This is a genomic window from Isoptericola sp. NPDC019693 (genome assembly GCF_044389085.1).
GTDB lineage: Bacteria > Actinomycetota > Actinomycetes > Actinomycetales > Cellulomonadaceae > Isoptericola.
In genome coordinates this window covers 1-56,357 of the sequence record NZ_JBIRXP010000002.1, presented here as the reverse complement: position 1 = coordinate 56,357, position 56,357 = coordinate 1, and the positions used below count along the sequence as shown (strand labels likewise).

The window sequence follows — 56,357 nt, the reverse complement described above, 5'->3', positions numbered from 1 at the left end:
CAGCGTCAGGTCCACGACGGCGGCGCGCACCCGCGCCCACTCGGCGTCGTCGCCGGGCCCCCCGGGTCCGCCCGGGCTCTGCGCGGCCTCGAGGATCTGCCGCAGCACCAGGACGGCTCTCGCGCGGTCGACCCGGTCCGCGGTGCCGGGCCGGGTGGCGGCGCGCACCACCTGGGCGGCGAGGGCCTCGCCCCGCGAGCCGGGGGCGAGCGCCGCGGAGCTCGCGAGCCGCAGCGGGACGGGGGCAGCGCGCAGCGACCAGCGCGTGCCGGACGGGTCGTGCGCGACGATGCGCGTCGGCCCCCGCAGCAGCGACGCCACCAGCAGGGCGACGGCCAGCAGCACGGTGACACCGGCGGCGGTCAGCGCCCAGCCGGCCGGCTGCGGCCCGGAGACGTCGGTGAGCATCAGCACGCCCAGCCACACGACCCAGACGGTGGCACAACCGAGCGCCACGAGCGCGAAGATCAGGGGCGCGGACGCGTCCCCGGGGCGTCGCCGTCGAGTGCTCATACCTCTGAGTTGCCGGCACCGGCCCGATCGCTACCCCGGAGTTTCGACGGACGTCTACGCTCACCCCGTGACGCCCCCCGCGAGCCGGCGGTGACCGGCCCCGGCCGCCCGACGAGAAGGCTCCTGCCGCCCCTGTGGGTCCCCGCCCTGGTGCTCGTCGTCGCCCTGCCCCTGTCGGGGGCGCTGCCCGCCGACGACGCCCGCTCGCTCGCCGCCCTCACCGGGCCCGTGCTCGGCTTCGTCGTGCTGCTCACGGTCGTCGCCGAGCTCTGCGCGGGGGCCGGGCTGTTCGACGCCGTCGCGGACGGCGCCGCCCGGCTCGCGCGCGGGCGCGCCGTGGTGCTCTGGCTCCTCGTGGCCGCCGTCGCGACCGCCTGCACCGTCGTCCTGTCGCTCGACACCACCGCCGTCCTGCTGACCCCTGCCGTCGTCGCCGTGGCGCGCCGCGCCGGCCGCGACCCGCTCCCCCTCGCGCTCACCGTGCTCGCGCTCGCGAACACGGCGTCGCTCCTGCTGCCCGTCTCGAACCTCACCAACCTCATGGCCGCGCCGTCGTTCGACGCCGGGTACCTGGGGGTCATGGCCGCGCCGGCCGCGGCGGTGCTCGTCGTGGTGCTCGCGGTGCTCGCCGTGCTGCACGCGCCCGCGCTGCGGGGCACGTACGCCGTGCCGGAACGGCGGCAGGCCGCCGACCCGGTGCTCCTGGGGGTGGCGGGCGCCGTCGTCGCCCTCATGGGGGCGGGCTTCGCGTCCGGGCTGCCCGTGCTTCCCGTCGCGCTCGGCGCCGTCGTCGCGCTCGGGGCGGCGACGGTGTGGCGCAGGGTCCCGCTGCCCGTGCCGGTGCGCGAGCTGGTGCCGTGGCGCACGGTCGTGGTCACCGCCGGCCTGTTCGCCGTCGTCGGCACCTGGCACGCGCACGGGCTCACCGACCTGCTCGCCCCGCTCGTGGGCCACGGGGACGACGCCGGGAGCCTCGCCCAGGTCGCGGCGGTCGGCGCGGCGTCGGCGAACGCGGTGAACAACCTGCCCGCCTACCTGGCCCTCGCCCCCACCGTCACGGGCGACGACGCGCGGCTGGCCGCGCTGCTCGTGGGCGTCAACGCCGGGCCGCTCGTCACGCCCTGGGCGTCGCTCGCCACCCTGCTGTGGCTGCAGCAGTACCGACGCCACACGTTCTCCGCGCCTGCGGGGCTGCTGCGGCGCGTCGTCGTCCAGGGCGCCGTGGTGGCGCCGCTCGCCGTCGCGGCGGGCGTGCTCGCGCTGGCTGCGGTGGGCTGACGGGATCGCGTCCGTCGTCCCCGAGAGCTCGCCCGGGGAACGACATGCCGGCGCGCCCGCCGGCTCAGGGGCGCCAGGACCGCAGCACCTCGACGAGGAGCGACTTCTCCGCAGCCTGCACCCGGGCGCGCAGGGCGGGCACGTCGTCGCCGGGGACGACCGGCACCTCGGTCTGCGCGACGACGGGTCCCTCGTCGTAGTCCGCCGTCACCACGTGGACGGTCGCGCCGGAGACCGTGCGACCGGAGGCCAGGACGGCCTCGTGCACGTGGTCGCCGAACATGCCGGCGCCGCCGAACTCCGGCAGCAGCGCGGGGTGGGTGTTGAGGATCCGCCCCGCGTAGCGGGCGAGGACCCGCGGCCCGAGCTTCTTCATGTACCCGGCGAGCACGACCACGTCGGCCTCGGCGCCGTCGAGCGCGGCCAGGACGGCGGCGTCGAGCTCGTCCGGGTCCGGGTGCGTGACGCCGCTGAGGTGGGCGGTCGGGACGCCGTGCCGCCGGGCGACGTCGAAGATCCCCGACCGGCTGTTGTTCCCGAGCACGAGCCGTACGTCGGCGGCGCCCGAACCCAGGACGTGGTCGGCGGTGCTCCCCGCGCCCGACCCGAGGAGGACGGCACGGAGGGGGACGAGAGGGCTCGCGGCGGCGGTCACGTCACGAGCCTGCCAGAGACGGTCAGGCCGTCGCCCACACCCCGAGCTCGTTACCGCTGGGGTCGAGGAAGTGGAAGCGGCGGCCGCCGGGGAACTCGTACGGCCCGTCGACCACCCGACCGCCCGCGGCCGTCACGCCGGCCAGCGTCGCGTCGAGGTCGTCGGAGTACAGCAGGACGAACGGCCCGCCCCGGGAGACGTCGGCGGCCTCGGCGAGGCGCAGCCCGCCCGCCTCGGCGGGCGCCTGCTCCGCGGACGTGCGGATGCCCGCGTAGCCCGGACCGTAGGAGACGAACTCCCAGCCGAAGGCCGCGGCATAGAACTCCTGGGCCGCCGCGAGGTCGGTCACCGGCAGCTCGAGGTAGTCGATGGTGTGGTGGACGCCGTGCGCGTGCTCGCTCATCCCGGCAGCATGACGCGCCCCTCCGACACGCTGGTCCCGAGCGCCGAACGGTAGAGTCACCCGATGCTCCGAACCCTGCGCCGCGCGCTCGCCGGCACCTACTGGCGCCTCAGCCGCTGGACCCTGCGCAGCGAGCCGGCACCGGCGCGCGCCGGCGTGCTCGTGGGTGCGCCGCACACGTCCAACTGGGACTTCGTGCTCATGCTCGCCAGCGCGTGGCGGCTGGGTCTCGACGTGCGCTGGCTGGGCAAGCACACGCTGTTCGCCGGCTGGCGGGGCCCGCTGATGCGCGCGCTCGGCGGCATCCCGGTGGACCGTCGCGACCCCAGCAGCGTCGTCGACGACGTGCTGGCCCGCGTCCGCGCCGGCGAGGTGTTCCACCTGGTCGTGACGCCCGAGGGCACCCGCTCCGGCGACGGGTGGAAGTCGGGCTTCTACCGCATCGCCCGGGCCGCGGACCTGCCCGTGACGCTCGGGTACGTGGACCGCACCACCATGACGACCGGCCTCGGCCCGACCCTCCGGCTCACCGGCGACGTGCGCGCCGACATGGACGACGTCCGCGCCTTCTACGCGGACAAGTCGGGCCTGCGCCCCGAGCTGCGCACCGAGCCGCGGCTGGCCGACGAGGACCGCCCGGGCTGACCGTGCGGCGCTAGGCTCGCCGTCGTGCCCGAGACCGGAACGCCCGCCGCACCGTTCGCCGCGGACCTGCGCGACGGCGTGTCGCTGCGCCTGCTGCACCGTGACGACGGGCCGGCCCTCGCGGCCGCCTACTCCCGCAACCGGGAGCACCTCGAGCCGTGGGAGCCGGCCCGGCCCGCGGAGTTCTACGAGCCCGCCTACCACGCGCAGCGCATCCCCGTGGAGCTGCTGGGCCACGGGTCAGGGCGGGCGGTGCCGCTCGTGCTCGACCTCGACGGGGAGATCGTCGGGCGCGTGAACCTCAGCGACATCGTGCTGGGCGCCTTCCGCAACGCCCACCTGGGCTACTGGATCGACGCCCGGCTCGCCGGGCGCGGCGTCATGACCGCCGCCGTCGAGGCCGCGTGCGCGCACGCCCGCGACGACCTGGGGCTGCACCGCGTCCAGGCCGCGACGCTGCTGCACAACGCGGCGTCACAGAAGGTGCTCGCGCGCACCGGGTTCGACCGCATCGGGACCGCGCCCGCCTACCTCCGGATCGCCGGCCGCTGGCAGGACCACGCGCTCTTCCAGCGCATCCTCCACGACGACTGACCCCGGGGCAGGGTCGACGCCGGCGGCGCTCGCCGCCGCGACCCGGCGCCGGCGCCGCACGACCAGCGCGACCACTGCGCCGGCCGTCCCGAGCACCAGCACGATCACCCCGGCTCCCGCCCACGGTGCGGCGTCGGCCCGACCGAGGGCGGCGCCGGCCCGTGCGTCCGCGTCGTCGAGACGGCCGGCGGCGAGGTCCGTCCGTGCGCCCTCGGCCGCCCGGTCGACGCCGAGGACGGTCGCCCCGAGCCGCGACACCGGGTCGCGGTCGCCCGCGGCCGCCCGGGCCGCCGCCCCCACGCGCGTCGTGACGTCGGCGGCCCGCGGCAGCAGGGTGGCCAGCTCCGCGTACGAGTCGTCGTCGGCCGCCCCCTCGTACGCCGCGCGCACCGGGTCGGGCACGGGCACCCCGGCGGAGTCCGCCGCGGCCTGCACCGCGCCGGCGGCCTGCGCGGCGCCGTCGAGCGCGGCCCGCACGTCCTTCGCCTCGCCGAACTCCCAGTCGGTCATGGCCGTGCGCAGCCCGAGCGGCGGCGACCAGGCGCCGTCCGCGCCGTCGAGGTCCGCGTAGGCGTCGCGCGCGGCGGCCCGGGGCTTCAGCGCGGCCTTCTGCTCGGCGTCGAGCACCCAGGTGCGCAGCACCTTCGGGGCGCCCGTGACGTCGCCGCGCTCCTCCACGAGGTCGAGGAAGCGCCGCCAGTCCGTGCGGCCCCAGTTTTCCTCCCGCTCCCCCGGGCGCTCGTACGCGCTCTCCCCCGACTGCGCGGCCGACACCACCGCGGTGAACGCGTCGTCGTCGAGCCCGCCCAACAGCTTCTGCACCACGGTGTACGACGCCGCGTACCCGTACTGCTCGGCGTCCTCGTCGAGCTCGCCGGGGTGCGCGTCCCACGCCGTCAGGGGCACGGCGACGTCGGCGTGGCGGTCCGGGGCCGACCACGGGTCGCTCTGCGCCCCGGTGCGGTCCACGGCGCGCTGCGCCACCACCTCCGTCATCCCCTCGGACAGCCACCGCCCGGTGAGCCGGTCCGGGTTCAGCCAGGCGTGCCCGAGCTCGTGGTACAGCGTGGCGGTGTCCAGGTCCTCGGGGATGACGATCTCGTCGTTGTCCGCGTCGAACCACGCGTACCCGAGCACCTTGGGCGACACGTCCTCCCGGATCGTGTCGAGCCCGCCGGGCCACGGCTGCCCGACGAGGTCCTCCAGCACGGGCAGCCCCTTCTGCAGCCGCTTCGCGACGAACCCCGTCCACTTCTCGTCGCCCGGGAAGCTCTGCAGCGTGAGGCTCGTCCCGCCCACCTCGACGACCTTCTCGTCCGCCTTCTTCGGGTCGCGCGCCGAGACGACCGCCCAGATGCCGTCCTTGTCCGTGTTCTCGGTGGCCGTGTACGTGACGGTCTTCCCGGACCGCTCCTTGGTGAACACGTCCGACGTCGCGTCGAACGTCATCGACGCCGGGAGCACGACCTCGACGGTCGTGCGGCCGGCGTCCCCCACGCCCGACGCCGCGAACGTCGCGAACCCGTCGCCCACCCGCGTGTAGTCCTTCGAGCGGACCGGCTCGCCCGGCACGACGAAGCTCCACTCGATGGTGCGCGTCTGCCCGTACCGCAACGGCGCGAACGTCGCCACGGCGTACCGGGTGCTCGGGTCCTCGGTGTCCTCGATCCGCACCGGCAGGGCGGCCCCGCCGGTCGTCGCGCGGACGTCCTCCGCCCCCGCCGGCACGGCGATCGCGTACGACGTGAAGTAGTAGTACGTCAGCCCGCGGTCAGGAGTCACGTTGCCGATGGTGGTGGTCGTCGTCGCCCGCACCTCGGAGTCCTTCGCGTGCAGCACGTACCGGCTGTGCGACTCCTCCGTGAGCCCCTCGTCGGCGACCGCGGCGGGGCCGGCCAGCAGCAGGGCGCCAACCAGGACCACGCCGGTCAGGGTGGGCAGCAGGTGCGGCGCGGCACGTCGGCGGGGCGCGGGCGAGGGGATCATCGCGCGAATCCTTGCGTGCGGCGGTCCCGCGCCGCAAGCGCCGTCCGGGTGCGCGACGTCGCCCCGTGCGGTAGACCGGAACCCGTCGGGCCGCGGAGGGGGACGCCATGGGTACTGACAGGAACGCAGACGACGGCACCGTCGGCACGGACGCCGGCTCGCTGACCATCGCGCTGCTGACGGCGTGCTCGGAGCCCGACCTCGGCATCCGCTCCCGCATCGTGCAGGAGCTGCTCGACGAGGCGAGCGTCGACGCCCGCCTGGCCCGCGAGGTCATCACCACGATGCTCACGGCGTCGGTGATGTCCCTGCGCGCGTACACCGACGCGACGCGCCGCGACCCCCACGACGTCCTGCGCGCCCTCGGCACCAGCTGGTCCCAGCGCAGCCTCAGCGCCTGACACCTCGGCGGGCGCGCGGCAGCACGCTCTACTCGTGCACCACCGAGACGGCGCACGGCGCGTGCCGCACGATCCGGTCGGCGCCGCCACGCACGCGGCCGACCTGCAGCGACGCCTCGCTGCCGCCCGTCACCACCAGGTCGTCCGACCGCAGCGCGGACAGCAGCGCACCCCGCGCCGCGGAGCCGCACGTCGCGACCGTCCACCCGACGGCCGGGTACTTCTCGCCCCAGCGCGCCACCCGCGCCTCGAGGTCGGCCCGCGCCTCGGCGCGCAGCCGTTCGAGCCAGGCCAGGTCTCCGTCGGTCGCGCCGGCGAACAGGCCGTCCTCGGCGGAGTGCGCCGCCGTCAGCGGGACGCCGGCGCGGTCCGCCTCGTCGAAGCCGGCCTCGAGCACCCGGTCGGACGCGTCCCGAGGGTCGACCGCGACGACGACGCGGCGCGGCTCCAGCGCGCGGGCGGCGCGCGGCACGACGACCACCGTCCCAGGGGCCAGGGCGGCCACCGTCGACGAGATGGACCCCATCGCGACGCGGTCGAACGTGCCGACGCCGCGGCGCCCCACCACGACGACGGCGCCACGGCGGGCGTGGTGCACCAGGACGGCGCACGCGTCGCCGCGCACGGCCGTGAACTCGACCGCGTGCGGCACCCCGGCGAGCGTCCGCGCCCGCGCGGCGCGCTCGAACCTCGACCTGGACCGCTCGAGCAGCGCCTCGGCCTCGGCCCGCCGGTCCGGCCCGCCGGGCTCCGCCGTCACCGACCCCACGCCGACCGGTCGGGCGTAGGCGTGCACGACGACGAGCCGCGCGCTCAGCCGCGCGGCCTCCCCCGCCGCCCACGCCATCGCGTGATAGCCGCCCTCCGAGCCGTCGACGCCGACGACGACGTCCCGGACCGGCTCTTCCACGCCGCTGGTGTCCATGGCGCTCCCTCCGACCGCACCAGTGGGCCACGCCGAGGGCGGCACCCGGCAGTGCCGAACGCCCCGGCGGCCGGGCCGAAGGTCCCGACCGGGACGACCACGACGACCACGACGACACGGACGACGGGGACGACGGGGACGACCGGGACGACGCGCGGGGACACGCGGGTGCTTCTACCGTGTGACCGTGAGCCCACGGCAGGGTCGCCGGGACCGGGAACGGAACATGGACGTCCTGCTGGACGCCGTCGTCTCCGTGGGCCGGGGTCTCGAGCTCGAGACGACGCTGCACCGCGTGGTGAGCGCCGCCGCCATGATGGTCGACGCCCGCTACGCCGCCCTGGGCGTGCTCGGCGAGGACCGGAGCATCACGCGCTTCCTCACGGTGGGCATGTCCGACGACGAGATCCACGCCGTCGGGCCGTACCCGACGGGGCACGGGATCCTCGGCGAGCTCATCCGCCACCCGGTGCCGCTGCGGCTCCCGGACATCGCCGCGGACCCGCGCTCCGTCGGCTTCCCGCCGCACCACCCGCCCATGCGCAGCTTCCTGGGGATGCCGCTGCAGGTGCACGGGGAGCCGTTCGGCAACCTCTACCTCACGGAGAAGCGGGGCGGCGGGGAGTTCACGGCCGACGACCAGCGGCTCCTGGCGGGGTTCGCGTCTGCAGCGAGCTTCGCCGTCGAGAACGCCCGCCTGTACGAGGAGACCCGGCTGCGCGAGAGATGGCTGCGCGCCGACGACGAGATCGCGCGCCGCCTGCTGTCCGGTGAGGACCCGGACACCGTGCTGGACCTCGTCGCGGCGGAGGCGCTCAGCGTCGCGGCGGCGGACACGGCCGGGATCGCCATGCCGGTGGACCGCGACCAGGCCGACGAGGTCCCCGCGCTCGTGGTCCGCTCGGCGGTCGGCATCCGGGCGGAGAGCCTGCGCGGGCGGGTGATGCGACCGCCGCGGTCGTTCAGCGCGATGGCGTTCATGGAGGGGCGCCCCGTGGTCACCGCCGACGCCACGACCGACGAGCGCGCCGACGTCGCCCTGCACCCGGACGGCACCCTCGGCCCCGTCGCCGCCTTCCCGCTCGTGGGTCGCGGGCGACGGGCGCGCGGCGTCCTCGTCGTCGGGCGCGTGCAGGGCTCCGACCCGTTCCCCACCGTCGTGGTCGAGGCGCTGGGGGCGTTCGCCAACCAGGCCGCCGTCGCGCTCGAGCTGGCCGAGCGCCGCGCGGACGCGGCCCGGCTCGCCGTGGTCCGCGACCGCGACCGGATCGCGCGCGACCTGCACGACCTGGCCGTGCAGCGCCTCTATGCCACCGGACTGTCGCTGCAGACCGTCGACCGGCGCCTCGCGGACGCGCGCCCGCTGGGGCCCGGCGGGACGCGCGAGGTCGCGGGGCGGGTCGGGGAGGCCATCGACCAGATCGACGAGACGATCGACCTGATCCGCACCACGATCCGCGGGCTGCGCGACCCGGGCGGCGACCTGCCGCGCCGGGTGGGCACCCGTTCGCTGCTGCTCGCGGAGGCCGACGCCGCCACCCACGCCCTGGGCTTCGCCCCCACCGTCCGGTTCGAGGGCCCGATCGACGCCGTGGTGCCGCCCACGGTCGTGGCGCACCTCGTGGCCGTGCTGCGCGAGAGCCTGTCGAACGCGGCACGGCACGCGCGCGCCACCCGGGTGCGGGTCGCGCTGCGCGCCGGTGACGACGTCGTGCTCACCGTCTCCGACGACGGCGTGGGCACCCCCCTGGACGCGCCGCGCAGCGGCCTCGCCAACCTCGCCCGCCGGGCGGGCGAGCTGGGCGGGTCGTTCGAGGTCCGGCCGGGGCGGGCGGGCGGCACCGCGCTGCGGTGGCGGGTGCCTCTCGCGGGGCGTCCGGCCGGCCCGGCGGCTCAGGACGCGGCGGGCCTCTCGGGGCCGCCCGCCGGACCGAGCTGATCGAGCCGGGCCGCGAGGACGGCCGCCTGCACCCGGCGCTCGAGGCCGAGCTTCGCCAGGAGGCTCGACACGTAGTTCTTCACGGTCTTCTCGGCGACGAACAGCTCGGCGCCGATCTGCCGGTTCGTCATGCCCTCGCCGATGAGGGCGAGGATGCGGCGCTCCTGCGGGGTGAGGTCGGCGAGCGGGTCGTCGACCTCCGCCTGCCCGCGCAGCCGCGCCATCACCCGCCCCGTGGCCCGCGGGTCCAGCAGGGAGCCGCCCGCCGCCACCGTCCGGATGCCCGCGACCAGGTCGGTGCCGCGCACCTGCTTGAGGACGTAGCCGGACGCACCGGCGAGGATGGCGTCGAACAGCGACTGATCGTCGTCGAACGACGTGAGCATGAGGACGGCCGAGTCCGTGCGCGAGCGCAGCTCCCGGCAGACCGTGACGCCGTCGCCGTCGGGCAGCCGCACGTCGAGGACGACGACGTCCGGACGCACCACCGGGACCCGCGCGAGCGCCTCCGCGGCGGTCCCCGCCGTGCCGACGACCTCGAGGTCGTCCTCCATGCCGAGCAGGTCGGCGACACCACGGCGCACCACCTCGTGGTCGTCGACGAGGAACACCCGCACGGGCGCGCCGGTCATGGGCTCACGCTAGACCTTGGGAGCGCCCGCGGCCGGGCGGCCGACGCGGGCAACGATCGGGCGGGAGCCGCCCGCTCCCGTCAGGAGCCGCCGTCCAGGTCCTGGAGTCGCGCGACGCTGGGCTCCCGCTCGGCCTGCAGGCGGGCCGCGACGTCCTCCGCGCCGCGCAGCGCCCGCAGCACGTTGCCGCTGGTCAGGCCGGCCAGGTCGGCGTCCGACCAGCCGCGGTCCGCGAGCGCCGCCAGGAGGTTCGGGTAGCCGGAGACGTCGCGGAGCTCGTCGGCGAAGCCGCCCGCGCCGTCGTAGTCTCCGCCGAGGCCGACGTGCGCCGCGCCCGCGACCTCGCGCACGTGCTCCACGTGCGCGACGACGTCGTCCAGCGTGGTCGGCGGCTTGGGGTGGGTCTCGGCCCAGGCCGTGGCGAACCGGTCGAACTCGGCGTAGTCGTTCGGCGCGATCCCCGCCGCCCGTGCGGCCTCGCCGGCCTCCGCCCGCCACTCCCCGATCGCCGGCGTGACGAAGCTCGGCACGAACGTCACCATGCACACGCCACCGTTGTCGGCCAGGCGCGCGAGGACGTCGTCGGGCACGTTGCGCGGCACGTCGCAGACGGCGCGGGCAGAGCTGTGCGAGAAGATCACCGGCGCCTCGGAGACGTCGAGGGCCGCGCGCATCGTGCCCGCCGAGACGTGCGAGAGGTCGACGAGCATGCCCAGCCGGTTCATCTCGCGCACGACCTCGCGCCCGAACGGCGTCAGGCCTCCGTTCTCGAACCGGCCCGGATCGAACCGCCCGTCCGCGGGGCGCTCGTCCGTGGCCGACTCCGCCCACGGCGTGTGGTGGTTGTGCGTGAGCGTCATGTAGCGCACGCCCAGCTCGTACAGCATGCGCAGCGCGCCCGTCGACGAGTCGATCGACTGCCCGCCCTCCGCGCCCATGAGCGACGCGATGCGACCCTCGGCCCAGGCCGCCACGACGTCGTCGGCGCTCGTCGCGAGGCGGAAGTGCTCCGGCCAGCGCGCCACCATGCGGCGCACGGCGTCGACCTGCTCGAGCGTCGCCGTCACCGCGGCGCTGCCCGGGAGGTTGGACGGCACGTAGACCGACCAGAACTGGGCGCCCACGCCCCCGGCGCGCAGCCGCGGCACGTCCGTGTGGGTGCGGCCCTCGGTGCCGGCCGCGACGTCCAGCCGGGACCAGTCGTAAGCGACCTGGTCGCGCGCCTCCCACGGCAGGTCGTTGTGCCCGTCCCAGACGGGGTGCTCACGCAGCAGCGCGGCGATGCGATCGGCGGTGCTCGTCATGTCCCGCACGCTACCGGCCACCTACCCCGAGTTGTCAGGACGACCGCGCGGTATGCCCGGCGCTCATCCTGACAGGTCGTGGGTCAGCGGTGGCCGCCGCGCAGGCGGTCGATCTCGCGGCGCTCGCGCTTGGTGGGGCGGCCGGCGCCACGGTCGCGGACGCCGACGGCCTCCCGCTCCTGGCGGGTGGGCACCGGCGGGCTCTCGTCGCGGTACGCCTTGACCGCGAGCGGCGCGCCCACCCGCTTGGGCAGCAGCTCGACGACGACGACCTTGCGGTCGCGCAGCGGGTCGCGCCAGGTGACCGTGTCGCCGACGGTGACCGACGTCGAGGGCTTGGCCACCGTGCCGTTCACCCGCACCCGCCCCGACCGGAGCAGGGCGGCAGACGACGACCGGCTCTTGAAGAGCCGCACCGCCCACAACCACACGTCCACGCGCACCTCGCCAGCCTCTCACGACGTGCGGCCGGCCAGGCCGCTCTCGTACGCCGCGATGACGAGCTGCACGCGGTCGCGGGGCGTGCACGCAGGGCGTCGTCGTACTCGTCGAGGTTCGGACGCCGTGAGGATCGGCACGCGCGTGCCGGACACCCACGCCTCGTCGGGTGCCCGCCCGACGGCGTTGCTAGCGTCTGCCCCATGGCTGACCCCATGGCTGAACCCACCGCCGATGCGCGCGTCGAAGAGGACCTGCTCGGACCGAAAGAGGTCCCTGCGCAGGCGTACTACGGGATCCACACCGTCCGGGCGATCGAGAACTTCCCCATCTCCGGGACCACCATCAACGACGTGCCGGAGATGATCCGCGGCATGGTGATGGTGAAGAAGGCGGCGGCGCTCGCGAACCGGGAGCTGCGCGCCATCCAGCGCGACGTCGCGGACGCCATCATCGGCGCGTGCGACGAGGTGCTGGTCCAGGGCCGGTGCATGGACCAGTTCCCCATCGACGTGTTCCAGGGCGGTGCGGGCACCAGCGTCAACATGAACACGAACGAGGTGATCGCGAACCTCGCGCTGGAGCAGGCCGGTTTCCCCAAGGGCCGCTACGACGTCATCAACCCGAACGACCACGTCAACAAGTCCCAGTCCACCAACGACGCCTATCCCACCGGCTTCCGCCTGGCCGTGCACGCCCTGACCGAGTCGCTGGTGGTGGCCGTGCGGCGGCTGTCGCGGGCGTTCGACGAGAAGGCGTCCGAGTTCGCGGACCTGCCGAAGATGGGCCGCACGCAGCTGCAGGACGCGGTACCGATGAGCCTGGGCCAGGAGTTCGCCGGGTTCTCGGTGAACGTGGCGGAGGAGGTCAAGCGCCTGCGCAACGCGGCCGACCTGCTGCTCGAGGTGAACCTGGGCGCGACGGCGATCGGCACGGGCCTCAACACCCCGCCCGGCTACCCGAAGGTCGCGGCGCGGCGGCTCGCCGAGGTGTCCGGGCTCGGCACCGTGCCGGCGGAGAACCTCGTCGAGGCCACCTACGACAACGGCGCCTACCTGGCCGTGCACTCCGCGGTGAAGCGGCTCGCGGCCAAGCTGTCGAAGATCTGCAACGACCTGCGCCTGCTGTCCTCCGGGCCGCGCGCGGGGCTCAACGAGATCAACCTGCCCGAGCTGCAGGCCGGGTCGTCGATCATGCCCGCCAAGGTGAACCCGGTGATCCCCGAGGTGGTCAACCAGGTGTGCTTCAAAGTGATGGGCAACGACGTCACGATCACGCACGCCGCCGAGGCCGGCCAGCTCCAGCTCAACGTCATGGAGCCCGTGCTCGCCGAGTCGATGTTCGAGTCGATCCGGCTGCTGACCAACGCATGCGACGCCCTGCGCACCAAGTGCGTCGTCGGCATCACCGCGAACGCCGAGGTCATGCGGCAGCACGTGCTCGGCTCCATCGGCATCGTCACCTACCTCAACGAGGTGATCGGCCACCACAACGGCGACCTCGTGGGCAAGGAGGCGGCGCTCACCGGTGCCTCGGTGCGCGACGTCGTCGTCGCCCGCGGGCTGCTCACCGCCGCGGAGGTCGACGCCATCCTGACCACCGAGAACTTCCTGCACCCGCGCTACAGCGGCCGCTTCTTCGCGCCCGACGAGCGCGGCATCCCGCCGCTGGGCGAGGAGGGCGAGTCGTCGCGCGTCGTCGAGTCCGACGACGCCGCGGGGGCGCCGACCGACCCGGGGCACGAGCACGACGCACCCGCCGCGGACGAGCAGGGTGAGGCCGCGCGGTGATCGTCGTCCAGTTCGCCATCCTCCTGATCTTCGTCTTCATCGGGGCGCGCCTCGGCGGGATCGGGATCGGGCTGGCGGGCGGCGCGGGCGTCATCGTGCTCGGCCTGCTGGGGCTCGAGGTCGACCCGGCGACGGGCGTCCCGTGGGACGTGCTGGGCATCATCATGTGCGTCATCGCGGCGATCGCCGCGATGCAGGCCGCCGGCGGGCTGGACTACCTCGTGGCGAAGACGGAGGTGCTGCTGCGTGCCCGCCCGCGCAGCATCACCTTCCTCGCGCCGCTCGTCACCTACGTGATGACGGTGTTCTCCGGCACGGGGCAGGTCGCGTTCTCCACGCTCCCGGTGATCGCGGAGGTGGCGAAGGAGTCCAACGTGCGGCCGTCGCGACCGCTGTCCATCGCGGTCGTGGCGTCGCAGATGGCGATCGCCGCCTCGCCGATCTCCGCGGCCGTGGTGGCGATGGCCGCCGTGGTGGAGCCGCTCGGCGTGGACTACCTGACCCTGCTCACGGTGGCCGGCGTGTCCACGCTGCTGGGCTGCCTGGTCGGCGCGGTCGTGGCCTCGCGCCAGGGCGTCGAGCTGCAGGACGACCCGGTGTACCAGGAGCGCCTGGCCAAGGGTCTGGTCAAGCGGCGCGAGCGCACCGAGTTCGTCGCCAAGCCGCGGGCGCTGCTGTCGCTGATCATCTTCGCGACGGCGCTCGTCGTCGTCGTGCTCTACTCGACGGCGGTGTCCGACTCGGTGGGCCTCATCGAGAACCCGACGATCACGCGCAGCGGCGCGATCATGACCTTCATGCTGCTGGCGGGGCTGCTCATCGCCGTCCTCTGCAAGATCGACGTGAGCACCGTCATCACGCAGCAGACGTTCCGCAGCGGCATGAGCGCCGCGGTCTGCATCATCGGCGTCGCGTGGCTGGGCAACACGTTCGTGCAGGGCAACACCGCGACGATCGAGGAGCTGGGCGGCGACATCATCCGCGACTACCCGTGGATGCTCGCCGTCGTGCTGCTGCTCGCCTCCGCGCTGCTGTACTCGCAGGCCGCGACCACGATCGCGCTGATGCCGGTCGCCGCCGGCATGGGCGTGGCCGCTACCACGATGGTGGCGTCGTTCCCCGCCGTCACCGGGCTGTTCCTGCTGCCGACCTACACGACCGTGGTCGCGGCCATCGAGCTCGACGACACCGGCACCACCCGGATCGGGAAGTACGTGTTCAACCACTCGTTCATGGTGCCGGGGCTGGTGTCCGTCGCGTCCGCCGTCGCCATCGGCTTCGGTCTGGCGCCGCTGCTGATCTGAGCGAGATCTGAGGTTCCCCGGTTGTCGACCGATTCGTGAGCCTCGCGATCACGGCCGGGGCGGCCTTCGCCGCGGCGGCCACGGCCCGGCGTGCCGGGCTGTTCGCCGTCAGACGTCGAGCCACGGCGCGCGGGCGTACTCCGCGTCCGTGACGTGCTCCAGCCAGGTGGTCGTGGCGGCCGGGTCGTCGGCGTTCTCCAGCATCGCGAGGTGCTCCATGAAGTCGTCCGGCGACGCCCCGTGCCAGTGCTCCTCCCCCGGCGGGCAGTAGACCGTCTCGCCGGGCCGCGCCTCGACGACGACACCGTCGCGCGTGCCGACCAGAGCGACGCCGGACACCACGTGCAGCGTCTGGCCGCGGGCGTGGGAGTGCCAGGCCGTGCGCGCCGCGGGCGCGAACCGCACCAGCGCCACGACCATCCGCTGGTCGCGCTCCTGCGGCACGACGATCGGGTCGAGCCAGACGTCGCCGCGGAACTGCTCGGGCGGGTTCTTCGTCGTCGCCGGGCGGGGGATCTTCTTCATCGGTCGGTGGCTCCTTCTCGGGTGGAGACGTCCTCGGCGCTCGCCGCGAGGGTGGTCGCCGCCCACGACGCGAGCAGCGCGAGCCCGTCGTCCGACGGCGAACCGGGGACCGCCGTGTAGACGTTCATCTGCAGGCCCGGGTCGGCGGGCAGCATCAGCGCCTCGTAGTCCAGCTCGAGGAGCCCGACCGCAGGGTGGTGGAACACCTTGGTGCCCGTGCGGTGCAGGCGCACGTCGTGCGACGCCCACAGCCGGCGGAAGTCCTCGCTGCGGGTGGACAGCTCGCCCACCAGGGCGGTGAGGGACTTGTCGTACGGGTTCCTGCCCGCCTCGGCGCGCAGGATCGCGACGGCGTCGTGGGCCATCCGCGGCGCCTTCTCCCCGAAGAACGCCGCCGCGGCGTCGGGGTCGAGGAAGTGGAAGCGGGCGCTGTTGACCGGCTTGCCCGCCACCTGCTCCGGCGAGTCGTACAGCGGCGCGTACAGGGCGCGGCCCAGGACGTTCGTGCCGAGGACGTCGAGCCGGCCGTTGCGGACGAACGCGGGGACGTCGCCCATCGCGTCGAGGATCCGCTGCACGGCCGGGCGCAGCGTTCCGGGCGGGGTGCGGCGCGCTCGCGACCGGGCCGCGCCGGAGGCGTTGGCGGCCCGCGCGAGGTCGAACAGGTGCAGCCGCTCCGCCTCGTCGAGCTGCAGCGCCTCCGCGAGCGCCTCGAGCACCTCCTCGGACACCCCGCCGAGGTTCCCGCGCTCCAGCCGGGTGTAGTAGTCGACGCTCACGCCCGCGAGCATCGCCACCTCCTCGCGCCGCAGCCCCGGCACGCGCCGGTTGCCGCCGTACGCGGGCAGGCCGGCCTTGTCCGGGGTGATCCGCGCCCGGCGGGTGGCCAGGAACTCGCGCGTCTCCGCCTTCAGGTCCATGCCTTCGACGGTACGTCGAAGCCCCCGGGCCAGGGAGGTACTGGCGTTACCGGGCACGTCCAGGACTCCCCTGCCGCGCCCGGCCGGCGTCGACTGGTCGCCATGACCACCACCCCCGTCGCGGCGACCCCCACCACCCCGGCCGCCGTCCCCGCCCCGGCGCGCGCCGGCGGGATCCTCGCCATCATCCTCGTCGGCTACTTCATGGTGATCCTCGACAACTCGATCGTCATCACCGGCCTGCCCCACATCCGCACGGACCTGGCCCTCACCGCGGGCGGCCTCGCCTGGGTGCAGGACGCGTACCTGCTCACGTTCGGCGGCCTCCTGCTGCTCGGCGCCCGCGCCGGCGACATCCTGGGCCGGCGGCGCATGTTCGTGGCCGGCCTCGTCGTCTTCTCCCTCGCGTCCGTCGTGGTCGGGCTGGCCCCGACCGGCGGATGGCTGATCGGCGCCCGCGCCGTGCAGGGGCTCGGCGCCGCCGTGCTCGCGCCGTCCACGCTGGCCCTGCTCACCGCGAGCTTCCCCGAGGGCCCGGCCCGCACGCGGGCCACCTCCGCCTACGGCGCGGTCGCGGGCATCGGCGCGAGCGTGGGCCTCGTCGCCGGCGGGCTGCTCGCCGACCTCGTCTCCTGGCGCGCCGGGTTCCTCGTCAACCTGCCGATCGGCGTCGTCATGCTCGTCGCCGGGCTCCGGGTGCTGCCGGAGACGCCGCGCACCCCGGGCCGGTTCGACCTCCCCGGGGCGCTGCTCGCGACCCTCGGCCCGACGGCGCTCGTCTACGGCTTCGTCCGGGCGGGCGCGGGAGGGTGGGCGGACGCCGGGACGCTCGCCCCGCTCGCGGGCGGCTTCGCGCTGCTGGGCGCACTGGTCGCCGTCGAGCGCCGGGCGGCGCAGCCCGTCATGCCGCTGACGCTCTTCGCGAGCCGGGAGCGCGCCGGCGCCTACCTCGCCCGCCTGCTGTTCATCGGCGCGATGATGGGGTTCTTCCTCTTCACCAGCCAGTACCTGCAGGACGAGCGCGGGTTCTCCGCGCTGGCCGCCGGTGTCGCCTACTTCCCGATGACGGCGGTGAACTTCGTCGTCGCGCTCGCCGTGCCACGCCTGCAGCGCCGGACTAGCGGCCCGGCGCTGCTCGTCGCCGGCCTGACGCTCGCCGTCGTCGGCACGGGCTGGCTCGGCCTCGTCGATACCGGGACGTCCTACGCAGCCGGCATCGCCCTGCCGATGATGCTCATCGGCGCGGGCCAGGGCCTGGCGTTCGGCCCCCTGACGGCGTCCGGCATCGCCGGGGTGGAGCCGTCGCTGGCGGGTGCCGCGTCGGGCGTCGTGAACTCCGTGCACCAGCTCGGCGGAGCGCTGGGCATGAGCCTGGTGCTGGCGCTGACCAGCACGTACGCGGCCGCGATGACCGCCGGGGCGGTGCTGCTGCTGGCCGCGCTCGTCGCCGCCGTCCTCCTCGTGCTCCCCTCCGCACGCCGAAGCTCAGGTGCGTGAGCCCGCTCGTCGCACCATGCGCCCTCGGTCAGCGGGGGCGGACCCAACGGGGTACCAGCAGGACCTCCCGCACCCGGCGACACGTTCGTAGCGTGGAGGGCATGACGAACCCCGTCCCCACCCTCACCCTGAACAACGGCGTCACCATGCCCGCCCTCGGGTACGGCGTCTTCCAGACCCCGCCGGACGAGACGGTCACCGCCGTCACCGAGGCGCTGCGCGTCGGCTACCGGCACATCGACACGGCCGCCGCGTACGGCAACGAGCGCGAGGTCGGCGAGGCGCTGCGCCGGTCGGACCTGGCCCGGAACGACGTCTTCCTCGAGACCAAGGTCTGGGTCAGCGACTACGGACACGACGCCACGCTGCACGCGTTCGACAAGTCCGCCGGCAAGCTCGGCGTCGACACCATCGACCTGCTGATCCTGCACCAGCCCGCACCCCAGCGGTTCGACCGCACCCTGGAGGCGTACCGCGCCCTGGAGACGCTGCTGGCCGACGGCCGGGTGCGCGCCATCGGCGCCAGCAACTTCATGCCCGACCACCTGGAGCGGCTGCTGGCGGAGACCTCCGTGGTCCCGGCCGTCAACCAGGTGGAGGTCCACCCGTACTTCCGGCAGCCGGCAGTCCTGGCGGCGGACGAGCGTCACGGCGTCCTCACCCAGGCGTGGTCGCCCATCGGCGGCATCACGTTCTACCCCGGCTGGGGCGGCGACGACCGCCGCAGCACCCTGGACGACCCGACGATCCGGGAGATCGCCGCCGCGCACGGCCGGACCCCCGCCCAGGTGATGCTCGGCTGGCACCTGCAGCAGGGCCGTTCGGCGATCCCCAAGTCCGTGACGCCGTCGCGCATCGCCGAGAACTTCGCCGTCACCGACGTCGCGCTGACCGCCGAGGAGCTCGCGGCGATCGACGCCCTCGACACCGGGGTGCGCGGCGGCCCCGACCCCGACACGTTCCGGGCCGAGGCCTTCGACCGCGAGATCCCCGAGGCCTGACCGAGGCCTCTCACCAACCCCACCCCCGAACCCACCACCGTGGAGGAGACATGACCGACTGGAGCCCGGCCGACCTGGCCGCGATCGACGCGGACGGCGAGCTGCGCGTCGCCGCGCACCGCCCCGACGGGGCGCTGCGCACGCCCCGGATCGTGTGGCACGTCGTCGTCGACGGCGCGCTGTACCTGCGCTCGGTGCGTGGCACCGAGGGCGCCTGGTACCGCGGCGTGCAGCGCACCGGCACCGGCGAGATCGACGCCGGCGGCGTCCGCGCCGAGGTGACGTTCACCCGCGACGACGCCCACGACGACGCGATCGACCGCGCCTACCACGCCAAGTACGGCGACGGCTCGGCCGTGCGGTCGATCACCAGCCCCGCCGCGACGTCGACCACCCTGCGCGTGGACCCGCGCTGACCTCCCGGGTGCGACGCTCCGCGGAGCGGCCCACGATCGGACGAGGAATCGGAGGTGGGCCCATGAGCACCCATGAGGACGTGGCCGCGGAGCTCGCGCCGCCCCCGCCGACCGACTTCGCGCTCCGGGCCGAGCACGGCCGCGCCGCGCGCCGCCGCACCCCGCGGTCGTCGCACGGGGGGTGGGCGCCCCCTTCCGGACGCGCCGACCCGGTCGCGCTGCTCGAGGAGCAGGCGGCGACCCGCGTCCCCGAGCTCGTGCCGGTACGCCACCGCCGGATGATGGTCTCGCCGTTCACGTTCTACCGGGGCGCCGCGCTGCTCATGGCCGTCGACCTGGCCCGCACCCCGGTCTCGGGCCTCGTCACCCAGGTGTGCGGCGACGCGCACCTGTCGAACTTCGGCGTCTTCGGCACGCCGGAGCGGGCCCTGGTGTTCGACATCAACGACTTCGACGAGACCCTCCCGGGGCCGTGGGAGTGGGACGTCAAGCGGCTCGTCACCAGCTTCGAGGTGGCGGGCCGGCACCGCGGGTTCGACGCCGGGCAGCGGCGCGGCATCGACCTCGCCGTCGTGCGCGCGTACCGCGAGCGCATGCTGCGCCTCGCCGGGTCGGGCGTGCTCGACGGCTGGTACGACCGGCTCGACGCGGACCGGGTCATGGCCTGGGTCGAGGACGAGCGGCGGGCCAAGCGCGTGGGGCGCACCCAGGTGCACCGGACGGAGGCCGTCCTCGCGAAGGCGCGGACGAAGGACAGCACCCGCGCGGCGGCCAAGCTCGTGGAGATCGTCGACGGCGAGCCTCGGATCGCGGCCAGCCCGCCGCTCGTCGTCCCGGTCGAGGACCTGGTGCCCCTGGCCCGCGACAGGGAGCGGGCGGAGGACTGGATGCGCCGCCTGATCGCGTCGTACCTGTCGACCCTCCAGCCCGAGCGGCACCCGATGGCGGAGTACTCGTACGTGCACATGGCGCGCAAGGTGGTCGGCGTCGGCAGCGTCGGCACGCGCGCGTGGGTCGTGCTGCTGCGCGGCCGCGACGAGAACGACACGCTCGTCCTGCAGGCCAAGCAGGCGGAGCGGTCGGTGCTGGAGCGCGCGCTCCCGCCGAGCCGGTACGACAACCAGGGCGAGCGGGTCGTGCGCGGTCAACGCCTCATGCAGGCGGCGGGCGACGCCTTCCTCGGCTGGCAGCGCGTCGTCGGCGTCGACGGCGTCGTCCGCGACTACTACCTGCGCCAGCTCTACGACTGGAAGGGTGGCGTGGACGCCGAGGTGATGGACGCCGCGGGGGCGCGCGCCTACGGCCGGCTCTGCGGGGAGGCCCTCGCCCGGGCGCACGCCCGCTCCGGCGACCGGGTCGCCCTCGCCGCCTACCTCGGCCGCGGCGACGCGTTCGACCGGGCGGTCGCGGACTTCGCCGCGGACTACGCCGACCAGAACGAGCGGGACTACGCCGCCTTCCTGCACGCCGTGGCGTCGGGGCGCCTGGCGGCGGCGGAGGCGTGACCCGGGATCAGGACGTCGGCCGGGTGCCCAGGACCATCCCTACGCCCTGCGGCGCGGACTCGACGAACCCGAGGCTGCGGTACAGCGGGCGGCCCGGCGGGTCGGCCACGAGGGTGACGTACGGGTTCGCGGGCGCCCGCTCGTCGATCTGGGCGAGCAGCCACTCCAGCACGCGGCGCCCCAGGCCCTGCCGCTGGTGGTCGGGCAGGGTCGCCATGTCGGCCACGTGGAAGTACCAGCCGCCGTCGCCGAGCAGGCGACCCATCGCGACCGCCTCGCCGGTCGGCCGGTGCCGCACATGGACGAAGGCCCAGCTGTTCGCGACGGCGTACCCCGCCTGCTCGGGCGTCTTCGGGCTCAGCCCCGAGTCGCGGCGCAGCCGCACGTAGGCGTCGACGTCGGGCGCGGTGGGGACGAGCTCGTACGGGTCTGCGACAGCGGTCATGCGGCCGACCCTAGGCGGTCCCGGCCACCCCGTGCCCGCCCCGGAGGACGGCGGTGCACTCGCGCTGCAGGTCGGCGTCGAGCCACATGGCGTGCTGGGGTGCCGCGTTGGAGCACACGACGGAGCCCCAGGCGCCGACGGCGTCCGCATGCCGCACGGCGTCGCGGCAGATCTGCGCCCCGACGGGTCCCTCCTCGAACCGGGTGTCGCGCGGGGTGTAGCCCACCCAGCCCTCCCCGAGCACCAGCGGGATCCCCAGGCGGGCGGCGTGGTCCGCGGCCACGCCGATCCACTCGCGCAGCCGCTCGGCCATCGCGATCCGGTGCGCGCCGTACCGGTCGTACAGCCACCGGTCCACGGCCTGCGGGTCGCACCAGTCGTGCACGTAGATCTCCGCGTGCCCGACGATCGACGCGCGCCGCTTCCACTCCTCGTCCGCCGGCGGCGCCCACTCCGCCAGGCGCGGCGCGCCCGGGCGCAGCAGCTCGGCGTCGGCCCGCGCCTGCGGGAAGTCGGCGGGGTCGCCGCGCAGCGCGAACTCGCGCACCAGGTCGTCCAGGACGCCGTAGACGTACGGGTGCACGCCGAGCACCTGGGCGTTGCGCGGCAGGCCGCGCATGGCGGTGACCGGGACGGCGGCGTAGTTCGGCCCGCACAGCACGTCGGGGTGGCGCGCGGAGAAGGCGGCGATCCCCCGCTCCAGGCGGTCGCGCAGCTCCACGACCGGGTCCTCCCGCCCGGGCAGGCCGGCGGTGAGGTGCCCGGCCTGGACCTCGTTGTGCGGCTCCACGTACGCGAGCACGTGGTCGAGCCCCTCGGCCCGCAGCAGGTCCACGAGGTCGGCCATCGCCTCCCCGAGCACGGTCAGCCGCTCCTCGGGGTCCACGGCCCGGAGCGCGTCGTACCAGGCCCGGTCCGCGGCGAAGGCCGGGCTCTGCTGGTACTCCCACGACGACGCGATCACCGTCAGACCGTGCCGGTCGGCGCCGCGGAACAGCTCGAGCAGGTGGGCGCGGGCGTCGATCGTCGTCGGCTCGCGGACGTCGTACCAGCGCACCCGCGAGGCGTAGCCGCCGCCGATCGGTCCCAGGCGCAGGGCGGACGTGTCGAGACCGGAGCGGAACAGCAGGAACGGCATCGCGCAGATCCTGACCGCGTTGTAGCCGAGCTCGACGGCGCGGGCGAGCGCCGCGTCCAGGTCCTCGAACGGCTCGCCCGGCCCGGTCCGCACGTACCAGGAGAAGTCCCACAGCGTGATCGCGAGCCGCTGCGGCAGGTGCGCGGGCACCGCCGCACCGCCGCCCGTCGCCGCCTCGCCCGTCGCGGTCGCGCCGGTCACCATCCGGGGGTCCGTCATGCGTCTCATCCCTTCACCGCTCCGGCCGTGAGGCCGTTCACCAGCTGCTTGCGCAGCACGAAGAACACGATCAGTGCGGGCACGGCGGCCAGCACCGACCCTGCCATGACCAGGTCGTACTGCCGCCCCTCGGCGCCGAACAGCGCCTGGAGCCCGAGCGGCAGCGTGTAGAACTCGGGCTCGGCGATGATCACCAGCGGCCACAGCAGGGTGTTGTACGAGTTGAGGAAGCTCCACACCGCCAGCGCCCCGATCGCCGGCCGCAGCAGCGGCATGACGACGGACCAGAACGTCCGCAGCTCGGAGCAGCCGTCGATGCGGGCCGCGTCCAGGATCTCGTCGGGCACCGACTGCTCGGTGTACTGGCGCATCATGAAGATCCCGAACGCCGGCGCCACCCAGGGGACGATCAGCGCGAAGAACGGGTTCGCCAGCCCCAGCTTCGCGACCAGGACGAACAGCGGCACGACGATCACCGCGAACGGGATGGCCAGCGACGAGAACATCACGTCGAACAGCAGCTTCTTGCCGCGGAACTCGTACTTGGCGAACCCGAACCCCGCCAGGGAGCACAGCAGCACGGTGGCCACGGTGCTCACGACGGCGACGACGGTGCTCATGAGCATCCACCGCCAGAACGGCTGCGTGGCCAGGAGGTTCGCGTAGTTGTCCAGCGTGCCCGGGTCGGGGATCAGCGCCGGGGGGAACGCGAAGATGTCGCTGCGGTCCTTGAAGGACGACGACACGGCCCACAGCAACGGCGCCACGTAGACGACGGTGAGCAGGCCGAGCACGACGTACAGGACGACGCGGCCCGGGCGCAGGCGGCGCGGCGTGCGCGCCGACGGGGCGGTCGGGGTCGCGCTGCCGCGCGAGGCACCCACGAGGGTCGGTGTGCTCATCGGTTCCTCCCGACGCCGAACGCGCGGGTGCCGAGGCGGCCCAGCACGAAGACGATGACGAACATGACGACGCCGGCGGCCGCGGCGTAGCCGAGCTCCTGGCGCTGGAAGCCGGCCCGGTAGACGAACATCGACACCGACAGCGTCGCCTCGCCCGGCCCGCCCTGCGTGAGCAGGAACGGCTCCTCGAAGATCTGCGCGGTGTTGACGAGCATCGTGACCGCGATGAAGGCCGTGACCGGCCGCAGCTGCGGCAGCGTGACGGCGAAGAACCGCCGCACGACGCCCGCGCCGTCCAGCTCGGCCGCCTCGTGCAGCTCGCGGGGGATGTTCTGCAGGCCCGCGAGGAAGAAGATCGTGAGGTACCCGGTCCAGCGCCACAGCACCAGCACCACCACGACGACGCGCGCCCACCACGGGTCCGTGAGCCAGGAGACGCCGCCGAAGCCGAAGAGCGCCTCGAGGGTGGCGTTGAGCAGCCCGTACTCGCCGTCGAAGATCAGGCCGAAGATGAGGGCGATGACGATCGGCGACAGCACCACCGGCATGAAGTACGTCAGCCGGAAGAAGTCCCGCAGCCGCAGCCCCTTGGCGTCGAGGGCCAGCGCGATCAGGAGCGCGACGGGCAGCACCACGACCATCGCGAAGACCGTGTAGAACGCGGTGTTCGCCAGCGCGGCGCCGAAGCTCGCGTCGCGCAGCAGCCGGGAGTAGTTCTCCAGGCCCACGAACTCCGGGCTGCCCAGCCCCGCCCAGTCGGTGAGGCTGAGGTAGATCCCCGCCCCGACCGGCACCAGCATGAAGACGGTGAACAGCAGGAAGAACGGGGAGATGAAGAGATAGGGGGCCCACTGCCGCCGGGCGCCGGGTCGGGGGACGCGCGCGGCGCCCCGGGTGGCCGTCGCCGTCGGCGGCCTGGTCAGGGTGCTCATCGCTGCACCTGCCTCTCGTACGTGCGCACCCCGGCCCGCAGCGCCTCCTCGGCGCCGACCTGCCCGGTGATGGCGCGGAGGATGGGACCGCCGAGGCTGTCGCGCAGCACCGAGGCGCCCGCGGACTGGTAGAAGAGCGGCATGTCGGCCGCGGCGGCGGAGAAGACCTCGAAGACGCGCTGGCCGCCGAGGAAGGGGTCGGTGATCTCCTGGAACTCAGGGGCGTCGTAGAGATCGACCAGGGTGGGCATGTACGCCCCGGCGAAGTAGCGGGCGAGCTGCCCCTCCTCGGACAGGTAGGCCCGCTGCAGGAAGTCGGTCGCGGCCTCGGTGAACGGCTGGTCCTTGAGCACCGCGAACGCGGTGCCGCCCATCGTCGACGCGACGTGCCCGCCGCCGGCGAAGCGCGGGATCGTGCGCGCCCGCCACAGCCCTTCCTGGTCGGGGGCGTTCGCCTGGAGGCCGTACACCTCGTACCAGTTCGGCATGACGGTCGCGACGAGGCGGCCGCCCTTGATCGCCGCCGCGGCGGCCCCGCCGTACGGGTCCGCCAGGGCGACGAAGGCGCCCGTGCGGACGCCCTCGGCCATGAGCTCGAGCACCTCGACGGCCTCGTCCGACAGCACGGCGAGGTTCCCGTCGGCGTCGTAGAGGTTCCCGCCGCGCTGCAGCAGGAGCTGCGTGAAGCCGTTGACGATCGACCCGTTGTCGCCGTTGGCCACCATGCCGATCGCCTGGCCGGTGTCCGCGGCGACCTCGGCCCCGATCTCGAGGAGCTCCTCCCACGTGCCGACGTCGGCCGGGATACCCAGCTCGTCGAAGAGGTCGGCCCGGTAGAACATCACCGAGATCGAGTTGTCGGACTCCAGCGCGTACACCTTGCCGTCCACCGTGTACGGCTGCGTCTTGAGCAGCCGGTCGCCCATCGGCGCGGTCAGCGGGGTGAGGTCGACGAACAGGTTCTGGGCGATCCCCGCCCGCATGACGCGCGGGAACTGGTCGATCACCAGGCCGGCCAGGTCGGGCAGGGGCCGCTGCGCGACCGCCTGCGTCACCAGCCGCGAGACGATGTCGGCCGGTGCGACCGACGTGACGTCGACGCCGAACGTCCACGCGCTGCCGCCCACGATCGCGGCGTCCGTCGCCGCCTGCGTGAAGTAGCTCGCGTAGCCGGGGTCGTGCGTCCACAGCCCCAGCGACGCCGCGCCGGAGCGCACCGGGGCGGCCGCCGTCGACGTCGAGCAGCCCGCGAGGATCCCGCCGCCCGCCACGCCGAGGCCCGCGACGCCGAGCAGCCGCAGCAGGTCGCGCCGGTTCAGCTCCACGGCCGTTCCTCCCCCGCGGACAGCACCACGCGCGCCACGCGCACGACGTCGACCGTGGCGACGGTGATCCCGTCGGGCACGTCGCGCACGGACGGGTCCACCCAGACGCCGGTGTCGTGGCGCCACGGCAGCAGCTCGAGCGTCAGGCCGTCGCGGGCGACGTCGTCGCGCCACGGCGTGAGGTCGACGTCCCAGTCGCGGCCGTGCCAGTAGTGGTCGCTCACCACCTCGCCGGCCACCAGCGCACGGCCGACGTCCCCCGTCCACGCGACGCGCAGCAGCGCGCGGTCGACGCCGGCGAGCGCGTCGGCGGGCACCTCCAGGGGCACGCGGGCGGCACCGGTGAATTCGGTCGGCGCGCTGAGCCGGTCCATCGGCCCGCCGCGTGCGGGCTCCGGCGGGGCCGGGGAGTGGGGGGCGAGGTCGGTGGCGACCCGGTGGCGACCTGCCCCGGGTGCGATCAGCGTCCACGAGCGCCAGCCGGCGCCCCCGGACCCGGGCACGACGGCGGTCTCGTCGCCGTCGGAGCCGCTCGTCACGGCGAGCGAGCCGGGCGCGGGCAGGAGGGACAGCGACGCCGTCGGGTGCTCCGTGTGCACGACGAGCTCGCCGTCGAGCGCGTGCACCGGGGCGTCGGAGAGCACGAGGCGCTCGCGACCGGCCACGTCGAGCCGGTAGAGCCGGTTCGCGGTCTCCTCGTCGAGCACCAGCACGTCCACGCCTCCGGACGGGCCGCGCAGGCCGACCACGGTGTCGGGCCCCGGCGTTCCGGTGAGGTCGAGGACGGTCGCGCCGTCCTCCGCGCGCGCCTCCACCGGGCCGCTCGCCGTGCCCTCGCCGAGGCCGTCGACCACGAGCTCCACCGGCACGCCGTCGGTCGCGACCAGCACGAGGAGGTCCCGCCCGGCGTCCTCGGCCCGGTCGATCCGCGTGAGCACCTGAGCGGTCGCGCTGCGCAGCACGAGCCCGTCGGCGAGCGGGAACCGCAGCGGCCAGGCCATCGAGACGCCGGCCGGCAGGTCCACGGGGCGGGTGGGGACGACGACGGTCGCGTCGTCGAGCCCGACCTCCAGCTGCACGCCGGGCTGGGAGTCGAGCGGCCGCCGCGCGGGCTGATAGGTCGTGAGGAAGGCGTACCCGCGGTGCCCGTCGGAGCGGACCGCCCAGCGCAGCTCGGACGGGTCCTCGCTGCCCCCGCCCACCGTCGTGGTCATGGCGGCGAGCGCCGCGCCGTCCTCCTGGAGCCACAGGTGCTGGCGGCGCAGCAGGTGGTGGTGGCGGCGCACCTGGCCGTGCTCGCCGACGGGGGCGCCGAAGTCGTAGGTGCGCGTGGGCACGTCGTTGGGGTAACCGGTGGCGTGCGACTCCTGCTCGGTCCCGTGCGGCCCGACGCGCTGCGTGCCTCCGGCGTACATGTAGTACCCCTGCCACACCGAGCCGCTGCCGAGCTTCGCCAGGGCCAGCGCGGCCACGTCGTCGGGCGTCACGAGCGGCCGGCGGTGGTAGGCGACGTGCATGCCGCCGCCCAGCTCACAGGTCGCGTACGGCAGCGCGTCGTCGTCCTTGAGGGGGACCGCGCCGGGCTCCACGACGACGCCGTCGAGCGCCTCGCGCAGGTCGGCGCCCACGCTGAGGTCGTCGCGCACGGTGCTGTACCGGAAGTGCACGGGCGAGAACGCGGGCCACTCGGTGTCGGTGTCCTCCCAGAAGCCGTCCGCGTACGCGCTGTACAGGGGCAGCAGCGTGGCGGGCACCTGGGCGCCGCCCCATCCGGTCGCGGTCCACAGGGGCACGCGCAGCCCCAGCTCCTCGGCGGTGCGGCGCAGGGTGGCGAGGTGCTCGGGCTGGTCGTACAGCTCGTTGTCCATCTGGGCGCCGACGACGGGGCCGCCCTCCGCGTGGGTGAGCCCGGCGAGCTGCGCGATCGTGCGGGCGTAGAACGCCCGCACCAGCTCGAGGTAGGCCGGGTCGTTCGTGCGGGTCCTCATCCCGGTCCGCAGGCTGCGCTCCACGAGCCAGTCGGGGAAGCCGCCGTAGCGGGCCTCGCCGTGCCCCCAGGGCCCCATGCGCACCACGACGTCGAGGCCGTGGCGTCCCGCCAGCTCGACGAACGCCCGCAGGTCGAGGTCGCCGTCCCAGCGGAAGTCGCCGGGCGTGGGCTCGTGCGCCTGCCAGAAGACGTAGGTGGCCACGGTGTCGAGCCCGCCCGCCTTCGTGTGCCCGAGCACCTCCGACCAGCGCTGCCGCGGGATGCGGGAGTAGTGCACCTCGCCGGTCACGGGGAACCAGGGGCGGCCCGCCCGCTCGAGGTAGCGGCCGGTCACCGCGACGGCGTCGGGCGTGCCGGGCGTGCCGGGCGTGCCGGGCGGGTCGCCGAGGTCCAGGTGGTCGCGCTGCGGCGGGGCCGGGCGGGCGGCCCGCACGCGGCGGGTGACGGGCCGGGGGCTCGTGAGGGCGTCGGGCATGTCTCTCTCCTTCGAGAAGCGCTGACGAGGTGGGACGGCGGCCGGTCAGGCCGGCGCGGGGGCGGCGACGTGCCGGTCGAGGGTGGCGAGCTGGTCGCGCAGGGCGCGGATCCGGTCGTCGTGGTCGTGCTGGACGTCGTGGGTGAACAGCAGCATCGTGGGCAGCGAGGTCGCGAAGTAGTCGACCTGCGCACGCCGGCCGGACTCCGCCTCGACGTACGCGGCGAGCCCGTCGCGCAGGCGCCGTGCCTCGTCGTCGCGGCCCAGCCGGCGCAGGGCCAGCACCGAGGCCGCCGTCCGCTCCGAGAACTCCTGGACGGCCATGCCCTCGAAGTCGCCCTGCTGCGCCGCGGCGGTGCGCCACGCCTCGCGCGCCTCGTCCGGGCGGGAGCCCGCGGCGAGCGCGTCCCCGAGCAGCAGGTGCAGGTCGGCGGTGTTGGCGAGCGGGTGGCGCGCCTCTCCGAGGGACTCCGGCGGGGCGAGGGCCGCCCGGGAGTGCGCGAGGGCGGCGGCCGCGTCGCCCTCGTCGAGGGCCCGGCGCCCGAGGGCGAGGTGCGCGGCGTCCCACGCGGCGAGCACGCGGCCCTCGCCACCCTCCCACGGCTGGAAGTCGCGGCCCGCCAGGACGTCGAGGGCCTCGGGGGCGCGCCCGACGGCGGTGAGCAGCTCGGCGAGCTGCACGGACAGGTCGTCCCGGTGCGCGACGAGGTCGGGCCGCTCGAGGAGCGTCGCCAGGCGGCGCTCCGCGGCGGTGCCGCGCCGGGCCTCCAGCTGGTCGGCCTCGTAGAGCAGCCGCGCGTCGTCGGGGGCGAGCGCCCGGGCGCGGGCGTACCACCCGGCCGCCGCGTCCGCGTCGCCGGTCACGTTGTGGGTCGCGACGCCGAGGTTGCGCAGCACCACGGGGTCGGTCCCGTCGGCCTCCGCGGCGACCTCCCAGGCGGCGATCGCGTCCTCGTGCCTGCCCGCCGCGTAGAGGCGGTGGCCGGCCAGCGCCGCGACGAGCGGGTCGTGCGGCCAGGCGCGGCGCAGCCGGGCGAGGGCGTCGTCGTCGGTGGCGGCGGGGAATGCCCAGTCCCGGGGCGCCTGCCGCGCCCGTTCCAGCGCGTCCGCCGCGGCCGCCCGGTCACCCCGGGCCAGCTCCAGGTCGGCGCGGTGCAGCAGCGCGAGCGCCCGCACGTCGCGCTGCCCGCGCGGCGACGGGCGGGTCGCGACGTCCTCGAGCAGCGCGACGGCGGCGGCGAGCTCGCCGGCCGAGGCGTGCTCCAGCGCGACGTCGAGCGCGACGGTCGGGTCCGTCGTCGGCCCGGGCGACCGGTGCGGTGCGACGTCGTCCTGCCCGAGCCGGGCGTCGAGGTCGCGCGCCCACGCGTCGAGCGGGTCGACCGCGAGGGTGCCGCGCACGAGGTCCCTGGCGTGCTCCACGTCGCCCGTGCGCAGCGCGGCGACGGCGGCGAGGTTGCGGCCCTGGACGTGCTCGGGGCTGCGTCGCAGCAGCGCGTCGAGCTGCTCGGCGGCGTCCGCGTCGCGGCCCTCGGCGATGTCGATCCGCGCGGTCGCGACGGCGGCGGCGTCCCGCCAGGCCTGGTCCCACGACGCCGTGCCGAACGCCTCGCGCGCCTCGGCCGTCCGGCCCTGCCGAGCGAGGACCAGCCCCAGCCGGTAGTGCGCCTCGCCGTCGCGCGGGTTGGGGTTGCGCACGGTCAGGCGCGCCGTCGCGGTCCGCAGCAGCCGCTCGGCCTCGTCGAGCCGGCCCTGGCGTGCGCGGCGGGCCGCGAGCGCCGTCGCGCAGCGCGCGTCGCCGGGGTCCCGGCGCAGCGCCTCGGTCCAGTACGGCTCGGGCGACCGGGTCGCGTGCCGGTACTGCTCCAGGTGCAGGCCCGTGACGTACAGCTCGTCGACGGAGGCGAGGTCGGTGGGCGCGGGCGGCTCGGTGGCCGGCTCCGGCACCGCCGCGCCGGGGTCGGCCGCGGGGCGGGGCCGCCAGGCGACGAGCGTCGCGCCGTCGTGCTGCACGACGAGCTCGTAGGCGGTGGGGTCCACACCGGCCGGCGCGGCCAGCTCGCGCACCAGCGGGGCCCCGGGGGCGACGTCGGCCCGCTCGTCGAGCAGCACGTCGTCGCCCGCGCGCAGCACCACCCGCGCCCCCGCGCGGGGGGACGTGACGGCGACGCCGACGCGGACGGTCGCGTCCTCGACGTCGAGTCGCACCGCCGCCTCGCGCGTCGCCTGGTGCACGGGGCCCACGTCCTGGATCGGGTACCAGTACTGCGAGAAGGCCGTCGTCTCGCCGGGGCGCAGGAACGCGAAGTCGGGCTGGTTGTCGGTGAAGACGCCGGCCATGAGCTCCACGTACGGGCCGCCCGTGTCCGTCAGGTGCCGGTCCCACGCCCAGCCGAACGGGGCGTTCCCCCACGTCCACATCTTCTTGCCGGGCGAGATGCGGTGGTCCGCCCAGTGCACGAACCCGGCGCGGGCGGCGTGGTCGTAGCCGCCGAAGAAGTCGTCCTGCGAACCGAGGCACATGTACGACGTCGGCACGGGGATGTTGCGGTAGCGGTCCAGGCGGTCGCCGTCGGGCCGGTCGGGGGTGCGGCGGGCGGGGTAGTCGACGCCGTAGTAGCGCCCCGACGCCGCGGGGAAGGTCGTGACCGCGCGCTTGGCGTGGTCGGCGACGACCGTGACGTCCGTGGGGAAGAACGCCTGGTAGTCGTCGTGGACCGCCGCGGCCACGTTGGCCCACCACAGGAACGTCTGGACGTCGTCGGTGCGGTTGACGAGCCGGACCCGCAGCTCGATCAGCGCGCTGTCCGGGCGCAGCCGCACGCCGTGCATCCCCTGCATCCGGGCGAAGGGGTCGTGGTCGGAGCACCAGACCGTCACGGCGCCGTCGGCCTCCTCCTCGATCCACGCCTCGGTCGGCAGGAACGTGGCGGGGCGGTGGTGCTGGGGCCAGTTGAGCTCCACGCCGCCGGAGACCCAGGGGCCGAGCAGGCCGACCAGCGCCGGCTTGATGACGTCGTTGCGGTAGAAGAAGTCGTGGTCGCGGGTGCGGTCCAGGCCCACGTGGATCCGCCCGCCCAGCTCGGGCAGGACCATGAGGCGCAGGTACGCGTTCTCCAGGTGGATCGCGTCCCACGACCGGGGCGCCTTGGTCCGCGCGACGTGGTCGACGAACGGCATCGGGTACACCGCTCCCGACGACCCCTGGTAGACGCGCTGGTCCAGGTAGGCCGGGTACCGGTCCGGCTCGCCGATGTCGTAGGTGTCGATGGACACCGGCTCGCGCCAGCCGCGCACGGGGCGTGCGGCGAGGCCGTCGGGGACGGGCGGCAGGACGATCCGCGACTCTTCTCCAGGCATGGCACGAACGTAGGGCGCTTGACGACGCCGGACGATGGGCGATTCCCTGGGACGCATGGACGAAACGACGGTCGGGAGCGACGCGGCGACCGACCTGGACGGACGCGGCGCGCTCCGGGACGGCTTCGCCGGCCAGCGCATGGTCGTCGTGCCTCGCCCGGCGGTCCGCGCGGCGCTGGCCCGCCCCGTGACCGGGCGCCTGGTCGTGACGGACGCGGGCTTCTTCCCGCACGCCGCGCGCCACGGCCGGTCGCGGCCCGACGGCGCGCGCGAGCACGTCGTGCTGGTCTGCACCGACGGGGCCGGCTGGTGCCGCACCCCGGGCGGGCGGTCCGACGTGCTGCCGGGAGACGTCGTGCTGGTGCCCGCCGGCGCGCCGCACGAGTACGCCGCCGCCGAGCGCGACCCGTGGACGCTCTGGTGGTTCCACGCGACCGGCCCGGACGCCGACGAGCTCGCCCGCGCCGCCCGGGACGCCGCCGGCGGACCCGTCTCGCACCTGCGCGACCCGGCGACCGTCGCGAGCCTCGTCTCGCAGGTCATCGACGCCCTCGACGACGGCACCGGGGGCGGGCTGGTGCGGGCCGCGGGCGCCGCGTGGCACGCCCTCGCGCACGTCGTCGCGACGGGGCGCCGCTCCCCCGGCCCCGCGCCGGACCCGGTGGAGCGCGCCGTCGAGCACCTGCGCGCCACGGCGCCGCGGCGCACCTCCGTCACCGCGCTCGCGGCGATGGTGGGCCTCAGCACCTCGCAGCTGGGGGCCCTGTTCCGCGCCCAGGTGGGCACCTCGCCGCTGCAGTACCAGACCCGCCTGCGGCTGGCCCGGGCGCGCGAGCTCCTCGACGCCACCGAGCTGCCCGTCGCGGCCGTCGCGCAGGCGTGCGGCTACGACGACCCGCTGTACTTCTCCCGCCAGTTCGCACGCACGCACGGGACGTCGCCGTCGGCGTACCGGGCGCGGGGCGCCTGAGCCGGCGGCGCCGTCAGCCCTCCGCCCGCGCCAGCAGGAACAGCCGCACCACGCGGCCCGAGTCCCGCTCGTAGGCGCGGTAGCCGGGCCACTGCGCCTCGATGCGCTCCCACAGGGCGTCGCGCTCCGCGTCGTCCTCGACGAGCGTGGCCCGCACCGGGTACCGGCGCCCGTGGATGCTCACGGCCGCGTCCGGGTGCGCGCGCAGGTTGTACGTCCACGCGGGGTGCCGGTCGCGCGCGAACGACGTGCCCGCGACGACCAGCCGCACCGTGCCGTCCGGGGTGTCCGGGGCGCCGACCGGCGTGTACATGAGGTACGTGTCGCGCGGCTCGCCCGAGCGTGCCCCGGTGGTGTGCAGCACCAGCGAGGGCACCAGCACCGCGGAAAGCTGGAACCGCCCGCGCGTGAGCCGCGCCAGCGCACGCTCCACGGGCGGCAGGGCGACGAGCGCGACGGCCCGGAACACCCGCGTCCGTGTCACGGGGGCGACGACGGACCGGACGGCGTGCAGCGCGCTGGTCATGCCCCCATCCTGAGACGCATCGAGCGTGCCGGCCCGATCGGCGAACGAAGGGTTCGAGGATCGGGCCGGCGGCGTCCTAGGCCACCGTGGACGTCACCACCCGCGGGTCGGCGACGGTCACCTCGTAGGTGTCGCCCGTGACGACGAGCGTCGCGCGCGGCGTGGCCGTGCCCGGCAGGTCGCGCTTCTCCGAGCGCCGGGCGCTCGTGATGGCACCGCCCGTGGCGTCCTGGACGCCCTCGGCGTCGGCGTCGGGGGTGGCGGCCACGTGCGAGCCGACCCACACCTCGACGTCGCCCGGCTCGACGACGCGCACGGCGCGGCGGTCGGCGAACGCGAGCCGCGTGGTCGGCACGGTGAACGTCACCACGGCGGACTCGCCCGGCTCGAGCGTGACGCGCCGGTACGCGAGGAGCTGCGCCACCGGCCGGGTCACCGACCCGATCACGTCACGCCCGTAGAGCTGCACGACGTCCGACCCGGCGACGGTCCCCGTGTTGGTCACGCGGACGGCCGCGGTGAAGGTCCCGCCCGCAGCGACTTCGCCGTCCACGGCCAGGTCGGTGTACGCGAACGTGGTGTACGACAGCCCGAAGCCGAACGGCCGCAGCGGCGTCGAGTCGGTGGACGTGACGTCCGACGGGCCGCCCAGCACAGGGTGCAGGTAGGAGTACGGCTGCGCCCCGGCCGACCGCGGCAGCGACACCGGCAGGCGGCCCGACGGGTTCACCGCGCCGGCGATCGTCGCGGCGACGGCGGTGCCGCCCTCCTCGCCGGGGAAGAACGCCTGGAGCACGGCGCCGGGGCGCCGGTCGTCGGAGTCGCCCGCGACGTCGAGGGCCCAGTCGATCGCGTACGGGCGGCCGCTGAGCACCACCATGACGACGGGGGTGCCGGTGGCGAGCACGGCCTCGACGAGGCCGCGCTGCACGCCCGGCAGCTCGAGCGACTCGGCGTCGTTGCCCTCGCCCACGGTGCCGCGGCCGAACAGGCCCGCGTGGTCGCCCACGACGACGACGGCCACGTCGGCCGACGACGCGGCGGCCACGGCCTCCGCGAAGCCGGACGTGTCCTCGCCCTCGACGTCGCAGCCCGCGGCGTGCACGAGCTCCGGCTGCGGCAGGCCTGCGGCGCGGAACGCGCCCCCGAGGGACTCGAACACCGTAGGGATGTGGAAGCCCTTGGGCACCTCGGGGTGGTGCGCCAGCACGTGGTTGGCGAACGAGTAGCAGCCCATGAGCGCGTCGCCGCGGTGCGCGTTGGGGCCGACGACGGCGACGCGGGCCGGGGCCGCGCTCCACCGGGTCAGCGGCAGCACGCCGTCGTTCGTGAGGAGCACGAGCGACTCCTCCGCGAGGCGGCGGGCCACGTCGCGGTGGGCGGGCGAGTCGAGGTCGACGACCGCGGGCGGCTCGCCGGCGAACGCGTCGTCGTCGAGCAGCCCCAGCTCCTCCTTCTGCGCGAGGGCACGCAGGACGGCGCGGTCGACGAACCGCTCGTCCAGCCCGCCCGCGCGGACCACCTCCGCGAGCGGCTCGAGGTACGCGTCGCCCGACGGCAGCTCGATGTCGAGCCCCGCCTCGAGGGCCTGGGCGGCCGCCTGGCCGCGGTCGGCCGCGATCCGGTGCATCACCTCGAGGAACGCGACGCCGAAGTAGTCCGCGACGACGGTGCCGTCGAAGCCCCACTCGTCGCGCAGGATCCGCGTGAGGTACTCGGCGCTGGCGTGCATCGGCTCGCCGTCGACGTCCACGTAGGTGGCCATGACGGACCGCACGCCGCCGTCGCGCACCGCCATCTCGAACGGCGGCAGGAAGACGTCCGCCATCTCGCGCGGACCCGCCGACACGGGCGCGTGGTTGCGCCCGGCGCGCGACGCCGAGTACCCGGCGAAATGCTTGAGGGTGGCGTGCACGCCGGCGTCCTGGAGGCCGCGCACGTAGGCGGTGCCGACCGTGCCGACGAGGTACGGGTCCTCGCCGATGCACTCGTCGACGCGGCCCCAGCGCGGGTCGCGCACGACGTCGAGCACGGGCGCGAGGCCCTGGTGGATGCCCAGCTCGCGCATGGACGCGCCGATGACGCCGCCCATCTCGGCCACGAGGTCCGGGTCGAACGACGCGCCCCACGCGAGCGGCGTCGGGAAGGTCGCCGCCTTCCACGCGGACAGGCCGGTGAGGCACTCCTCGTGCACGAGGGCGGGGATGCCGAGGCGGGTCTCGCGGCGCAGCCGCTGCTGCTCCGCCCACAGCCAAGCCGCCCGCTCGGCGGGGTCCACGGGCCGCGTGCCGTACACGCGGGTGTAGTGCCCGATGCCGTGCCGGGTGACCTCCTCGAGGCGGCCGCCGTCGCCGGCGGCCATCTCGCCCTGCATGGGCGCGACGACGTCCCCGCCCTTGTCGAGCCAGTAGCCGACCAGCTGCGCGAGCTTCTCCTCCAGGGTCATGCGGGCGTGCAGCGCGCGGACGCGCTCGGACACCACGGGCAGCTCCGGCAGCTCCGGCACCGTGGGGACGGGGTGGGTCACGTGCTCTCCTTGGGTCATCCCTTCACGGCTCCCTGCAGGCCGTTCACGATGCGCTTCTGCATCGCGAGGAAGAACACCAGCGCAGGGATCATCGCCAGCGTCGTGAAGGCGAACACGCCCGCGGTGTCGGCCGAGTGCTCCGAGGAGAAGTCGGCGACGCCCAGGGGCAGCGTCCGCATGTCGCCGCGCAGCAGCAGCAGCGGCAGGAGGTAGGCGTTCCAGGAGCCGACGAACGCGAGCACACCCACGGTCACCATCCCCGGCCCCGACAGGGGCAGCAGGATCCGCCAGAAGAACCCGATGCGGCTGGCGCCGTCGAGCTGCGCCGCCTCCTCGAGCTCGGTGGGCAGCGCCTGGAGGAACGGCCGCAGGATGACGACCGTCATCGGCAGCGCGAACGCCGCCTGCGGCAGCGCCACGCCCCACCAGGTGTTCCCCATCTGGTAGTTCTGCGTGATGAGGATGAACAGCGGGATGATCGCCACGGTCGCGGGGAACAGCAGCCCGATCACGAACACCATGAACAGCGCCTCGCGGCCCCTGAAGCGGTACCGCGCCAGGGGGTAGGCGGCCATGATGCCGAACACCACGACGACGGCGGTCGTGACGACGGCGATGATCGTGGAGTTGACGAAGTAGCCCCAGAACGGCGAGTCGGCCGAGAGCACGCCGGCGTAGTTGTCCCACACCCACGGGCTCGGCAGCCCCGCCGGGTCCTCGGCGAGCTGGGCGTTGGTGCGGAACCCGCCCAGGACGCCGTACAGCACGGGCCCGAGCGTCACCGCCACCACCACCAGGGCGATCGCGTAGACCAGAGGGCTACCGCCGGAGAACGACTTCTTCCGCGCCCCTCGGTCCGCGGTGCGGGCGGACGGGCGGGCGGGCGTCGTGACGGCGCTCATCGGCCCTCCTCCTTGCTGTCGCGGCTCAGGATGAACTTCTGGTAGGCCAGCGCGAGCACCAGGGCGATGACGAACAGGACGACCGACGCGGCGCCGGCGATGCCGAAGTTCTGCCGCTTGGTGCCCTCGTTGACGAGGAAGGTCGCCATGGTCGTCGTGGCGTTCGCGGGCCCGCCGCCGGTGAGGATCCACACCATGTCGAAGAGCTGCAGCGAGCCGATCATCGACAGGAAGCCCCACGTGCGCATGGTCGGGCCGAGCAGCGGGATGGTGATGCGCCGCTGCACCTGCCACCAGGAGGCACCGTCGAGCTGGGCGGCCTCGTAGAGCTCGTCCGGCACGCCCTGCAGGCCGGCGAGGAAGAGGATCACGGCCAGGCCGAGGTACTTCCAGGTGAGCACGACGAGCACGGTCCACAGTGCGTACTCCGGGGTACCGAGGAAACCCTGGTCCGGCCCGTGCAGACCGACGGCGGCGAGCATCGTCTCGATGACGCCGTACTGCGGCTGCAGCAGCTGGAACCACACGACGCCGGCGATGACCTCCGCCAGCACGTACGGCACGAAGATGATGGTGCGCAGCAGGCCCTGGCCCCACATCTTGCGGTTGAGCAGCAGCGCGATCGCGAGACCGAGCGGCAGCTGCAGCAGGATCGAGCCGACCACGATGACGAGGTTGTGCACGACGGCGTCGGTGAAGACCTCGTTGGTCAGCACGGAGACGTAGTTGCGCAGGCCGACGAAGTCGACCATCGGGCCGAAGCCCTTCCACTTGTACAGCGACATCTGCACGGCGGTGGCCACGGGGACCACGACGAACGCGACGAGCAGCGCGAGCGCCGGCGTCACGAACAGGGCGATCTCCGCCCGCTTGCGCCACGTCGCGGCACGGCCGCGGCGCTCCGGACGGCGGTCCGCCGACCGTGCCGGGGCACGGTCGGCGGACCGGACTGCGGTGTCCGTCATCGGACCGTCACTGGTCCGCTTCCGCGGCGGACTGCACCGCGTCGACCACGTCCTGCGGGGTCGCCTTGCCGGCGAACTGCAGGGCGATCGCGTCGTTCATCGCACCGCCGACGGACGCGCCGAGCAGCGTGTCCAGGTAGAGCTGGATCTCCGGCGCGCCGTCACGCACCTCGAGCAGCTCGGCCAGGGCCGGGTCGGAGACCTTCTCCGAGGCCGTCGGGTTGGTCGGCAGACCCATGTCGAGCTCGGCGAAGCCCTGCTGGACCTCGTCGCTCAGCAGGTACTGGGCGAACTCGACCGCGACGTCGGGCGAGTCCTTCGACACGGCCCAGGCGTCGCCGCCGCCCATCTGCGCACCCTCGGTGCCCTGCTGGCCGTCGATCGAGGGGTAGGAGAACCAGCCCGTGTCCTCGCCGAGGCCGGAGCCGTCCTCGGTGAGGCCCTGCATGACGCCGGGCTCCCAGTGGCCGGCCAGCTCCATCGCGACCTTGCCGGAGGCGAGCAGGCCGGAGGCCGACGTCGCACCGGTCTGGGCCGGGGTGGTGAGGAAGCCCTTGTTGAACGGCTCCGTCGCGAGCAGCTCGTCGAGCGTCTCGCCCGCCTTCACGAAGCACGGGTCGGAGTAGTCGACCGACGTGACCGCGGTGTCGAGGGTGTCCGCGGCGCACTGGCGGATGACGTTGTAGTACCAGTAGTGCGCGGCGGGCCACTTGTCGCCGGCGCCCACGGACGCGGGCGTGATGCCGGCGTCCTGGAGCTTGGCGAAGACGTCGTACAGCTCGTCCATCGTGGTGGGGGTCTCGGTGATCCCCGCCTTCTCGAAGAGCGCCTTGTTGTACCAGAAGCCGACGACGCCCATGGAGAACGGCAGCGCGTACGACGCGCCGTCCACCTGGAACCCGGACATGTACGGCTCGATGGTGCTGATGGTGTCCGCGGCGGGCTCCGAGAGGTCCTTGAGCAGCCCGGCCTCGACGTGGTCGGCGAGCTCGCCGCCGCCGCGCTCCATGAACACGTCGGGCGCGTCGCCCGCCTGGAAGGCGGCGTCGAGCTTCGTGAGCATGTCCTCGTGGGCCATGGCGCTGACCTCGACGGTCGTGCCGGGGTGGTCCTTCTCGAAGTCGGCGGCGACCTTGTCGTAGTACTCCTTGCCGTCACCGGTGTTGGAGTTGTGCCACCACGTGATCGTGCCGGAGTCGGCGGTGCTGCCGCCGTCGTCGCCCTGCGAGCCGGTGCCCTGGCCTGCGCAGGCGGCGCCCAGGAGCGCCACGGTCGTGCCGAGCGCGACCGCGGTGGCGCCTCGCATGAACCTCGTCCTCGTCATCTTCGATCCCTTGTCCTCGTCGACGGGCACGGCAGCGGCGCTGCCGCGAGGTGAGTGTGTGCCTGGCATGAGAGTGGCAGCCCGGACCGCCGTCCGTCAATCGTTGTCGATAACGATTTCGACACCTCACCCGGCGGCCGCGCCGGACACTCCCGCGGACGCGTGATCCTCGGCCGCATGGCGCATACTGTCGACTCGTGAGCACCGCCGCCGACCCGTCCAGGGGTCCCTCCGCGCCCGTCGCCGGGCGCATCACCATCTCCGACGTCGCCCGCGTCGCCGGCGTCTCGGTCGCCACCGTGTCGAAGGTCGTCAACAACCGGTACGGCGTGGCCGCCGGGACGTCCGAGCGCGTGCTCGCCGTCGTCGAGGAGCTCGGCTACGAGTCCTCCCTGGTCGCCCGCAGCCTGCGCCGCACCAGCACGAACGTCATCGGCGTGCTGGTGGCCGAGTTCGAGCCCTACTCCACCGAGCTGCTCAAGGGCATCTCGGCCGCCGTCGACGGCACCGGCTACGAGCTGCTGGCCTACGCCGGCCGCACCGACGGCGGCGCGCGCACGGGGTGGGAGCGGCGGTCGCTGTCCCGGCTGGCGGGCACCCTGGTCGACGCGGCGATCGTCGTGACGCCCACGATGGTGCTGTCGTCCGACTCCCCGGTGCCGGTGGTCGCCGTCGACCCGCACACCGGGCCCGAGGGCACCCCGACCGTCGACTCCGACAACACGACCGGCGCCCGCGAGGCCGTCGAGCACCTCATCGACCTCGGCCACCGCCGGATCGCGCACCTGGGCGGCCGCGCCGACCTCGAGTCCGCGCGCCTGCGCGAGCTCGGCTACCGCCAGGCGCTCGAGGGCGCGGGCATCGCCGTCGACCCCCTCCTCATCAAGGTGGGCGGCTACCGCCCCGACCTCGCCGACGCGCCGGTGCGCACCCTGCTCGACCGCCCCGACCGACCCACCGCCGTGTTCGCGGCCAACGACCTCTCCGCGATCCACGTGCTCGACGTCGCCGCCGAGCTCGGCCTGCGCGTCCCCGAGGACCTGTCCGTGGTGGGCTTCGACAACATCCCCGAGTCCTGGGGCAGCGCTCCCCCGCTGACCACCGTCGCGCAGCCCCTGCACCGCATGGGTGCCGAGGCGCTGCGCATGGTGCTCGACCTCCTCGAGGGCACCGCCCGCGAGCGCCACCTGCGCCTGCCCACGTCGCTCGTCGTCCGCGCCTCGACGGCACCCCCGCCGAGGTAGTTCGTACCGCGCCGAGGTAGTTCCGGTCCTGCCGAGGTAGTTCAGGCCCTGCCGAGGTCGTTCAGGCCTCGGACTCCCTCGGCACGGTCAGCGGGCGCGACCGTGCCGCCGCTCGGGCTCGCGCGGACCGCGGCGGGCGAGATGGCGCTGCCGCAGCCGCACGACGACGAACCACAGCACGAGCAGCCCGATGACGACGAGGACGGCGTCCGAGATGATGCCGCTCCACTGCGCCAGCACGGGTTCGATGGCGGGGCCGAAGGCGTAGCCGAGCCCCACCCAGATGCCGTTCCACACGCCCGAGCCGATGGCCGTGTACAGGGTGAACGACCAGAACGGCATGCGCTCGATGCCCGCGGGGATGGAGATGAAGCTGCGCACGAGGGGCACGCAGCGCCCCACGAGGACCGCGGTGCGTCCCCACCTCGCGAAGAACGCCTCGGCCTTGTCGAAGTCGGAGCCGTCCATGAGCGGGATGGCGTCGACGATCGCCCGGGTGCGGTCACGCCCGAGCAGCCGGCCCAGGTACCACCAGATCCAGGCGCCGACGACGGCACCGATCGTGGCGGCGAGGATCGCCAGCCAGGCATTCATCTGCCCGTCGTACGCGAGAAAGCCCGCCGCGGGCAGCACGGCCTCGGACGGGATGGGCGGCACGAACGTCTCGATGAGCACGGCCGCGCCGACGCCGACCTCGCCGAGCGTCGTCATGAGGCCCAGCACCCAGCCGATGAAGCCGTCGTACCCCTCGGCCGGGTCCGTCGTCGACGCGGCGACGGCGGCGGCGTGCACGACGCCGCTCATGCGTCCGCTCCGGAGTCGAGGGCGGCGCGGGTGGCGGCGACGAGGTCGGGGTCCGTGACGTCGTACCCGTGGGCGCCTCCGCCCCCGGGACCGCCGTCGGCGGCGACGGTGCGCCGGGCGGAGAGGTGGACGGCGTGCACGCCGGTCGCGGCGAGGGCGGGGACGTCGTCCACGCGGACGCCGCCGCCGGCCATGACCTCGACGCCGAGCTCGCCGCCGCGCGCAGCGAGCGCCGCCAGCACGTCGAGGGCGTCACCGGCGCGCGCTGCACCGCCCGAGGTGAGCACGCGGCGCACTCCCGCTCCCGCGAGGGCGTCGAGGGCGGCGACCGGGTCGAGCACCTGGTCGATCGCGCGGTGGAAGGTGACGTCGGCGCCGCCGGCCGCGGCCACGAGCGCCGCGAGCGCCTCCGCATCGACCCGGCCGTCCGCCGTCAGGGCGCCGACGACGACACCGTCCGCCCCGGCGTCGAGCACCGCGCGCACGTCGCGCACCTGCACGTCGACCTCGTCGGTCCCGAACACGAACCCGCCGGCGCGCGGACGCACCAGCACGTGGACGCCGACGCCGGTGCCGCGCAGCGCGTCGGCGACCCCGGCGACCATCCCGGTCGACGGCGTGAGGCCGCCGGTGCCGGCGAGCGCGGCGCACAGCTCGAGGCGGTCCGCGCCGCCCGCCGCCGCGGCGCGCGCGCCCGCGACGTCCTGCACGGCGATCTCGAGGGCGACGCCACGGCGAACGGGGCTGGCGGCCTCGGGGACGGGGTCTGTCGCGGGGACGGCGAACGCCGGAACGGGGACGTCGTCTTGCAGGCGATCGGTCACGGCGGCGAGTCTACGGGGGCGCAGGTGACGACGACCGGGGCGACCTGTGACGGGACGGTGCTCGTCGGCGGCGCGCGCCGGAGCACGTGCCCGTCGGGGTGGCAGGATCGCCGGGTGCCCTCCTACCGCGTGAGCCTCGCCGTCGGCCTGCTGCAACCGGGCGTGGACCCCGCCGACGTCCTGCCCGCCGCGGCGGACGCGGCGCGCGAGCTCGTCACCGTCGAGGCGTACGACGTCGGGGTGGTGCGCGGCCGCGCGCGCATCACCGTCCGCTTCACGGCGGACGACGACGCCGCCGCGCACCGGGTCGCGGACGCCGTCCACGACCGCGTCGACGCGCTGGCCGACACCTTCGGCGGCACGCTCACCCGGCGGTGGGGCGCCCGCTGGCAGCCCGCCTGAGCATCCCCGCGCACGACGGAGCCCACCGGCCCGGACGGGGCCGGCGGGCTCGCCGGGAGGGACGGCACCGGGTCGCGCCGGGCCGCCCGCGGGTCACTGGCCGAAGGCCTCCAGCAGGTTCCGGCGCTCCGCGTCGGTGAGGTTCGTGCTGACGAGGGTCGCGTTGACGCCGCGGAGGCGCTCGCCGAGGCGGTCGGGGTCGATCGGCTCGGTGACGATGAACAGGGCCGACGTGCCGGGCACGATCTCCTTCCTCATCTTCTCGAGGTCCTTCGCCGTGATCCCGACGTCCGACAGCGACCGGGTGATGCCGGCGATCGCGGCACCGGCGGCAGCGCCGAGGACCGGCAGGAAGAACAGCGCGCCGAGCAGCAGGCCCCAGACCGCGCCCCAGCCGGTGGCCTTGGCGGTGTCGTCGTGCGAGCCGTGGGTGTCGGGCTTCTTCGCCCCCTCCGGCCAGCTCACGACCGCATGGTCGACGATCGTCACCAGCCCGTCGGCCTCGCCTCCCTTGACGGCCCTGAAGGCACGGTCGGCCCCGCCCGGGTCCTCGAACGTCCAGACGGTGAAGTTCGCCATGCGTGACCTCCCTGTGCGCTCCGGGTCCGTCCCCGGCTGATCGTCATCCTGGCAGCGTGAACAGGCCGCGCAACCGGGGCGGGCGGTCAGTACCGTGGGCACCATGACCTCCTCCCCCGTCGATCCCACCACCACGACCTCCTGGGGCGACCTGTACGCCCACTACCAGGAGTTCCGGGGCGACCTGCGCGGCTGGTTCGCCGCCGACCCCGGCCGCGCCGCGCGCATGACGCATGTCGCGGGCGACCTGCACGTGGACCTCTCCAAGAACCTCGCCACGGACGAGACGCTGGACCTGCTGGTCCGCCTCGCGCACGAGGTGCGCCTGCCCGAGCGCATCGAGGCGATGTTCACCGGCGAGCACATCAACGTCACGGAGGACCGCGCCGTCCTGCACACGGCGCTGCGCCGCGCTCCCGGCGCGCAGCCGCCGCTGGTGGTGGACGGGCAGGACGTCGACGCGGACGTGCAGGCCGAGCTGGACAAGGTCAGCGCCTTCGCCGACCAGGTCCGTGACGGCTCGTGGACGGGGATCACCGGCAAGCCGGTGCGCACGGTCGTGAACATCGGCATCGGCGGTTCCGACCTCGGCCCGGTGATGGTCTACGAGGCGCTCAAGCCGTACGGCCGCACCGGCGACGACGCGATCGAGGCCCGGTTCGTCTCCAACATCGACCCCACCGACGTCGCGCAGAAGACGGCGGACCTCGACCCGGAGACCACGCTGTTCGTCGTGGCGTCCAAGACGTTCGGGACCCTGGAGACGCTCACGAACGCGCGCCTCGCCCGGGCGTGGCTGTGGGAGCGGCTCATCGCGGACGGCGTCATCGAGGACGACCCCGACGCGAAGCAGGCCGCCGTCAAGGCGCACTTCGTCGCCGTCTCGACCGCCCTCGACAAGGTGGCCGACTTCGGCATCGACCCGGCCAACGCGTTCGGGTTCTGGGACTGGGTGGGCGGCCGCTACTCGGTGGACTCCGCCATCGGCACGTCGCTGGCGATCACGTTCGGCCCCGACGTCTTCCGCGAGCTGCTCGCCGGCTTCCGGGCCGTCGACGAGCACTTCCGCGCCACGCCGTTCGAGGCCAACGTGCCCGTCCTCATGGGCATGCTCAACGTCTGGTACGTCAACTTCCTCGGCGCCCACACGCACGCCGTCCTGCCGTACGCGCAGCAGCTGCACCGCTTCCCCGCGTACCTGCAGCAGCTCACGATGGAGTCGAACGGCAAGTCCGTGCGCTGGGACGGCTCCCCCGTCACCACCCAGACGGGCGAGGTCTTCTGGGGCGAGCCGGGCACCAACGGCCAGCACGCGTTCTACCAGCTCATCCACCAGGGCACGCGGCTCATCCCGGCGGACTTCATCGCCGTCGCGACCCCCGCCTACCCGCTCAAGGACGACGAGGGCGACGGCAAGGCCGTGGCCGCCGGCGCCGACGTGCACGAGCTGTTCCTCGCCAACTTCTTCGCCCAGACCAAGGCGCTCGCCTTCGGCAAGACGGCGGACGAGGTGCGCGCCGAGGGCACGCCCGAGGAGATCGTCGCCGCCCGCGTCTTCTCCGGGAACCGGCCGACGACGTCGATCGTGGCGCCGGCGCTCACGCCCTCCGTGCTGGGCCAGCTCGTGGCGCTGTACGAGCACATCACCTTCGTGCAGGGCGTGGTCTGGGGCATCGACAGCTTCGACCAGTGGGGCGTGGAGCTCGGCAAGAAGCTGGCGCTGGAGATCGCGCCCGCGGTGTCGGGCGACGACGCCGCCTTGGCCGCCCAGGACTCCTCGACGCAGGCGCTCATCCGCTACTACCGGGAGCACCGCGCCTGAACCTCTCGCTGTGAGCGGGTCCGGTCCCCCTAGGATCGGGGGCCATGCCGGCCCTGGACCCTCGCGCGATCCTCGACGGGCGGCCCACGCGCCGCCCGTCGGTGGGCGCCATCGTGACGATCGCGGTGTCGTCGGCGTGCCTGCTCGCCGCGCTCGTCGTGACGTCGGCGGAAGGGCCGACGTTCCTCGAGGGCCTGTTCCTCGCCGTCCTGCCCCTCCCGCTGCTGCTGGCCGGGATCCTCGCCCTCGACCGCCTCGAGCCGGAGCCGCCGGACGCCCTCGTGCTCGCGTTCCTGTGGGGTGCGGGGGTGTCGGTGCTGGTCGCGATGGGGATCAACACGGCCGGCCTCACCCTGCTGTGGACGCCGCTGCTCGGCGAGGAGGAGGGCTTCGTCGTGACCGCGGTGCTCACCGCACCCGTCATTGAGGAGACCCTCAAGGCCCTGGTGCTCGTGGGGATGCTGTGGTTCCGCCGGCACGAGCTCAACGGGCCGACCGACGGCATCATCTACGGCTCGATGGTGGGCCTCGGCTTCGCCACGGTCGAGAACATCCACTACTACACGGTGGCCGGGGCGGACGGGCTGGCCGCGACGTTCGTCGCGCGCGGGCTCCTGTCGCCGCTGGTCCACCCGCTGTGCACGTCGCTCACCGGCCTGGGGATCGCGACGGCGGCGCTCGCCCCGCGCGGCTGGGCCCGCGTGTGGCCCGTGCTCCTCGGCCTGCTCGGCGCGATGACCTACCACGCGCTCTGGAACGGCGCCGCGTCCCTCGGGCTCGAGGCCGTCACGGCGGTGTACCTGCTGGGGCTGGCGATCGTCGTCGGCCTGCTCGTCGTGGTGCGTCACGACCGTGCCCGCATCGTGGCGCTCGTCGGCGAGCACCTGCCCCGTTACGGGGCCGTGGGCGCCGTCACCCTGCCGGACGTCGTCATGCTCACGTCGCTGGCGCGGCGCCGGCAGGCGCGGGCCCAGGTCCGTGCCGCGGGAGGCCCCGGCCCGGCCCGCGCGATGCGCGACTACCAGCAGGCCGCGACCGAGCTGGCGATGCTGCACCGCCGGCTCGACCGCGGGCTGGTGGACCAGGCGGCGTTCGAACGCCAGCGCGGCCCCCTGCTGGCGCTCATGCTCGCCGCCCGGAAGGTCGTCACGCCGCTCTGGCGCCCGGACGCCCCGCCCCGCTCAGACCCAGCATGATGACGCCGCCCACGGTGAGGTGCTCCAGCAGGAGCAGCGCCGTGGCGCCGGGGTTCGCCGCCCCCAGCGGGCCCAGCAGGGACACAAGCAGGACGGCGCCGCTGAGCACCAGCCACGCGGTCCGGCCGCCGCCCGGACGACGCAGCAGGAGGGCGCGGACGCCCCAGCCGCCGAGGGCCGCCGCGAGGCTCGTGCCGATCACCAGCGGGATCGTGACCTCCAGGGTGCCGGACCCGGCCCGCACCTGCGGGTCCACGCCCGCCAGCGTGCCGACGAGGAAGACGACCGCCCCCGTGAGCACGGCGCCCACGATCACCGTGCGCGGGCGGTTCCACCACGCCCGGTCGCGCCACGAGCGCCCGGCGGGGCCGCCCGGTGCGCCGTCCTGCCTCGTCGGCCCGGCGCCCCCGTGCTGCGTCCTCTGCGTCGCGTCCATGTCGTCCCCTCCTCGGTGCCGGCGCCCTGCCGGCACGACGACCCTCCCGCGCGGCTCACCTCCCGCGCGCCCTCCCGTGGTCGGTCGTCGCCCGGCCGCCGGTCGGGCGCACCCCCGACTTTCGTCGGTGTCGCGACCCGGCGACCCGCCGTAGCGTCCCGGTCATGACGCCCACCGGCACGACCCCGCAGCCCGCCGCCCTCGGCGCCTGGGCGGTCGACGCGCCCTGCCCGCCGGACGCCCCGGGACCGCCGCCCGCACCGCGCACCGTCCTCGCGACCGCCTGGGTGCTCGTCGCCGTCCTCACCGCCGCCGCGACGGCGGCCGTCGTGACCGCCGCACCGGACACCGGGGCCGCCGTCGGCACGACGCCGCAGGTGCCCGCCGCCGTCGACGTCGCCGTCGGGCTGGCGGCGGTCGCCCTCGTCCCGCTGCTCATGACCCGACGCAGCGTGCCCGCGGCGCTCGTGCTCGCGGCGCTGGCCGCGGTGTCGGGGGCGGCGACGCCCGCGGCGACGGTCGGCACCCTGCAGGTCGCGCGCTGGTACCCGGTGCGCACGGCGGCCTGGGTCGCGGGAGCGGGCGTGCTGGGGCACGCCGTCCAGGCCCTGTGGCGGCCGGTGAGCCTGCCGCTGGGCTGGTGGCTGCTGTGCGACGTCGCGGTGCACGCCGCGCTGTTCGGCTGGGGGGCGTACGGCCGCGAGCGCGCCCTCGTCCTGTGGTCGCTGCGCGACCGTGCGCGTCGCGCCGAGGCCGAGCAGGAGCGCCGGGTCGCCGAGGCACGCATGGCCGAGCGCACCCGCATCGCCCGCGAGATGCACGACACGCTCGCCCACCGCCTGTCGCTCCTGGCGGCCACCGCGGGCGCGATGGAGTACCGCCCGGACGCCGACCCGGCGCAGCTCGCCGCCGCCGCCGGACGGGTCCGCGCCGGGGTGAGCGACGCCCTGGAGGACCTGCGGCAGGTCATCCGCCTGCTGCGCGCCGGCCCGGACGACCTCGGCCCCGTGCCCGGCCTCGACGACGTGCGGCGCCTGGTCGACGACTCCCGCGCCGCGGGCACCGACGTCACCTACGAGCGCGAGGGCGACCCCGCACCAGCCGCGGCCCCGCCGGCCGCCGTCGCGACCGCGGTGTTCCGCGTCGTGCAGGAGTCGCTGACCAACGCCCGCAGGCACGCGCCCGGTGCCGCCGTCCGCGTCACGGTCTCGACCGCGCCGGGCGAGGTCCGGGTGCGGGTGTCCGACGACGGCGCGCCCCCCGGCGCGGTCCCCCCGGAGGGCGTGGGCACGGGCACGGGCCTGGTGGGGCTGCGCGAGCGGGCCACGCTGCTGGGCGGCACGCTGGCGGCCGGCCCCGCCGCGCCGCGCGGCTTCGCGGTGGAGGCGTGGCTACCGTGGGACGCGTGACGACGACGCCCGGCCCCGGCCCGCTCCCCGCCGCCGGCCCGGTGGACGGCTCGGCGGGCCCGGCCGGCGGCGCCGCGCCGGTGCGGATCGTGCTGGTGGACGACGACGCCCTGGTGCGCGCGGGCCTGCGGCTCATGCTGGACGGGGCGCACGGGATGCAGGTGGTGGCGGAGGCCGCCGACGGCGCGGACGTCCCCGGGGTGCTGGACGCGCACCCGGCCGACGTCGTGCTCATGGACCTGCGCATGCCGGGCGTCGACGGCATCGCCGCCACCCGGCGGGTCCGTGCCCGGCCGTCGCCGCCCGCCGTCGTCGTGCTCACCACGTTCGACACCGCCGAGGAGGTGGGCGGGGCGCTGCGCGCCGGGGCCGCCGGGTACCTGCTCAAGGACATGCCGCCGGCGCGGATCGCCGCCGCCGTGCACGCCGCGGCCGCGGGTGAGCCGGTGCTGGCGCCGGACGTCGCGCGGCGGCTCATGGCCGCCGTCGCCGGTTCCGACGGGTCGCGCGACCGCGCTCGCGCCGCCCTGGACGCCCTCACCGCCCGCGAGCGCGACGTCGCCGTCGAGCTCGGCCACGGCGCCTCGAACGCGGACATCGCGGCCCGCCTGTACCTCAGCGTCCCGACGGTGAAGGCGCACGTGTCGAGCGTGCTCGACAAGCTCGGGCTGGAGAACCGCACGCAGGTCGCCCTGCTCGTGCACGACGCCGGCGAGGCGTAGGGCTCAGCCCGCCGTCGTCCCGACGCCGTCCTCGTCGCGGGCCGGCACGGCGACCGTCTGCCCGGCGAGGCCCAGGAACTCCGCGACGCGTGGCGACGCGGGCGCACGCAGCAGCACGTCCGGTGCGTCCACCTGCAGCAGGTGGCCCGCGTCCATGACGGCGACGCGGTCGGCGACGGTGAACGCCTCGTCGTGGTCGTGCGTGACGAAGACGGCGGTGGTGCCGGTGGCCTTGAGCGTGTCGCGGACGTCGACGGCGAGGCGTTCGCGCAGCCGGCGGTCCAGGGCGGACAGCGGCTCGTCGAGCAGCAGCAGGCGCGGGCGGGGCGCGAGGGCGCGGGCGAGCGCCACCCGCTGCTTCTCCCCGCCCGACAGTGTCGCGACGGACCGGCCGGCGTACCCGGCCAGGCCGACGTCGTCGAGCAGCTCGGCGACGCGCGCGGCCCGCTCCGCGCGGGGCAGGCCCTGCGTCTCGAGCCCGTAGGCGACGTTGCGCCCGACGTCGCGGTGCGGGAAGAGCTGGCCGTCCTGGAAGAGCAGCCCGAAGCCCCGGCGGTGCACGGGCACGCCCGCGAGGTCCTCGCCGTCGAACGCGACGGTGCCGCCCGCGAGCGGCTCCAGGCCGGCGACGGCGCGCAGCAGCGACGACTTGCCGCAGCCGCTCGGGCCGAGGAGCGCGACGATCTCGCCGGCGGCGACGTCGAGCGAGACGCCGTCCACCGCGACCGCACCTCGCCGCCGGCGCGTGGCGCCGTACCGCACGACGGCGTCGCGCACGGCGAGCCCCGTCGTCTGGCGGGCCTGCTCCATCAGAACTCCCCTCCGGGCCGGTCGCCGCGTAGGCGCTCGGCCACCATCATGACGGTCGCGGTGAGGACGGCCAGCACCACGGACGCCGCGAGCGCCATCCCGTAGTTCTCGGCCCCGGGCCGTCCGATCAGGCGGTAGATGACCACCGGCAAGGTGGCCGTGTCGGGGCGGGCGAGGAACGACGTCGCGCCGAACTCGCCGAGGGAGACGGCGAACGCGAACCCGATCGCCAGCCCCAGCGACCGCGCGCCCAGCGGGCCGTCGACGGTCCGCAGCACCCGCCCGGGCGCCGCGCCCAGGGTGGCCGCCGCCTCGCGCAGCCGGGGGTCGATGGCGCGGAGCACCGGCAGCATCGTCCGCACCACGAGGGGGATCGCCACGACCGCCTGCGCGATCGGCACCAGTGCGCCCGAGGTCCGCAGGTCGACGTCGAGCCCCAGCGGCCGGTCGAGCGTGATGAGGAAGCCGAAGCCCACCGTCACGGCGGAGACGCCCAGCGGCAGCATGAACGCGGCGTCGAGGACGCCGACCGCGCGCCGCATCCCCGCCCGCCGGGGGCGCCGCGAGACGACGAGCGCCACGAGCCCGCCCACGACGACGGCGATCACGGCGGCCCACGCCGCGGTCCGCAGCGAGTTGCCCAGCGCCTCCCACACCGTGACCGTGAGGGCGTTGCGCCCGCCGGTGGTGCCGAGGGCGACGTAGTTGTCGAGGCCCCAGGACCCGTCCGGCGCCCGCAACGACCGGGTGACGAGCCCCGCCATGGGCAGCACGAGGAGGCCGGCCACGACCACGAGGGTGAGGAGCGCGGGCACGACGTCCGAGCCGTCCGCGCCCGCGCGCAGCCGCAGCCGGTGCGCGGACACCCGGTCGCTCGTGAGGTGCAGCGCCCGCTCCCGGCGGGCCCGGGCCCGGGAGCTGACCAGCAGGGCGCCCGCCACCACGACGAGCTGCAGCACGGACAGCACGGCCGCCGAGCGCAGGTCGAGGAACTGGGTGGTCCGCGTCCAGATCTCCGTCTCGATGGTGCCGTAGCGCAGGCCGCCCAGGACGAGCACGACGCCGAACGCCGTCGCGCAGAACAGGAACACGACGGCGGCGGCCGACGCGATCGCCGGGGCGAGCGCGGGCAGGGTCACCGTGCGAAACGCGCGCCAGGGCGTCGCGCCGAGCGCGCGGGCCGCCTGCTCCGCGCGCGGGTCGAGCCGCTCCCACATGCCGCCGACGGTGCGCACCACGACCGCGTAGTTGAAGAAGACCAGGGCCAGCACGATGCCGGCGAAGCTCTCCTCCAGGTGCGCCCAGCCGAGCAGCCCGCCGGGCGCGAACAGCGCGCGGAAGGCGACGCCCACGACGACGCTGGGCAGCACGAACGGCACGGTCACCAGGCCTCGGACCAGGGTGCGCCCCGGGAACCGGCACCGGTACAGCACGTACGCGCCGGGCAGCCCCAGCAGCACCGACAGCAGCGTGCCGGTGAGCGCCTGCGCCAGCGTCTGGCCCACGATCCGCCAGGTGCGCTCCTGGGACAGCACCTCCGCGAAGCCGGACAGGTCGAGCGCCCGCCCAGCCGGCGTCTCGGTGAAGAACCCCTGCAGGACGAGCGACACCACCGGCCACGCGAAGAAGATCGCGAGGAAGCCCAGCGGGAGCGTGACGGCGGCGCCCCAGCCGAGCCAGGCCCCCCAGCGGCCCGCGCGGACGCCGCGCGTCAGCCGACGACGGTCGACGTCCACTGCTCGATCCACTCGTCACGGTGCGCGGCGACGTCCGCGGGCGCCACCTCGAACGGCGTGTCGGCCAGGGGCGCGAACCGCTGCCAGTCGGCGGGCAGCTCCACGTCCGGGTCGGCCGGGTACATGTACATCTGGCCGGGGACGTCGGCCTGGAACTCGGGGGACGTCAGGAAGTCGACGAGCTGCTCCGCGCCCTCGGGGTTGTCGGCGCCGGAGAGCACGCCCGCGTACTCGACCTGGCGGAAGCACGTGTCGAGCATCGCGCTGGTCGTGGAGGACTTCCCGTCCTCGGTCACCGTGAAGGCGGGCGAGGTCGCGTACGACAGCGCGATCGGCCGCTGCCCGCCCTCGCCGGCGCCGGAGAAGTCCACGTAGTACGCGTCCTCCCAGCTCTCGGCGACCTTGACGCCGTTGTCGCGCAGGTCGGCCCAGTAGGCCTCCCAGCCGTCGGTGCCAAAGGCGCCGATCGTGGCGAGCAGGAACGCGAGGCCGGGGGACGACGTCGCCGGGTTGGTCACGACCGTGAGGTCCGCGTACTCCGGCTTCACGAGGTCCTCGAGCGTGGCCGGCGGGGTGACGTCGTGCTCGTCGAACCAGCCGTCGTCGAGGTTCAGGCACACGTCACCCATGTCGACCGGCGTGAGCGTGCCCGCCAGGTCGTCGGGGGCGTAGGCCGCGACCTGCGGGTCGAGGTCGGCCGGCTGGTACTCGGCGAAGACGCCCGCGTCGACGGCGCGCGAGGCGTACGTGTTGTCCACGCCGAAGACGACGTCGCCCAGCGGCGCGTCCTTGGTGAGCACGAGCTGGTTCACGAGCGTGCCCGCGTCACCGGGGGCCACCTGCTCGACGGTGAGGCCGGACTCCTTCTCGAACGCGGCCAGCACGTCGTCGGAGACGGCGAAAGAGTCGTGCGTCACGAGCGTCACGGTGCCCGACGCCGCGCCGCTGGCGTCGCCCGACGGCGTCCCGCCGCCGCACGCCGCCAGGAGCGGCAGCAGCGCCACGGCGCCGACGGCCGCCGCCGTGGTCCGGGCCGTGCTCGTCGACGTGGTCCTGCGGGTCATGCTGTCCTCCTCAGGGTGCGAGAAGGGGGTCCTGCGGGCACCCGGCACCGTCGTGGTGCGGCCGTCCGCAGGGAACGAGATTCCCGACTTCCTCCACCGGTGCTAACCGGATCAGGTTCGAGGGTCTGCGGCGGTCCGCACTCTCAGCGCCGGTGGGCGCTCCCCTGTCGTATCACCACGAGCCTACCCGTCGGGGCCGCGCTACCGTGGTCCCGTCCTCGGCCTCGGGGTGTGACGTGCCTGACGTGCCGTGACGCCCGCCAGGTGGCCGTGGACGCGGCAGGAGACCAGTCCCCGGGCGCACCCGGCCGGGACAGAGCGAGGGAGAGCACGTGACGGACAGCGAGCAGCCGCTGGGCGTGAAGGTCGGCACGGTGGTGCTGACGATCGCCGCCGGATGGGCGGCGCAGAAGCTGATCGGGGTGGTCTGGGAGAAGACGACCGGCAGCGTGGCCCCGACCAACGTGGACGACGACGAGCTCTCGATCATCCAGGCCGTCACCTTCGCCGCCGTCTCGGGCGGGGTCGCGGTGCTCGCGAAGCGCCTCGCCCGTCAGGGCGCCGTGCGCGCGGCGGCGCGGTTCGTCCCCGGTCGCTGAACCTCCCGGGGCCGTCGCGCGGGCCGCGTCGGTGACTCGTCGGTGACTCGTCAGTGGCTCGTCAGTGGCTCGCGCGGGGGCGCCGGCGGGCCAGCTGTGCGTCGTGACCGTGCGGCCGTTCCACCGGCCGCACGGTGGCGAGCGCCCGGCTGATCCGGTCCGCCGCGTCTTGCGCCGGCGGCGCCGAGCGGACCACCTCGGCCGCCGTGAGAGCCGTGTCCCGGTCCCCGACGGGCCGCGCGAGCTCCTTCATCACCTGCTCCCCCGCCGACTGGGCGGAGATCCCTACCTGCGCGCCGGCGTCCGCGAGCACCTCGGTGGCGACCGACTCGTCCACCCCGCACACGGCCATGATGGCGCCCTTGGCCTGCTCCGCGGCCGCGGCCGCGACGAACGCGCGCGAGACCGCGCGGTGCGCCTCGCGTTCCAGCGCGTCACGCACGACAGGGCTCGCGTCGATGACGTAGCCGACGATCTGCGACGACGCGCCCTCGGCCCCGTGCCGCGCCTGCCCGGTGACCACGACGGTATGGGTCCGGCCGTGGTCGTCGACGACGCGATGGGCCCCCGAGAACGGGCGCCCCGCACCCAGCGCGACCACCGCCGTCCGGGAGAGCCGCTCACGGTCGTCCGGGTGCAGGTGGGCCCGGAGCACCTCCGGCCCCGGAGCGACCTTGCCGGGCTCGCGGCCGAAGATCCGGAAGACCTCGTCCGACCACCACCACTCGCCCGTGATGACGTCGACCCGGTACCGGCCCACGAGCAGCTGGCTCCCGGCGCCCAGCAGCTCCGCGAGGGCGACGAGCTCGCGGCGCGGTGCGTCGTGCGGCGTGCTGGACATCGAGGCTCACCCCCCAGTGCCGTGCAGCTGGGTCCGGCGCGCAGTTCTCCTGGCTCCACCACGGTACCGGGACGGCGCGACAGCGCCACCGCACGGTGGCTGCCGTGCGGTGCCGCTGTCGAGGAACCCGGGTGTCTTGCGGGCGGCGGTCAGGCCACCGGGGTGGTGGCCGCGGGCTGCGCGGCCGCCTCGGCCCGCTCCGCGGCGACCGCCTTGCGGTGCTGGGTGAACGAGTAGGCGACGGCGGCGGCCCACCCGACGGCGACGATCCCGAGGACGAGGCCCCGGACGCCGTCGCTCACCGTGAACGAGTCGAGGTTCAGCAGGGTCCGCGTGTTGGTGAGCACGATGATGCCGCCGACGGCCGACCCGAGGACGCGGGGCGGCACCAGCCGGACCAGCCACGCGGCGATCGGTGCCGCGATCAGGCCGCCGATGAGCAGGGCGAGCGCCCAGGTCGGGTTGATGCCCGCCGTGCCGAGGCCGAAGAGGAAGCCCAGGCTCGCGGCCACGGCCACGAAGAACTCGCTGGTGTCGATCGAGCCGATCACCTTGCGCGGCTCCATGCGGCCGCTGGCGAGGATGGCGGGCGTGCCCACCGGCCCCCAGCCGCCGCCACCGGTCGCGTCCATGAACCCGGCGACCAGTCCGAGCGGGGTGAGGAACCGCTTGCGCAGCGGCTGGCCCAGGCGGTCCGTGCGCAGGCCGCGGAGCGTGAACCGCAGCAGCACGTAGAGGCCCAGCCCCAGCAGCAGGATCGACATCAGCGGCTTGGCGATCTCGGTCGACAGCCAGGACAGGAACGTCGCACCGGCGAACGCGCCGATCGCGCCGGGGATGCCGATCCTCGTGACGACCTTCCAGTCGACGTTCCCGAACCGCCAGTGCGAGACGCCGGAGGCCAGCGTCGTGCCGACCTCGGCGAGGTGGACGGTCGCCGAGGCGGCCGCGGGGTTGGTGCCGATCGCGAGCAGCAGCGTGGTCGAGGTGACGCCGTAGGCCATGCCCAGGCTGCCGTCGACGAGCTGCGCACCGAGGCCCACGAGGGCAAGGAGGACGAGAGTCCGCACGGGGGTTCCCTCCGTTTCGGCGCGGCAGCGGGTCCGCCGCGTCTGAGGTGAAGTTACCCGATCGGCTCTATCGGATTCAACGGTCTCACGAGACCTATTCGTATCGTGAGACGGGTTCGGGGTGCGCCCGGGTCGACGGCCGGCAGCTCCGGGAGGCCTGCCGCGCCGCTCAGGTGGTGTGGGTGGTCCTCAGGGGTTGACCCAGGCCGACTCCTGCTCGGTGAGCCGTCGCACCACGTCCGGGATCTTGCCGGACGCGAGGTCTGCCAGGGTGACCTGCTCGAGCACGGCCCGCACGTTCACCCGCAGCGCCACCCACACGTGCAGCAGCGACGCGGCCGCGCCGGTGTACTCCAGGTCGGAGGGCCGCGCGTCGCGCACGAACACCAACGGACCGTCCACGGCGCGCACCACGTCGGCGACGGTGACCCTGTCGGCCGGGCGGGCCAGCACGTACCCACCGCCGGCCCCACGACGGCTCGCGACGATCCCCTCCCGCCGCAGGTCGCTCAGGATGGCCTCGAGGAAGCGGTGGGGCACCTGCTGCGCGCGGGCGAGGGCCTCTGCCGGGACCGGGCCGCCGTCGGACGTGGCGAGCTCGGCCGCCGCCCGCACCGCGTAGTCGGCCTTCGCGGAGATCCTCACGACGCCGTCCCCGAGTCCCCGAGGCGCGCGCCGGCCAGCAGCGGACCCGCGGCCCGGGCGGACGCTGCGAACGACCCGGTCAGCGGCAGGTCGGGCAGGATGACCGCCTGCGCCGCGTGGTAGATGTCCGGCTTGCCGACCCACGTGCGACCTGCGGGGCGGTTCTCCGTGTCCAGCTCGTGGAACCAGGAGCCGCGCTCGTGGTCCACCAGGTGGGTGTCGATCCACGCCCACCACCGGTCGGCGAGCTCCGCGTAGCGCGCCTCTCCCGTCGTGCGGTGCAGGACGTCGGCGGCGGCCGCGGCCTCCGCGGCCACCCAGTGGAAGCGGCGGGCCTCGACGGGGTCGCCGGACCAGTCCGTCGTGTACACGAACCCGCCCCCGGACTCGTCCCAGCCGTCCGTCACGGCGCGGTCGAAGAGCTGCCGGGCGGCGTCCGTCCTGCGCCCCGGGGTGGCCCCGGCGACGTCCACCTGCAGCAGCAGCCGCGCCCACTCCAGCCCGTGGCCCGGGGTGGCCCCGTAGGGCTTGAACGGGTCGTTGGGCCGGTCGGCGTTGAACTCGAGCTGCGGCCGCCACGCCGTGTCGAAGTGCTCCGGGATCCGCCAGCTGTTCCCCGACGCCCAGCCGATCACGCGGTCGGCGACGACGGCCGCCCGGTCGAGCCACCGGCGCTCACCGGTGGCGTCGTGGGCGGCCAGGAGCGCCTCGACGGAGTGCATGTTCGCGTTGACGCCGCGGTACGGGTCGACAGTGCCCCAGTCCGGAGACCGCTCGTCGAGGTGGAGCTGGTGGTCGGCCTCCCAGAAGCGCTCGTCCAGCACCGCGAGGGCGGCCTCGAGCAGGGTGACGGCTCCCGGCGTGCGCGCCACGGTGCCGGTGGAGCCGGCCAGGACCACGAACGCGTGACCGTACGCCTGCTTGGTCGCGTCGCTCGTGGCGCCCGGGCCGCGGGACGCCAGCCATCCCCCGTGGTCCGGGTCCGCGAGCGTCCGGGAAAGACCGGCGATGCCCCGTTCGACGAGCGCATCCGCCCCGTCGACGCCGAGCAGCTGCCCGAGCCCGAAGGAGTGCGTCATCCGGCACGTGATCCACAGGTGCTCGGGCTGCCCCGCGTCGACGACGCCGGCGTCGTCCAACCATCCCGCGGCGCCGTTCTCACCCAGGGAGGGTCGCGCGAAGCTCAACAGGCTCACGAAGTGCTCGGCACGCCAGGACGGCGTCGGACCCTCGGCAGGCAGATGCGGTGCTCCAGTCACCGGACGAGCCTATCGGCACGGGCGCCGCACCGTCCCGGCCCCCGACAGATCTCCGCGCGGCAATCGGGGTACGACCCTCAGGCGGCGCGAGCTCTCGGGGTGCGAGCTCCGCCCGGGGCGGCGTCGTGGTCGGGGTATGCGAAAGGCCCACCCCGGGTGTGGGGTGGGCCTTTCGTGAATGGGTGTCCGGCGGCGTCCTACTCTCCCACCCCCTCGCGAGGGCA

General features: G+C 74.9%; 53 protein-coding genes and 1 riboswitch (1 of these 54 running past the window's edge). Of the genes, 19 read left to right on the top strand and 34 right to left on the bottom strand.

What is annotated here, in order from left to right; all coding sequences use genetic code 11:
• Positions 1-513: the 5' portion of a hypothetical protein gene (locus ACH436_RS05625; protein WP_430559211.1), read on the bottom strand. The gene continues 72 nt to the left of window position 1, outside the view; only the first 513 of its 585 coding nucleotides appear in the window; the start codon lies at positions 511-513; its stop codon lies beyond the left edge, outside the window.
• 90 nt (positions 514-603) lie between these two features.
• Between ACH436_RS05625 and ACH436_RS05620 the strand changes: the two genes are divergently transcribed.
• On the top strand, positions 604-1,791 hold the full coding sequence (locus tag ACH436_RS05620; RefSeq protein ID WP_430559210.1) for an SLC13 family permease: 1,188 nt from the start codon (positions 604-606) through the stop codon (positions 1,789-1,791).
• Positions 1,792-1,855: 64 nt separating this feature from the next.
• On the opposite strand, the gene ACH436_RS05615 is transcribed toward ACH436_RS05620, so the two are convergent.
• Positions 1,856-2,446: a phosphoribosylglycinamide formyltransferase gene (locus ACH436_RS05615; RefSeq protein WP_430559209.1), complete on the bottom strand. Its 591-nt coding sequence runs from the start codon at positions 2,444-2,446 to the stop codon at positions 1,856-1,858.
• Between the two features lie 22 nt (positions 2,447-2,468).
• Entirely contained in the window at positions 2,469-2,849 is a 381-nt protein-coding gene (locus ACH436_RS05610; RefSeq protein ID WP_430559208.1) for a VOC family protein, read from the bottom strand.
• Positions 2,850-2,912: 63 nt separating this feature from the next.
• Between ACH436_RS05610 and ACH436_RS05605 the strand changes: the two genes are divergently transcribed.
• Both ACH436_RS05605 and ACH436_RS05600 read left to right on the top strand, forming a co-directional pair.
• The gene (locus tag ACH436_RS05605; protein WP_430559207.1) at positions 2,913-3,494 is read left to right on the top strand and encodes a 1-acyl-sn-glycerol-3-phosphate acyltransferase; all 582 of its coding nucleotides are present in this window, start codon (positions 2,913-2,915) and stop codon (positions 3,492-3,494) included.
• Between the two features lie 24 nt (positions 3,495-3,518).
• A complete protein-coding gene (locus tag ACH436_RS05600; RefSeq protein ID WP_430559206.1) occupies positions 3,519-4,088 on the top strand; it encodes a GNAT family N-acetyltransferase in 570 nt (189 codons plus the stop codon).
• Here ACH436_RS05600 and ACH436_RS05595 read toward each other — a convergent pair.
• On the bottom strand, positions 3,969-6,074 hold the full coding sequence (locus ACH436_RS05595) for a hypothetical protein (protein ID WP_430559205.1): 2,106 nt from the start codon (positions 6,072-6,074) through the stop codon (positions 3,969-3,971). The two genes, ACH436_RS05600 and ACH436_RS05595, sit on opposite strands and share 120 nt — an antisense overlap.
• Positions 6,075-6,181: 107 nt before the next feature.
• Here ACH436_RS05595 and ACH436_RS05590 point away from each other — a divergent pair, with 107 nt between their 5' ends.
• Positions 6,182-6,475 carry a hypothetical protein gene (locus ACH436_RS05590; protein ID WP_430559204.1) on the top strand — a complete coding sequence of 98 codons (294 nt, stop codon included), beginning with the start codon at positions 6,182-6,184 and terminating at the stop codon, positions 6,473-6,475.
• Positions 6,476-6,503: 28 nt separating this feature from the next.
• Here ACH436_RS05590 and ACH436_RS05585 read toward each other — a convergent pair whose 3' ends face one another.
• Positions 6,504-7,400, bottom strand: coding sequence for a universal stress protein (locus ACH436_RS05585; protein ID WP_430559203.1), 897 nt, complete (start codon positions 7,398-7,400; stop codon positions 6,504-6,506).
• 187 nt (positions 7,401-7,587) lie between these two features.
• Here ACH436_RS05585 and ACH436_RS05580 point away from each other — a divergent pair, with 187 nt between their 5' ends.
• The gene (locus tag ACH436_RS05580; protein ID WP_430559202.1) at positions 7,588-9,339 is read left to right on the top strand and encodes a GAF domain-containing protein; all 1,752 of its coding nucleotides are present in this window, start codon (positions 7,588-7,590) and stop codon (positions 9,337-9,339) included.
• Here the strand turns inward: ACH436_RS05580 and ACH436_RS05575 are convergent.
• From ACH436_RS05575 to ACH436_RS05560, 4 genes are all read right to left on the bottom strand, one after another.
• On the bottom strand, positions 9,294-9,971 hold the full coding sequence (locus tag ACH436_RS05575) for a response regulator (RefSeq protein ID WP_430559201.1): 678 nt from the start codon (positions 9,969-9,971) through the stop codon (positions 9,294-9,296). The genes ACH436_RS05580 and ACH436_RS05575 overlap by 46 nt on opposite strands.
• Positions 9,972-10,051: 80 nt before the next feature.
• Complete coding sequence (locus ACH436_RS05570) at positions 10,052-11,275, bottom strand: dipeptidase (RefSeq protein WP_430559200.1); 1,224 nt, start codon at positions 11,273-11,275, stop codon at positions 10,052-10,054.
• Positions 11,276-11,358: 83 nt separating this feature from the next.
• The gene (locus ACH436_RS05565) at positions 11,359-11,718 is read right to left on the bottom strand and encodes an RNA-binding S4 domain-containing protein (protein ID WP_430559199.1); all 360 of its coding nucleotides are present in this window, start codon (positions 11,716-11,718) and stop codon (positions 11,359-11,361) included.
• A 12-nt stretch (positions 11,719-11,730) separates the two neighbouring features.
• Positions 11,731-11,868: a hypothetical protein gene (locus ACH436_RS05560; protein WP_430559198.1), complete on the bottom strand. Its 138-nt coding sequence runs from the start codon at positions 11,866-11,868 to the stop codon at positions 11,731-11,733.
• A 60-nt stretch (positions 11,869-11,928) separates the two neighbouring features.
• Between ACH436_RS05560 and aspA the strand changes: the two genes are divergently transcribed.
• Positions 11,929-13,503 carry an aspartate ammonia-lyase gene (aspA, locus tag ACH436_RS05555; RefSeq protein ID WP_430559879.1) on the top strand — a complete coding sequence of 525 codons (1,575 nt, stop codon included), beginning with the start codon at positions 11,929-11,931 and terminating at the stop codon, positions 13,501-13,503.
• Positions 13,500-14,807, top strand: coding sequence for an anaerobic C4-dicarboxylate transporter (locus ACH436_RS05550; protein ID WP_430559197.1), 1,308 nt, complete (start codon positions 13,500-13,502; stop codon positions 14,805-14,807). The genes aspA and ACH436_RS05550 overlap by 4 nt, the downstream gene beginning before the upstream one ends.
• A gap of 108 nt (positions 14,808-14,915) precedes the next feature.
• Here ACH436_RS05550 and ACH436_RS05545 read toward each other — a convergent pair whose 3' ends face one another.
• Both ACH436_RS05545 and ACH436_RS05540 read right to left on the bottom strand, forming a co-directional pair.
• Entirely contained in the window at positions 14,916-15,332 is a 417-nt protein-coding gene (locus ACH436_RS05545) for a cupin domain-containing protein (RefSeq protein WP_430559196.1), read from the bottom strand.
• Positions 15,329-16,252 carry a helix-turn-helix transcriptional regulator gene (locus ACH436_RS05540; RefSeq protein ID WP_430559195.1) on the bottom strand — a complete coding sequence of 308 codons (924 nt, stop codon included), beginning with the start codon at positions 16,250-16,252 and terminating at the stop codon, positions 15,329-15,331. Before ACH436_RS05540 ends, ACH436_RS05545 begins: the two co-directional genes overlap by 4 nt.
• A gap of 102 nt (positions 16,253-16,354) precedes the next feature.
• On the opposite strand from ACH436_RS05540, the gene ACH436_RS05535 reads away from it, so the two are divergent.
• The 4 genes from ACH436_RS05535 (at position 16,355) to ACH436_RS05520 (ending at position 20,671) form a co-directional block, all read left to right on the top strand.
• Positions 16,355-17,749 carry an MFS transporter gene (locus tag ACH436_RS05535; protein WP_430559194.1) on the top strand — a complete coding sequence of 465 codons (1,395 nt, stop codon included), beginning with the start codon at positions 16,355-16,357 and terminating at the stop codon, positions 17,747-17,749.
• Between the two features lie 101 nt (positions 17,750-17,850).
• Positions 17,851-18,750: an aldo/keto reductase gene (locus ACH436_RS05530; protein WP_430559193.1), complete on the top strand. Its 900-nt coding sequence runs from the start codon at positions 17,851-17,853 to the stop codon at positions 18,748-18,750.
• A 50-nt stretch (positions 18,751-18,800) separates the two neighbouring features.
• Complete coding sequence (locus ACH436_RS05525; protein ID WP_430559192.1) at positions 18,801-19,166, top strand: DUF2255 family protein; 366 nt, start codon at positions 18,801-18,803, stop codon at positions 19,164-19,166.
• 62 nt (positions 19,167-19,228) lie between these two features.
• Entirely contained in the window at positions 19,229-20,671 is a 1,443-nt protein-coding gene (locus ACH436_RS05520) for a DUF2252 domain-containing protein (RefSeq protein WP_430559191.1), read from the top strand.
• A 7-nt stretch (positions 20,672-20,678) separates the two neighbouring features.
• Here ACH436_RS05520 and ACH436_RS05515 read toward each other — a convergent pair whose 3' ends face one another.
• The 7 genes from ACH436_RS05515 to ACH436_RS05485 are packed head-to-tail and all read right to left on the bottom strand — an operon-like array spanning position 20,679 to position 31,457.
• A complete protein-coding gene (locus tag ACH436_RS05515) occupies positions 20,679-21,116 on the bottom strand; it encodes a GNAT family N-acetyltransferase (RefSeq protein WP_430559190.1) in 438 nt (145 codons plus the stop codon).
• A 10-nt stretch (positions 21,117-21,126) separates the two neighbouring features.
• Positions 21,127-22,473: a cellulase-like family protein gene (locus tag ACH436_RS05510; protein WP_430559189.1), complete on the bottom strand. Its 1,347-nt coding sequence runs from the start codon at positions 22,471-22,473 to the stop codon at positions 21,127-21,129.
• Between the two features lie 5 nt (positions 22,474-22,478).
• Complete coding sequence (locus ACH436_RS05505) at positions 22,479-23,375, bottom strand: carbohydrate ABC transporter permease (protein WP_430559188.1); 897 nt, start codon at positions 23,373-23,375, stop codon at positions 22,479-22,481.
• A complete protein-coding gene (locus ACH436_RS05500) occupies positions 23,372-24,307 on the bottom strand; it encodes a carbohydrate ABC transporter permease (RefSeq protein WP_430559187.1) in 936 nt (311 codons plus the stop codon). The genes ACH436_RS05505 and ACH436_RS05500 overlap by 4 nt, the downstream gene beginning before the upstream one ends.
• On the bottom strand, positions 24,304-25,632 hold the full coding sequence (locus ACH436_RS05495) for an ABC transporter substrate-binding protein (RefSeq protein WP_430559186.1): 1,329 nt from the start codon (positions 25,630-25,632) through the stop codon (positions 24,304-24,306). Before ACH436_RS05495 ends, ACH436_RS05500 begins: the two co-directional genes overlap by 4 nt.
• Positions 25,623-28,097: a beta-galactosidase gene (locus ACH436_RS05490; protein WP_430559185.1), complete on the bottom strand. Its 2,475-nt coding sequence runs from the start codon at positions 28,095-28,097 to the stop codon at positions 25,623-25,625. Before ACH436_RS05490 ends, ACH436_RS05495 begins: the two co-directional genes overlap by 10 nt.
• Positions 28,098-28,142: 45 nt before the next feature.
• Positions 28,143-31,457, bottom strand: a complete 3,315-nt coding sequence (locus ACH436_RS05485) for a DUF5107 domain-containing protein (protein ID WP_430559184.1) — start codon at positions 31,455-31,457, stop codon at positions 28,143-28,145.
• A gap of 55 nt (positions 31,458-31,512) precedes the next feature.
• Between ACH436_RS05485 and ACH436_RS05480 the strand changes: the two genes are divergently transcribed.
• The gene (locus ACH436_RS05480) at positions 31,513-32,427 is read left to right on the top strand and encodes a helix-turn-helix domain-containing protein (protein WP_430559183.1); all 915 of its coding nucleotides are present in this window, start codon (positions 31,513-31,515) and stop codon (positions 32,425-32,427) included.
• A gap of 13 nt (positions 32,428-32,440) precedes the next feature.
• Here ACH436_RS05480 and ACH436_RS05475 read toward each other — a convergent pair whose 3' ends face one another.
• From ACH436_RS05475 to ACH436_RS05455, 5 genes are all read right to left on the bottom strand, one after another.
• Positions 32,441-32,953, bottom strand: a complete 513-nt coding sequence (locus ACH436_RS05475; RefSeq protein WP_430559182.1) for a nitroreductase family deazaflavin-dependent oxidoreductase — start codon at positions 32,951-32,953, stop codon at positions 32,441-32,443.
• A gap of 76 nt (positions 32,954-33,029) precedes the next feature.
• Complete coding sequence (locus tag ACH436_RS05470) at positions 33,030-35,480, bottom strand: beta-glucosidase (protein ID WP_430559181.1); 2,451 nt, start codon at positions 35,478-35,480, stop codon at positions 33,030-33,032.
• A 14-nt stretch (positions 35,481-35,494) separates the two neighbouring features.
• On the bottom strand, positions 35,495-36,382 hold the full coding sequence (locus ACH436_RS05465) for a carbohydrate ABC transporter permease (RefSeq protein WP_430559180.1): 888 nt from the start codon (positions 36,380-36,382) through the stop codon (positions 35,495-35,497).
• Entirely contained in the window at positions 36,379-37,347 is a 969-nt protein-coding gene (locus ACH436_RS05460) for a carbohydrate ABC transporter permease (protein ID WP_430559179.1), read from the bottom strand. Before ACH436_RS05460 ends, ACH436_RS05465 begins: the two co-directional genes overlap by 4 nt.
• Positions 37,348-37,354: 7 nt before the next feature.
• Entirely contained in the window at positions 37,355-38,653 is a 1,299-nt protein-coding gene (locus ACH436_RS05455) for an extracellular solute-binding protein (RefSeq protein WP_430559178.1), read from the bottom strand.
• A 215-nt stretch (positions 38,654-38,868) separates the two neighbouring features.
• Between ACH436_RS05455 and ACH436_RS05450 the strand changes: the two genes are divergently transcribed.
• Positions 38,869-39,915 carry a LacI family DNA-binding transcriptional regulator gene (locus tag ACH436_RS05450; protein ID WP_430559177.1) on the top strand — a complete coding sequence of 349 codons (1,047 nt, stop codon included), beginning with the start codon at positions 38,869-38,871 and terminating at the stop codon, positions 39,913-39,915.
• 87 nt (positions 39,916-40,002) lie between these two features.
• Here the strand turns inward: ACH436_RS05450 and ACH436_RS05445 are convergent, their stop codons facing one another.
• Positions 40,003-40,719, bottom strand: a complete 717-nt coding sequence (locus ACH436_RS05445; RefSeq protein WP_430559176.1) for a DedA family protein — start codon at positions 40,717-40,719, stop codon at positions 40,003-40,005.
• Positions 40,716-41,435, bottom strand: a complete 720-nt coding sequence (locus ACH436_RS05440) for a copper homeostasis protein CutC (protein WP_430559878.1) — start codon at positions 41,433-41,435, stop codon at positions 40,716-40,718. The genes ACH436_RS05445 and ACH436_RS05440 overlap by 4 nt, the downstream gene beginning before the upstream one ends.
• A gap of 222 nt (positions 41,436-41,657) precedes the next feature.
• Between ACH436_RS05440 and ACH436_RS05435 the strand changes: the two genes are divergently transcribed.
• On the top strand, positions 41,658-41,945 hold the full coding sequence (locus tag ACH436_RS05435) for a hypothetical protein (RefSeq protein WP_430559175.1): 288 nt from the start codon (positions 41,658-41,660) through the stop codon (positions 41,943-41,945).
• Between the two features lie 93 nt (positions 41,946-42,038).
• Here ACH436_RS05435 and ACH436_RS05430 read toward each other — a convergent pair whose 3' ends face one another.
• Positions 42,039-42,524, bottom strand: a complete 486-nt coding sequence (locus ACH436_RS05430) for a DUF1269 domain-containing protein (RefSeq protein WP_430559174.1) — start codon at positions 42,522-42,524, stop codon at positions 42,039-42,041.
• A gap of 103 nt (positions 42,525-42,627) precedes the next feature.
• Between ACH436_RS05430 and pgi the strand changes: the two genes are divergently transcribed.
• Together pgi and ACH436_RS05420 are read left to right on the top strand one after the other, a co-directional pair.
• A complete protein-coding gene (gene pgi, locus ACH436_RS05425) occupies positions 42,628-44,346 on the top strand; it encodes a glucose-6-phosphate isomerase (protein WP_430559173.1) in 1,719 nt (572 codons plus the stop codon).
• A gap of 44 nt (positions 44,347-44,390) precedes the next feature.
• Positions 44,391-45,542 carry a PrsW family intramembrane metalloprotease gene (locus tag ACH436_RS05420; RefSeq protein ID WP_430559172.1) on the top strand — a complete coding sequence of 384 codons (1,152 nt, stop codon included), beginning with the start codon at positions 44,391-44,393 and terminating at the stop codon, positions 45,540-45,542.
• Here the strand turns inward: ACH436_RS05420 and ACH436_RS05415 are convergent.
• Positions 45,493-45,978, bottom strand: coding sequence for a DUF6069 family protein (locus ACH436_RS05415; protein WP_430559171.1), 486 nt, complete (start codon positions 45,976-45,978; stop codon positions 45,493-45,495). The genes ACH436_RS05420 and ACH436_RS05415 overlap by 50 nt on opposite strands.
• A 164-nt stretch (positions 45,979-46,142) precedes the next feature.
• On the opposite strand from ACH436_RS05415, the gene ACH436_RS05410 reads away from it, so the two are divergent.
• The gene (locus ACH436_RS05410; RefSeq protein WP_430559170.1) at positions 46,143-47,387 is read left to right on the top strand and encodes a sensor histidine kinase; all 1,245 of its coding nucleotides are present in this window, start codon (positions 46,143-46,145) and stop codon (positions 47,385-47,387) included.
• 80 nt (positions 47,388-47,467) lie between these two features.
• Complete coding sequence (locus ACH436_RS05405) at positions 47,468-48,109, top strand: response regulator (protein WP_430559877.1); 642 nt, start codon at positions 47,468-47,470, stop codon at positions 48,107-48,109.
• A 3-nt stretch (positions 48,110-48,112) separates the two neighbouring features.
• On the opposite strand, the gene ACH436_RS05400 is transcribed toward ACH436_RS05405, so the two are convergent.
• Genes ACH436_RS05400 through ACH436_RS05390 form a run of 3 tightly spaced genes read right to left on the bottom strand, consistent with a single transcriptional unit; the run spans position 48,113 to position 51,719 of the window.
• Positions 48,113-48,919 (bottom strand): ABC transporter ATP-binding protein, encoded by an 807-nt coding sequence (locus ACH436_RS05400; protein WP_430559169.1) that lies wholly within the window; start codon positions 48,917-48,919, stop codon positions 48,113-48,115.
• A complete protein-coding gene (locus ACH436_RS05395) occupies positions 48,919-50,655 on the bottom strand; it encodes an ABC transporter permease (protein ID WP_430559168.1) in 1,737 nt (578 codons plus the stop codon). The genes ACH436_RS05400 and ACH436_RS05395 overlap by 1 nt, the downstream gene beginning before the upstream one ends.
• Positions 50,631-51,719, bottom strand: coding sequence for a thiamine ABC transporter substrate binding subunit (locus tag ACH436_RS05390; RefSeq protein ID WP_430559167.1), 1,089 nt, complete (start codon positions 51,717-51,719; stop codon positions 50,631-50,633). Before ACH436_RS05390 ends, ACH436_RS05395 begins: the two co-directional genes overlap by 25 nt.
• Before the next feature lie 71 nt (positions 51,720-51,790).
• A riboswitch (TPP riboswitch) is annotated at positions 51,791-51,895 on the bottom strand.
• A gap of 156 nt (positions 51,896-52,051) precedes the next feature.
• On the opposite strand from ACH436_RS05390, the gene ACH436_RS05385 reads away from it, so the two are divergent.
• Positions 52,052-52,318: a DUF4235 domain-containing protein gene (locus ACH436_RS05385; protein ID WP_430559166.1), complete on the top strand. Its 267-nt coding sequence runs from the start codon at positions 52,052-52,054 to the stop codon at positions 52,316-52,318.
• A gap of 61 nt (positions 52,319-52,379) precedes the next feature.
• Here ACH436_RS05385 and ACH436_RS05380 read toward each other — a convergent pair whose 3' ends face one another.
• From ACH436_RS05380 to ACH436_RS05365, 4 genes are all read right to left on the bottom strand, one after another.
• The gene (locus ACH436_RS05380) at positions 52,380-53,159 is read right to left on the bottom strand and encodes a PAS domain-containing protein (RefSeq protein WP_430559165.1); all 780 of its coding nucleotides are present in this window, start codon (positions 53,157-53,159) and stop codon (positions 52,380-52,382) included.
• Between the two features lie 149 nt (positions 53,160-53,308).
• Entirely contained in the window at positions 53,309-54,229 is a 921-nt protein-coding gene (locus tag ACH436_RS05375) for a sulfite exporter TauE/SafE family protein (RefSeq protein WP_430559164.1), read from the bottom strand.
• Between the two features lie 189 nt (positions 54,230-54,418).
• Entirely contained in the window at positions 54,419-54,874 is a 456-nt protein-coding gene (locus ACH436_RS05370) for an RrF2 family transcriptional regulator (RefSeq protein WP_430559163.1), read from the bottom strand.
• Complete coding sequence (locus tag ACH436_RS05365; RefSeq protein ID WP_430559162.1) at positions 54,871-56,133, bottom strand: AGE family epimerase/isomerase; 1,263 nt, start codon at positions 56,131-56,133, stop codon at positions 54,871-54,873. Before ACH436_RS05365 ends, ACH436_RS05370 begins: the two co-directional genes overlap by 4 nt.
• Positions 56,134-56,357 lie beyond the last annotated feature (224 nt).

Coding starts and splice junctions, on each gene's coding strand:
- ACH436_RS05525 (WP_430559192.1), top strand. CDS start 18,801: ATGACCGACTGGAGCCCGGCCGACCTGGCCGCGATCGACGCGGACGGC.
- ACH436_RS05595 (WP_430559205.1), bottom strand. CDS start 6,074: ATGATCCCCTCGCCCGCGCCCCGCCGACGTGCCGCGCCGCACCTGCTG.
- ACH436_RS05535 (WP_430559194.1), top strand. CDS start 16,355: ATGACCACCACCCCCGTCGCGGCGACCCCCACCACCCCGGCCGCCGTC.
- ACH436_RS05500 (WP_430559187.1), bottom strand. CDS start 24,307: ATGAGCACCCTGACCAGGCCGCCGACGGCGACGGCCACCCGGGGCGCC.
- ACH436_RS05490 (WP_430559185.1), bottom strand. CDS start 28,097: ATGCCCGACGCCCTCACGAGCCCCCGGCCCGTCACCCGCCGCGTGCGG.
- ACH436_RS05570 (WP_430559200.1), bottom strand. CDS start 11,275: ATGACGAGCACCGCCGATCGCATCGCCGCGCTGCTGCGTGAGCACCCC.
- ACH436_RS05380 (WP_430559165.1), bottom strand. CDS start 53,159: ATGTCCAGCACGCCGCACGACGCACCGCGCCGCGAGCTCGTCGCCCTC.
- ACH436_RS05455 (WP_430559178.1), bottom strand. CDS start 38,653: ATGCGAGGCGCCACCGCGGTCGCGCTCGGCACGACCGTGGCGCTCCTG.
- ACH436_RS05485 (WP_430559184.1), bottom strand. CDS start 31,457: ATGCCTGGAGAAGAGTCGCGGATCGTCCTGCCGCCCGTCCCCGACGGC.
- ACH436_RS05575 (WP_430559201.1), bottom strand. CDS start 9,971: ATGACCGGCGCGCCCGTGCGGGTGTTCCTCGTCGACGACCACGAGGTG.
- ACH436_RS05480 (WP_430559183.1), top strand. CDS start 31,513: ATGGACGAAACGACGGTCGGGAGCGACGCGGCGACCGACCTGGACGGA.
- ACH436_RS05605 (WP_430559207.1), top strand. CDS start 2,913: ATGCTCCGAACCCTGCGCCGCGCGCTCGCCGGCACCTACTGGCGCCTC.
- ACH436_RS05465 (WP_430559180.1), bottom strand. CDS start 36,382: ATGAGCGCCGTCACGACGCCCGCCCGCCCGTCCGCCCGCACCGCGGAC.
- ACH436_RS05530 (WP_430559193.1), top strand. CDS start 17,851: ATGACGAACCCCGTCCCCACCCTCACCCTGAACAACGGCGTCACCATG.
- ACH436_RS05520 (WP_430559191.1), top strand. CDS start 19,229: ATGAGCACCCATGAGGACGTGGCCGCGGAGCTCGCGCCGCCCCCGCCG.
- ACH436_RS05540 (WP_430559195.1), bottom strand. CDS start 16,252: ATGGACCTGAAGGCGGAGACGCGCGAGTTCCTGGCCACCCGCCGGGCG.
- ACH436_RS05415 (WP_430559171.1), bottom strand. CDS start 45,978: ATGGACGCGACGCAGAGGACGCAGCACGGGGGCGCCGGGCCGACGAGG.
- ACH436_RS05475 (WP_430559182.1), bottom strand. CDS start 32,953: ATGACCAGCGCGCTGCACGCCGTCCGGTCCGTCGTCGCCCCCGTGACA.
- ACH436_RS05460 (WP_430559179.1), bottom strand. CDS start 37,347: ATGACGGACACCGCAGTCCGGTCCGCCGACCGTGCCCCGGCACGGTCG.
- ACH436_RS05505 (WP_430559188.1), bottom strand. CDS start 23,375: ATGAGCACACCGACCCTCGTGGGTGCCTCGCGCGGCAGCGCGACCCCG.
- ACH436_RS05420 (WP_430559172.1), top strand. CDS start 44,391: ATGCCGGCCCTGGACCCTCGCGCGATCCTCGACGGGCGGCCCACGCGC.
- ACH436_RS05390 (WP_430559167.1), bottom strand. CDS start 51,719: ATGACCCGCAGGACCACGTCGACGAGCACGGCCCGGACCACGGCGGCG.
- ACH436_RS05585 (WP_430559203.1), bottom strand. CDS start 7,400: ATGGACACCAGCGGCGTGGAAGAGCCGGTCCGGGACGTCGTCGTCGGC.
- ACH436_RS05610 (WP_430559208.1), bottom strand. CDS start 2,849: ATGAGCGAGCACGCGCACGGCGTCCACCACACCATCGACTACCTCGAG.
- pgi (WP_430559173.1), top strand. CDS start 42,628: ATGACCTCCTCCCCCGTCGATCCCACCACCACGACCTCCTGGGGCGAC.
- ACH436_RS05510 (WP_430559189.1), bottom strand. CDS start 22,473: ATGACGGACCCCCGGATGGTGACCGGCGCGACCGCGACGGGCGAGGCG.
- ACH436_RS05400 (WP_430559169.1), bottom strand. CDS start 48,919: ATGGAGCAGGCCCGCCAGACGACGGGGCTCGCCGTGCGCGACGCCGTC.
- ACH436_RS05410 (WP_430559170.1), top strand. CDS start 46,143: ATGACGCCCACCGGCACGACCCCGCAGCCCGCCGCCCTCGGCGCCTGG.
- aspA (WP_430559879.1), top strand. CDS start 11,929: ATGGCTGAACCCACCGCCGATGCGCGCGTCGAAGAGGACCTGCTCGGA.
- ACH436_RS05430 (WP_430559174.1), bottom strand. CDS start 42,524: ATGGCGAACTTCACCGTCTGGACGTTCGAGGACCCGGGCGGGGCCGAC.
- ACH436_RS05445 (WP_430559176.1), bottom strand. CDS start 40,719: ATGAGCGGCGTCGTGCACGCCGCCGCCGTCGCCGCGTCGACGACGGAC.
- ACH436_RS05590 (WP_430559204.1), top strand. CDS start 6,182: ATGGGTACTGACAGGAACGCAGACGACGGCACCGTCGGCACGGACGCC.
- ACH436_RS05545 (WP_430559196.1), bottom strand. CDS start 15,332: ATGAAGAAGATCCCCCGCCCGGCGACGACGAAGAACCCGCCCGAGCAG.
- ACH436_RS05515 (WP_430559190.1), bottom strand. CDS start 21,116: ATGACCGCTGTCGCAGACCCGTACGAGCTCGTCCCCACCGCGCCCGAC.